This is a genomic window from Pinisolibacter sp., assembly GCF_036782435.1.
GTDB lineage: Bacteria > Pseudomonadota > Alphaproteobacteria > Rhizobiales > Ancalomicrobiaceae > CALBKH01.
The window spans coordinates 1-55800 of sequence record NZ_DAIPZB010000024.1 but is presented as its reverse complement, the minus strand read 5'-3'; the positions used below and the strand labels follow the sequence as shown (position 1 = coordinate 55800).

Below are 55800 nucleotides of genomic sequence, written 5' to 3'. Positions count from 1 at the left end.
GATCGGCGAATGCGCAGCGCAAAGTTCGGTTCCGCGACGACCGGTCGATCACGACGGTGGCTGCGCCTGGGGGCGGGCCTCGCGGTGGCGGCGATGCTCGCCGGTTGCGGCGAGGCGGTGCGGGCGCCGGACGTCGAGGCCGAGATGCCGACGCGCTGGCGCGAGGCGCCGCGGGCCTCGGCCGCCGAGATGACCGGTGACTGGGTCGCCGGCTTCGGTTCGGCCGAGCTTTCCCGTCTCGTCGCCTCCGCCGATCTCGACAATCTCGACGTCGCGGCGGCGCGGGCGCGGATCGATCAGGCGGAAGCCCAGTTGACCGTGACCGCCGCCGGTCTGGCACCGACGGTCTCGGGTTCGGCCGAGAGCTCCCATTCGGTGACGCCGGGCACGATGTCGAGTGCGTCGCCGCCGTTCAAGTCGCGGGTCGGCAATTCCCATCAGCTCGGTCTCGGGGCGTCGTGGCAGGTCGACCTGTGGGGGCGGACACGGGCGAGCGTGCGGGCGAGCGAGGCGAGCCTCGCGGCGACCCGCATCGATCTCGATGCGGTGCGGCTCTCGACGGCGACGGCGCTGGTCGACACCTATCTCCAGGCGGCGGCGGCGGAAGATCGCCTGAAACTGGCGCGCGAAGACGTCGCCATCGCCGAGCGGACGCTCGCGGCGATCCGGCGCCGGTTCGACGTCGGCACGGTGACGGCGCTCGATCTCGCCCAGCAGGAGGGCGTGCTCGCCACCCAGCGGGCGGCGATCCCCGACCTCGAGATCACCCTGCGCCAGACCCGCAATGCCGTGGTGGTGTTGACCGGGCGGGCGCCGGAGGCGGCGACGATCCGCGGCGGCGGGCTCGATCGGCTGCGGCTGCCGCGGGTGGCGCCGGGATTGCCGTCGCGCCTCCTGGTGCGCCGGCCGGACGTGGCGGCGGCGGAGTTGCGGCTCGAGGCGGCGGCGGCCAACGTCGAGGCGGCGCGGGCGGCGTTTCTGCCGGAGGTGGGGCTGACCGGGTCGGCCGGGCTCTCCAGCGCGTTCCTGAAGAATCTCCTGCGCCCCGAGGCCTTCGCCGGGTCGATCGCGGCGAGCGTCACCGAGACGATCTTCGACGGCGGCGCGCGCGAGGGGCGGCTGGCGCTGACCCGGGCGCAGCACGCCGAACTCGCCGCCGGCTATCGCAAGGCGGTGCACGAGGCGCTGGCCGACGTCGAGAACGCGCTCGTCGCGGTCGAGCAGAATCGGCGGCGCGAGGCGTTGCAGACGGCGGTGGTGACGGCGGCGCGCAAGGCGCAGCGTCTCACCGAGCAGCGGCTGTCGGAGGGGACGATCCCGATCACCACGGTGCTCGATGCGCAGCGCACGCTGTTCCAGGCGGAGGACACGCTGGTGGCGGTGCGGCTCGCCCGCTTCCGCGCTTCGGTCGGCCTGGTGGCGGCACTCGGTGGCGGGTGGACGAAGGCGTCCGAAGCCGAAGTTCGGGCGGTGGCGGCCGGGCCGATGGTGCTCGGCGGAACGGAATGACGATGAGCAAGACCCGGATCTTCTTCTTCCTTCTCGCCGCCGCGGCGATCGCCGGCGCCGTCGCCTGGCAGAGGGGCCTGCTGCCCTTCGTGCCGGGTGGTACGACATCGGACACCGCGGCCGGTCCGGGCGCCGGCGCCGGACCGGGCGGCGGCCGTGGTCCCGGCGGCTCGCGACGTTCCGGGTCGATGGGGCTGGCGGACGGGCCGACGCCGGTGGTGGTCGCGGCGGTGGCGCGCCAGGACGTGCCGGTGGTGTTCGACGGCATCGGCACGGTGCAGGCCTTCGCGGCGGTGACGGTCCGCGCCCAGGTGGAGGGCCGGATCGTCGAGATCGCCTTCCGCGAGGGCGAAGACGTCGAGGCGGGGACGATCCTCGCCCGCATCGACCCGGCGAGCTATCAGGCGGTCTACGATCAGGCGGTGGCGCGGCGCGAGCAGGACGAGGCGGAGCTGCGCAACGCCCGCATCGACCTCGATCGCTACATCCGCCTCGCCCAATCGGAATCCGGGTCGCGCCAGCAGGCCGATACCCAGCGCGCCGTCGTCGCCAAACTCGAGGCGCAGCTGAAGATCGACCAGGGCATCATCGACGCGGCGAAGTTCAACCTCGACAACACGACGATCCGGGCGCCGATCTCCGGCCGCACCGGCATCCGCGCCGTCGACGTCGGCACGCTGGTGCGCTCGTCCGACACCGCCGGCATCGTGTCGATCGCCCAACTCCACCCGATCGCGGTGACCTTCACCCTGCCGCAGCAGCAGCTTTCGACGTTGCTCGCGGCCCAGGCGCGCGGTCCCGTCCCGGTCGAGGTGATCGGCGGCGATCCGCGCGAGGTGCTCGATCGCGGACGTATCGAGGTCATCGACAATCAGGTCGACAGCACCACCGGTACGGTGAAGATCAAGGCGACGCTGCCCAATGCGGCGACGCGGCTGTGGCCGGGTCAGTTCGTCGACGTGCGCGTCCTGGTCGATACGCTGAAAGGCGCCATGGTGGTGCCGACGGCGGCGGTGCAGCGCGGCAGCGAAGGGGCCTTCGTCTATGTCCTCGGCGAGGAGGACAAGGTGAAGCGGCGGCCGGTCGGTGTCGGTCGCCAGGACGAGCATCGAGCGGTGATCACCGGCGGCGTCGACGTCGGCGAGAAGGTGGTCACCACCGGCTTCACCCGTCTCACCGACGGCGCCAAGGTCAAGCCGACGGCGGAGGGCGGCGAGGCCGCCAAGGACGCGGCTCCGGCGACCGAACCGGCGAAGCCGGCGGCGGGTGAACGTCGCGGCCAGGGGGGCGGCGGTCAGGGTGGTGGCGGTCAGGGTGGTGGCGGTCAGGGAGGCGGCGAAGGCCGGCGGCGGCCGCAGGGCGGCCAAAGTGGTGGCCAGGGGGGCGGCGCGGCGGCCGGCGGTGCCGGAGGGTCGCGACCGGGCGCCGCGCCATGAGCGTCTCCAGGCCCTTCATCGACCGACCGATCGCCACGTCGCTCATCGCGGCGGCGATCCTGATCGTCGGCGTGTTGGGCTTCCTGCGACTGCCGGTCTCGTCGTTGCCGCAGGTCGACTTCCCGACCCTGCAGATCACGACGCGGATGCCGGGCGCCAATCCCGAGACCATCGCCGACATCGTCACGGCGCCGCTCGAGCGGCAGTTCGGCAAGATCCCGTCGCTGACGTCGATGACCTCGGAGAGTTCCTACGGCCTCTCCCGCGTCACTTTGCAGTTCGCCCTCGACCGCGACATCGACGCGGCGGCGCAGGACGTCCAGGCGGCGATCAACGCGGCCGGATCGACGCTGCCGACGAGCCTGCCCTATCCGCCGGTCTATTCGAAGGTCAATCCGGCCGACACGCCGGTCCTGACCCTGGCGCTCTCCTCGGACACGGCGCCGCTGCGGCTCCTCTCCGATCTCGCCGATACGCTGATCACGCCGCGTCTCTCCGAGGTCTCCGGCGTCGGCCGGGCGTCGCTCGCCGGCGGTGTGCGCCCGGCGATCCGGGTCAGGGCGGATCTGACGCGGCTCGCCTCCTACGGCCTCGGGCTCGAGGATCTGAGGACGGCGATCGTCGCCGGCAACGTCGCCGGATCGAAGGGGGCGCTCGACGGGCCGACGCAGTCCTACACCATCGGCGCCAACGATCAGATCTCCGCGGTCGAGGGGTTCACCCGGCTGGTGGTGGCCAAGAAGAACGGCGTGCCGGTGCTGCTCGGCGACGTCGCCGACGCGGTCGAGGGGCTGGAGGACGCCTTCGTCGGCGGTTGGTACAAGGGCCATCCGGCGGTCGTCCTCGATGTCCAGAAACAACCCGGCGCCAACATCGTCGACACCGTCGGCCGACTGATGGCCGAGGTGCCGCGGCTGCAACGGTCGATGCCGGCGGGGGTGAAGCTCGAGGTCGTCCACGACCGCACCGACATCATCCGCGCCTCGATCGCCGAGGTGCAGTTCACGCTGGTGCTCTCGGCGGCGCTGGTGGTGATGGTGGTGCTGATCTTCCTGCGCTCGGTGCGCGCCACGATCATCGCCGGCGTCACGCTTCCGCTGTCGATCGTCGCCACCTTCGCGGCGATGTGGGCGGTCGGCTTCAGTCTCGACAATCTGTCGCTGATGGCGCTGACCATCGGCACCGGCTTCGTCGTCGACGACGCGATCGTGATGATCGAGAACATCGTACGCCGGCAGGAGGGTGGGCTCGGACCGCTCGAAGCGGCGCGCGAGGGTGCGGCGGAGATCGGTTTCACCGTCATCTCGCTGACCCTGTCGCTGATCGCGGTGTTCATTCCGCTGTTGTTCATGACCGGGCTCGTCGGCCGGATGTTCCGCGAGTTCGCGCTGACGCTTTCGATCGCGGTCATCGTCTCGGCGGTGGTGTCGCTGACGCTGACGCCGATGATGTGCGGACGGCTGCTGAAGGGACACGAGAGCCACGATCCGAAGAGCTTCGTCGGGCGGCTCTTCGCCGTCTTCGAGTGGCCGATCACGGCGATGGCGCGCGGCTACGAGCGCTCGCTCGGCTGGGCGCTCGACCGCCAGGGGCTGGTGCTGGTGATCACGGTGGCGACGCTCGGGCTCACCGGCTGGCTCTACGTGGTGGCGCCGAAGGGCTTCCTGCCCAATCAGGACACCGGCCTCGTCTCGGTGGTGCTGGAAGGGGCGCCGCAGTCCTCCTTCGCCGAGATGGTGCGGCTGCAGGATCGGGTGGCGGCGGCCTTCGCCAGCGACCCGGACGTCGGCGGCGTCGTCTCGGTGCTCGGCGTCGGTTCGCTCAACGCCACCGGCAACACGGCGCGGATGACGGTCGATCTGAAACCGCGCGAGACGCGGAGCGCGCGGGCCGAGGAGATCGCCGATCGATTGCGCCGGCTCGGTGCTGCGGTGCCGGGGGCGACGGTCTACGTCCAGCCGGTGCAGGATGTGCGCATCGGCACCCGCACCTCGCGGTCGCAGTACCAGTATACGCTGACCGGGACCGACGGTCCGATGATTTCCGAGAGCGGTCAGGCGTTGGCGCGGGCGCTCGCCGCTCGACCCGAGTTCCGCCACGTGGCGCTGGAGAACCAGGAAGGCGGGCTTCGCGCCCACATCGAGATCGATCGCGACCGCGCCGGCCTCTACGGCGTCACGGTGCAGGCGATCGACGACATGTTGGCGAACGCCTTCGCCCAGCGGCAGATCTCGACCATCTACGCCCAGTCGAACCAGTACCGGGTGATCCTCGAGGCCGATCCGGCGCAGGCGCGCGACGTCTCGGCGATGGGGCGGTTGCACGTCACCGGAAGCGGCGGCGTGCCGGTGCCGCTCTCCTCGTTCGCCCGCATCACGCGTCAGACGGCGCCGCTGTCGGTGACGCGGTCGGACCAGTTCCCGGCGGCGACGCTGTCCTTCGACACGGCGGACGGCGTGTCGCTCGAACAGGCGCTGGCGGCGATCGAGGAGGTGCGCGACGAGATCGGCATCTCCGACGCGGTGATCGGCGAGCCGGACGCCGACGCGGCGGAGTTCGCCCGCTCGCTCGCCTCGCAGCCGTGGCTGATCCTGGCGGCGATCGTCACCATCTACGTGGTGCTGGGTGTGCTCTACGAGAGCTTCGCCCATCCTTTCACCATCCTGACGACGCTGCCGTCGGCCGGCGTCGGGGCGTTGATCGCGCTCTCGCTCACCGGTCACCAGTTGTCGATCGTCGCGCTGATCGGCATCGTGCTGCTGATGGGCATCGTCAAGAAGAACGCCATCATGATGATCGACTTCGCCATCGTCGCCGAACGGGTGCGTGGCCTCGGTCCGCACGAGGCGATCGTCGAGGCGTGCCTCAGGCGTTTCCGGCCGATCATGATGACGACGCTCGCCGCCCTTCTCGGCGCGGTGCCGCTGGCGCTCGCCCACGGGCCGGGCTCGGAGCTGCGCATTCCGCTCGGCGTCACCATCGTCGGCGGGCTGCTGCTCTCCCAGCTCCTCACGCTCTACACAACGCCGGTCGTCTATCTCGCCATCGAGCGGGCGGCGGCGCGGCTGCGCGGCGGCGGCAAGCGGGCGATCGACGACGGGGTCGATGCGACGGAGGAGGCGGTCGAATGATCGACATCTCCGGCCCGTTCATCCGCCGTCCGGTGGGGACCATCCTGCTCGCCGTCGGGCTGTTCCTGGCCGGGATGGTCGCCTATTTCCAACTGCCGGTGGCGAGCCTGCCGTCGGTCGACTTCCCCACCATCCGCGTCTCGGCCAACCGGCCGGGGGCGGATCCCGAGACCATGGCGGCGAGCGTCGCGGCGCCGCTCGAGCGCCATCTCGGGACGATCGCCGGGGTGAGCGAGATCACCTCGTATTCGCTGCTCGGGGCGACCAGCATCACCGTGCAGTTCGACCCGTCGCGCAAGATCGACGGGGCGGCGCGCGACGTGCAGGCGGCGATCAACGCGGCGGCGAGCGATCTGCCGAGCGACCTGACGACCGCACCCGCCTTGCGCAAGTTCAACCCGGCGGGGATGCCGGTGCTGATCCTGGCGCTGACCTCCGACACGCTGTCGGTCGCCGAGATCTACGACATCGCCGACACGGTGATCGTCCAGCGTCTCTCTCAGGTGGAGGGCGTCGCCGACGTCACGGTGACCGGCGGTGAACAGCCGGCGATCCGGGTCAGGGCCGATCCGGCACGGTTGGCGGCGGCCAACATCGGTCTCGACGATCTCAGGAAAGCGATCGCCAATGCCAACGTGCGCGGGGCGCTCGGCCAGATCCAGGGCGGCGAGATCGTCGAGACGCTCTCCACCGACGATCGGCTGACGCGGCCGGAGGACTACGAACAGATCGTCGTCAAAGCGGTCGGCGGGGCGATCGTGCGGGTGAAGGACGTCGCCACCGTCGTCTCCGGTGTGCGCAACACTCGCGCCGCCGGTTGGTACAACGACAAGCCGGCGGTGATCCTCAACCTCACCAAACAGGCCGACGCCAACGTCATCGACACGGTCGACCGGGTGAAGGCGCTGATCCCCGAGTTGCAACGCTGGATCCCGGCGGAGTTGAAGTTCTCGGTGGTCAACGACCGCACGGTGACCATCCGCGCCGGCGTCGCCGACACGCGCAACACGCTGTTCGTCGCCATCGCCCTGGTGATGATGGTGGTGATCGCCTTCCTCGGACGCCTGACACCGACCATCGCCGCCGGCATCACCGTGCCGCTGTCGCTCGCCGGCACCTTCGCGGCGATGTGGGTGGCCGGCTTCTCGATCGACAATCTGTCCTTGATGGCGCTGACCATCGCCGTCGGTTTCGTCGTCGACGACGCCATCGTGATGATCGAGAACATCCATCGCCGCCGCGTCGCCGGGGCGACGCCGCTCGCCGCGGCGCTGGCGGGGGCGCGGCAGATCGCCTTCACCGTGGTGGCGATCGGTCTGTCGCTGATCGCCGCCTTCATCCCGCTGATGTTCACCTCCGGGATGATCGGCAAGTTCTTCGCCGAATTCTCCTTCACCATGACCTTCGCCATCCTGGTGTCGACGGTGGTGTCGTTGAGCGTCACGCCGATGATCTGCGGCCGGTTCATCCGCGGCGGCCCGCCGACCCGGGCGGAAGCGGCGACGGATCGGGCGGTGACGAAGGTCGCGAAGCTCTACGGGCGGTCGCTCGGCTTCACCCTCGCCCATCCGTGGTCGATGGCGGTGCTGGCGAGCGCCACGGTGGCGGCGACAGTGTGGCTCTACATGGTGGTGCCGAAAGGCTTCGTGCCGCAGGACGACACCAGCCTGGTCTTCGGCTACGCGGAAGCGGCGCCCGACGTCTCGTTCCCGGCGATGGTCGACCTGCAGAAGCGGGCGATCGCCATCGTGCTGGCCGATCCGATGGTCAAGGGCGTCGCCTCGTCGGTCGGCAGCGGCATGGGGGCGGTCAACAACGGCCGCATGTTCCTGGCGCTGAAGACGGTGAAGGAGGGCGGCGAGCCGTCGCGCACGGTGATCGCGCGGCTGAGGAAGTCGCTGACCGCGGTGCCCGGCATCCGTATCTACATGAGCCCGATGCAGGACCTCCACGTCGGCGGCCGCATCGGCAAGTCGCCCTATCAGTTCACGCTGTGGGACCCGGATTTCGGCGAGCTGGTGGCCTGGACGCCGAAGATCGTCGAGGCGCTGAAGAAGCTGCCCGAGATCGTCGACGTGTCGAGCGACCGCATGACCGCCGGCCTCCAGGCCGAGGTGGTGATCGACCGGATGGCGGCGTCGCGGCTCGGGGTGGGCATCCGCGACATCGACGCGGCGCTCGCCGACGCCTATGCGCAGCGGTTGATCTCGGTGATCCACAGCCCGCGCAACCAGTACCGCGTGGTGCTCGAGGTCGAGGGGCGGCACGCCCGCGACCCTTCCGACATCGAGGGTCTGTGGGTCAATGCGTCCGGGGGGCGGCAGGTGCCGCTCGCCGCCGTCGCCCGCATCGAGCGCAAGACCGCGCCGCTGGCGGTCAATCACCAGGGGCAGTTCCCGGCGGTGACGGTGACCTTCGACGTGGCGCCGGGCGTCACCCTCGAGGAGGCGATCGGCAAGGTGCGCGCCACGGTCGACGAGTTGCATCCGCCTGATACACTCCACACCGAATTCGCCGGCGATGCCAAGGAATTCTCCAAGTCGGCGGGCAACACCTGGATCCTGGTGGCGACGGCGCTGTTCGCCGTCTACGTCATCCTCGGCGTGCTCTACGAGAGCCTGATCCACCCGCTGACCATCATCTCGACCCTGCCGCCGGCGGGGCTCGGGGCGCTGATCGCCCTCCAGGCCTTCGGCATGCAGCTCGATCTGGTCGGCATCATCGGCATCATCCTCTTGATCGGCATCGTCAAGAAGAACGGCATCCTGCTCGTCGACTTCGCCCTGATGGCGAGGCGCGACACGGGGATGTCGACGGTCGAGGCGGTGCGCACCGCGGCGGTCGAACGCTTTCGGCCGATCCTGATGACGACGCTCGCCGCCCTCCTCGGAGCGCTGCCGCTGGTACTCGCCTGCGGGGCAGGGGCGGAGATGCGCCGGCCGCTCGGCGTCACCATCGTCGGCGGCCTGGTCGTGTCGCAGGTGCTGACCCTCTACACCACGCCGGCGATCTACCTGCTGATGGACCGGCTGGCGGCATGGGTCCGGCGTCGGCGCGGGGTGGCGGAGGCGCCCGGCGCGGCGGCGATGGCGGCGGAGTGAGAGGTCGGTGCGTTCCGGCCTAGCGTCGATCGCGCGGGTCTTCGTCATCGACCGGTTCGATCGCGGCGATCCGCGCCAGCCAGAACAGGATCAGGGCGCCGGCGACGCTCAGGACCGCCAGAGTGGTGGCGAGGTCGCGGCCGACCCAGAGGCCGTCGAACCACCGGGTGAGGCGCGCCGCCTCGACGGCGAACTTGCCGCCGATGACCTCCAGTTGACGCTCCTCGACCTTCAGCCGGTCGAAGGGGATCGCCCGCACCGGTGTCTCGGCGACGGTCAGACGGATCCAGGCCGCCCAGGCGAGCCCGACTATCGCGACGGCGATCCCGGCGAGGCGGAAACGCGTGGCGAGCGAGAGGCGGGCGGCGGCGGCGGACCATCGCGACAGGGTGTTCGGCATCGGTCCGACCTCTCGGCGGGGTGGGGGCGGTCGGTCGCGGATTACGACGCTCCTCGGGCGACTTCAAGACGATCGTTCCGTCGGGTTGCCGGGGATGGTGTCTCGGCCCTATCTAGGGCCACGACCTCTTTCTCCGAGTGCCCCGATGACCGCTCCCGTCCTGCCGTTGCCCCTTCCCGAACTCCTCGACCGCCTGCGCGCCATCGTCGGGCCGACCGACGTGCTGACCGATCCGTTCGACGTCGAGCCGCATCTCGTCGAGCTGCGCGGCCTCTATCACGGCGCCACCCCGGCGGTGGTCAGGCCGAAGACGACGGCGGAAGTCGCGGCGGTGCTGCGGCTGGCCAACGAACACGGCCTCAAGATCGTGCCGCAGGGCGGCAACACCGGTCTCGTCGGCGGCCAGACGCCGTCGGAGGCGGGTGACGAGATCGTCCTTTCGCTGAAGCGACTCGATCGGGTGCGCGAGGTCGATCCGATCACCGACACGATGACGGTGGAGGCCGGCGTGACGCTTCTGGCGGTCCAGGAGGCGGCGGAAGCGGTCGATCGGCTGTTCCCGTTGTCGCTGGCGGCGGAAGGCTCCTGTACGATCGGTGGAAACCTTGCGACCAATGCGGGCGGAACCCAGGTGATCGCCTATGGCAACGCCCGCGATCTGGTGCTCGGGCTCGAGGTGGTGCTGGCCGACGGGCGAGTGTTGAACGGCCTCGGCAAGCTGCGCAAGGACAATACCGGCTATGACCTGAAGCACCTGTTCATGGGTTCGGAGGGCACGCTCGGCATCATCACCGCGGCGGTCTTGAAGCTTTGGCCGCGGCCGAAGGCGCAGTCGACCGCCTTCGTGGCTCTCGCCTCGCCGCGAGCCGCGGTGGCGCTGCTCGGCCGGGCCAAGGCGACCTTCGGTTCGGCGCTCACCGGGTTCGAGCTGATGCCGCGCTTCGGCATCGATCTGGTGGTCAAGCACCTTCCAGGTGCGCGCGACCCGATCGCCGATCGGCATCCCTGGTACGTGCTGATCGAGGTCTCCTCGGCAGCCGAGGGCGGGGTCGACGAGGCCTTCGAGGCGATGCTCGGCGAGGCGATGGAGGTCGGCGAAGTCGACGACGCGGTGATCGCCGGTTCGCTCGATCAGCGCGCCGGGCTGTGGCGGATGCGCGAGGGCATGTCGGAGGTGCAGGGCATCGAGGGCGGGTCGATCAAACACGACGTCTCGGTGCCGATCGCCGCGGTGCCGACGGTGATCGAGGAGGGTATCCGCGTGGCCGAGGCCTTCATCCCCGGGATCCGGCCGGTGCCGTTCGGCCATCTCGGCGACGGCAACATCCACTTCAACTTCTCCCAGCCGGTGGGGGCCGACAAGGCGGACTACCTCGCCAAATGGGACGAGCTCAACGACCGGGTGCACGCGGTGGTGCTGGCGCACGGCGGGTCGGTGTCGGCGGAGCACGGCATCGGCAAGTTGAAGAGACATGCGCTCGCCGAGGTGAAGGACCCGGTGGCGCTGGCCACCATGCGGGCGATCAAGGCGAGCCTCGATCCCAAGGGCATCCTCAATCCCGGCAAGGTGTTGTGATCGATCGTCGCGCCCCGTGGCAGGGTGCCGCGGGGGTGGGAAGACGTCGCAAGCCATGCATTTTTGCAATGCTGTCACGCGGTATACAGCATATTGCAGTGCCGAAAAGGAAGCATTAGATTTCACCTCGTGACGCGGCCTTCCCGGCCGCCTCACTGCCCTCCTTGGGCGTTTCCTCCCTAGACTTGGGCCGCCGCAAGGCGGCCTTTTTTCTTTTCAAGATGTTGTTCCGCGCCGGGCGCGCCGAAACGCCACTTGATCGCCGGCGTGGCGCGTGCTTAGCCCGAGAAAGAGCCGCCGACGGCGCCCATGACGGGTCCGTCGCCGCCATGCGTTCGACGAGGTTCTCATGCGCTCCATCACCTTCCGCAGGCCGGACGACTGGCACGTTCATTTCCGCGACGGGGCGGCGATGCGGGCGGTGGTGCCCTACACAGCACGGGCCTTCGGGCGGGCGATCGTCATGCCCAATCTCACCCCGCCGGTGACGACCTCGGCGATGGCCGCGGCCTATCGCAACCGGATCGTGGCGGCGGTGCCGGAGGGCGTCGCCTTCACGCCGCTGATGACCGCCTATCTCACCGACGGCAGCGATGCCGCCGACATCGTCGCCGGCTTCCGCGACGGCGTCCTCACCGCGGTGAAGCTCTATCCGGCGCACGCCACCACCAATTCGCAGTTCGGGGTGACGTCGATGCGCGCCGTGGCGCCGGTGTTGGCGGCGATGGAGAAGGCGGGCATGCCGCTTCTCGTCCACGGCGAGGTGACGCGCGCCGACGTCGATGTCTTCGACCGGGAGGCGCGGTTCGTCGAGGAGGTGCTGGAGCCGATGCTCGCCGACTTCCCGGCGCTGAAGATCGTGCTCGAGCACGTGACGACGGCCGAGGGCGTGGCGATCGTCCGCGCCAACGCCGGTCGCATGGCCGGCACCATCACGCCGCAGCATCTGCTCTACGATCGCAACGAGATCTTCCGCGGCGGTATCCGGCCGCACATGTACTGCCTGCCGATCCTCAAGCGCTCGACCCACAAGGTGGCGCTTCGGGCGGCGGCGACGAGCGGCGAGGCGTCGTTCTTCCTCGGCACCGACACGGCGCCGCACATGCGCCACCTCAAAGAGAACGCCTGCGGTTGCGCCGGCGTGTTCTCGGCGCCGACCGCCATCGAGGCCTATCTGAAGGTCTTCACGGAGGAGAACGCGCTCGATCGCTTCGAGGCCTTCGCCTCTCTGAACGGCCCGGCCTTCCACGGGCTGGCGCCCAACGAAGAGCGGGTCACCTGGGTGGAGCAGCCGCATCCGGTGCCGGTGGCGGTGCCGGTCGAGGGCGAGGGCGAGATCGTTTCGCTGTTCGCCGGCGAGACCGTCGGCTGGTCGCCGGCTGCGGCGGCCTGAGCCCGGATCCGTCCGATCCGGTCTCACGTGATACCGAGCCGTGGATGTTTCGACCTGTTCGAAACATCCACGGCGAAGGCGAGCCCGAACGGGCATCGGCCGGTCTGGCCGTAACGCGCATGAAAGTCGGACGGGTCCGAATTTCATGAGCCCAATATGAGGTTTCGATCATGCGTCCGTCCACGCTCCTGGTGGTGTTCGCGGCCCTTCTCGGGGCCTTCGGCGTCGCCGCTGCGGCGGTCGCCGCCCATGTCGCCGGCGGTGATACGCTGCAACGGGCGGCGGAGATCCTGATGGTGCACGGCGCCGCCCTCCTCGGGCTGGCGGCTCTGGTGGCGCGGTCGGGCGAGCGGTGGACGCTGGCGGCGGCCGCGGGCTTCCTCGGCGCCGGTGCGGCGCTCTTCGGCGCCGACGTGACGCTGCTCACGCTGCAGGGCCATCGCCTCTTCCCCTATGCGGCGCCGATCGGCGGCTCGACCATGATCTCGGCCTGGCTGGTCGTCGGGCTCCTGGCGCTCGCCGGCCATCTGGAACCGCGGGCGCAGGATTGAGCGGGTCAGCCCATCGGCCGATTGCGGTGCAACACCGGCTTCGCTAGGGTCCCGGCCGTCGATTTTCCACGAGAGGCGAACCTACGGTTCGGACCTCGTGGTCCGACCGCCGAACGCGTCCCGTCCCGACGGGGACGAGGTCGGCGGGAAGGTGCCGGCCTCGCCAAGCGATCGGCCGGAACCCGTGCCTCGATCACCGGAGTGTGCCCCATGACCATCCGTCCGCGCCGCAGCGTCCTCTACATGCCGGGTTCCAACGCCCGGGCGCTGGAGAAGGCCAAGACGCTTTCGACCGATGCGGTGATCCTCGATCTCGAGGATTCCGTCGCCCCCGACGCCAAGGAGACGGCGCGCGATCAGGTGATCGCCGTGGCGAAGGCCGGCGGCTTCGGGCCGCGCGAGGTGGTGATCCGCGTCAATTCGCTCGCGGGTCCGTGGGGCACGGCCGATCTCGAGGCGGCGGCGGGCGTGGCTCCCGACGCGGTGTTGATCCCCAAGGTGTCGAGCCCGGAAGACGTCTACGCGGCGAACGCGGTGCTCGACCGGCTCGGCGCGCCTGAGAGCGTCAAGATCTGGGCGATGTTCGAGACGCCGCTCGCCGTCCTCGAGGCCGGCGCCATCGCGGCGGCCGCGGCGACGAAGGAAGGCCGGCGGCTGTCGGTCTTCATCCTCGGCACCAATGATCTGGCCAAGGAGACGCGCGCCCGCTTCGTCGCCGGCCGCGCGCCGATGTTGGCGTGGCTGACCACGGCGGTCGCCGCCGGCCGCGCCTACGGCCTCGACGTGATCGACGGCGTCTACAACAACCTGTCGGACGCCGACGGCTTCATCGCCGAATGCGAGCAGGGCCGCGACCTCGGTATGGACGGCAAGACGCTGATCCACCCCAACCAGCTCGAGGGCGCCAACCGCATCTTCTCGCCGAGCGAGGCGGAGGTGGCGCAGGCCGAGAAGATCCTCGCCGCCTTCGCCCTGCCGGAGAACGCCTCGAAGGGCGTGATCAGCCTCGACGGCCGCATGGTCGAGCGGTTGCACGCCGAGATGGCCGAGCGTACCGTCGCCATCGCCCGTGCCATCGCCGCGGCCTCGGCCCTGTGATGCGGACGGCCGAAGATGCTCGAGCATCCGGCCGTCGCGGACACGCGAGTTTCTCGTGAACGCGGGGGCGAAGGGTCACTCGCGTGACGAATCCCATCGGCCGGTCCCGGCCGATGGTATGGGGGGTTCATGAAGCTCTATCGCTATCTCACCGGTCCCGATGACGCCGCCTTCTGCAAGCGCGTCTCCGCCGCCCTCAACAAGGGCTGGCTGCTCCACGGCGATCCGACGCTGACCTACGACGCCGAGCAGAAGCGGGTGATCTGCGGTCAGGCGGTCACCAAGGAGGTGATGGGCGTCGCCTGGAACGAGGACGTGGTGCTCTCCGACTGGTGAGACGCGATCGATCGCCGAATTCGCGAGAGGCGCAGGTCGAAAGGCCTGCGCCTTCGTCGTTTCGGAAGAACCCGTGTCAGGGCCGCGTCGCCGGTGCGGGGTCCGCGGCGAGGACCGCGACGTGTCGCCAGCCCTGTGGGAGCGGGGTCCACGAGACGACGCAGGGCTCGTCGAGGACCTGCCAGGACAGGATGTTGACGTCCATCACGCAGCGCGCGAGACGGGGCCCGGCGGGGGTCGAGAGGCAGGTCGTTCCGCCGAGCTCGACGCGGAGTCCGCCCGGGGCGCGGCAGGTACAGGCATCCGCCGCGGCGACACTCGAAGCGCCGTGGACGGCGGCTGCGATCAGACCGACGGCGACGATGGCGATGTCCAGGATCCGAGCCATGGACCGATGATGCACCGGTTCGGGCGCAACGGCGATCACATGAGCGTGCACGGGTGCCGGAGAGGCGCGTGAGGGTGCTCCGCACTCACGCGCGTCGATGTGGGCGGGAGCGCTCCGGGCTCACCAGGGGTCGAGGTTGGCGTGCGCGCTCCGCGCTCACCAAGGGTCGAGGTTGGCGTGCGCGCTCCGCGCTCACGCAGGGTCGCGGAACTTCGGGTCGATCGGGACCTGGAGCGCGGTCACCAGACGATTGGTCTCCGCCGCCATGCCGACCACGGCGACCAGCTCCATGTGCTGCTCCGCCGTCATGCCCTTGGCGCGGGCGGAGGCGGTGTGGGTGGCGACGCAGTATTCGCAGCCGTGGGCGATCGACACGGCGACGTAGAGCATCTCCTTGACCAGCGGATCGAGGCTGCCCGGGCCCATCACCTGCTTGATGCTTTCCCAGGTGCGCTTCAGCGAGACGGGGTCGTTCGCCAGCGCCCGCCAGAAGTCGTTGACGTAGTCGGTCTTGCGGGTGGCGCGGATGTCGTCGAAGACGGCGGCGGCCTCGGGCGAGAGTTCGGCGTCGGAGAGCAGGCGGACGGTCGGCATCGCGGAACCTCGCACGGTCGCGGGCGGGGGAGGGCGAACCGGGGGGGCTCACCCTCGAGGGATCAGCGCGACAGGGAGACCGGCTGGCTCCCGGCGGTGGTGCCGGAGAAGCGCTCGCCGCCCTGGCTGATCAGCGTCGCCACCACCGAGCCGTCGGAGCTCTTGAGGGTGACCTGACGGCCCTGGACGTCCCAGGCCGAGATCTTGGCGAGATCGGGCGAATGGCAACCCTTGGAGATGGCGCGATAGCCGCCGGCCCAGCTGGTCAGGTTCATGAACAGCTGGCAGTTGTCGCTGCCCGAAGCGATGCGCCAGCCGCCGAGAAGCTCGGTGCGGCCGATCGGCTGGCCCTTGTCGGGGCTGACGGCGGCCACCTTGTTGGCAGCCGGTGGCGGTGCGACGGCCGAGGTCGGCGCCGGCGGCGCGTTGGGATCGACCGGCGGCGGCGCGGCCGGATCGGCGGTCACGCCGGGCGGTGGCTGCAGAGGCTGCAAGGCTCCTTGCGTCACCGGCGCCGTCGGGGCACCCGGCAGCGGCTCGTAACGCGGGACGGTCGGGCCGTCGTTGAGACCGAGCCGGCCACAGCCGGCGAGCGTGCCGGCGACCAGCACCGCGAGCGCCACGCGATTTCCGCGAATCATCGCTTCGAACTCCCGAGAAGATCTGCCTTCGGCGTTTCTACCGCGAACCGCGGGCGATCGCGACCCCCGCGGGGCCGTAGACCCTCATCCAACACCGCAAGACGGCGAAATCGGGGAGCGTCGTGCCGCGGCGGGTGGTCGGTTCCCCGCCCCCGGGCGGGGTGTCATACGAATTTTCCCCGACTGCCGCATTCTGGTCTTATTGCATCGCACAATAACATTTCACGAAATGCTGCGATGCAACTCATCGTAGCCGAAACAGGAGAAAGACCATGATCGCTCGTTACGAAGGCGGCGCGATCCGCAAGCTGTGGGCGCGTGACGTCCCGGCTTTTCGCGACCATCTGCTCCGTCTCGACGCCGCCACGCGGCGCAATCGCTTCGGCATGGTGACCGGCGACGATTTCGTCACCAACTATGCCGAGACCAGCTTCGCCCTCGACACGGTGATCCACGGCGTGTTCGTCGACGGCCGTCTCGTCGGTGTCGGCGAGTTGCGGCGGATCGACGGGCCGCGCCGCGACGCCGAGGCGGCGTTCTCGGTGGAAAAGGACTGGCAGGGCTGCGGCTTCGGGTCGCGGCTGATGGAGGCGGTGATCCTCGCCGCCCGCAATCGCGGCATTCGCCGCCTCTACATGAACTGCCTCGCCTCCAACGCCCAGATGCAGCGGCTGGCGCTGCGCCACGGCGCCGAACTGGAATACGAATCGGGCGACGTCGTCGGGCTGGTGCTGCCGGAGACGGCGTCGGCGGTTTCGCAGCTGCGCGAGACGGTCGGCGACGGTTTCGCCTGGACCACGGCGATCATGGACCTGCAGCGGCGGTCGTTCGTCGGCGGCCTGTTCGGCCGGGCGTGAGGCGACGGATCAAACGCAGGGAAAAACGCGAAGAGCCCCGGCGGAGCGATCCGCCGGGGCTCTTCGTTTTCCTCGGAAGGCGACGATCAGAGACGGCGCTCGATCATCATCTTCTTGATCTCGGCGATCGCCTTGGCCGGGTTCAGACCCTTGGGGCAGGTGTTGGCGCAGTTCATGATGGTGTGGCAGCGATAGAGGCGGAACGGGTCCTCGAGGTTGTCGAGGCGCTCGCCGGTCGCTTCGTCGCGGCTGTCGATCAGCCAACGATAGGCCTGCAAGAGGACCGCCGGGCCGAGGTAGCGGTCGCCGTTCCACCAGTAGCTCGGGCACGAGGTCGAGCACGAGGCGCAGAGGATGCACTCGTAGAGACCATCGAGCTTGGAGCGATCCTCGTGGGACTGCTTCCACTCGGTCTGCGGCGTCGGCGTCACCGTCTTCAGCCACGGCTCGATCGAGCGATGCTGGGCGTAGAAGTTGGTGAGATCCGGGATCAGGTCCTTCACCACCGGCATGTGCGGCAGCGGATAGACCTTCACCGCGCCCTTCACCTCGTCCATGCCCTTGGTGCAGGCGAGGGTGTTGAGCCCGTCGATGTTCATGGCGCAGGAGCCGCAGATGCCTTCACGGCAGGAACGGCGGAAGGTCAGCGTCGGGTCGATCTTGTTCTTGATGTAGATCAGACCGTCGAGGACCATCGGACCACAATCGTCGAGATCGACGAAATAGGTGTCCATGCGCGGGTTGGAGCCGTCGTCCGGGTTCCAGCGATAGACGCGGAATTCCTTGAGCTTCGACGCTCCGGCGGGCTTCGGCCAGGTCTTGCCGGTACCGACCACGGAGTTCTTGGGGAGGGTAAACTCGACCATCTCGGTCTCACCTCTTCGCAATCTGTCGACCGGATCGTCGGCCCGCGGGCCGACGACGGGGATCGGCGCGTGATCAGTACACGCGAGCCTTGGGCTCGATGTAGGCGATGTCGTCGGTCATGGTGAAGGTGTGCACCGGCCGGTCGTCGAGCGTGACCTTCTTGGTCGCGCCATCGGCCCAGGCCAGCGTGTGCTTCATCCAGTTGACGTCGTCGCGGTTGGGGAAGTCCTCGCGGGCGTGGGCACCGCGGCTCTCCTTGCGGGCTTCCGCGGAGTTCATGGTGACGACCGCCTGCTCGATGAGGTTCTCGAACTCGAGCGTCTCGACGAGATCGGAGTTCCACACCAGCGACCGGTCGGTGACCTTGACGTCCGGCAGGCCTTCCCAGACCTTCTGGATCAGGCCGACGCCCTCCTCCAGCACCTCGCCGGTGCGGAACACCGCGCAGTTGTTCTGCATGGTGCGCTGCATGGCGTTGCGCAGTTCCGCCGTGGCGGTCGAGCCGGAGGCGTGGCGGTACTTGTCGAGGCGGGTGACCGCGAGCTCGCCGGCGTCGGCCGGAAGCTCCGGCTGACGGCCGTTGGCCACCACCGTCTCCTTGCAGCGCAGGCCGGCGGCGCGGCCGAACACCACGAGGTCGGTGAGCGAGTTGGAGCCGAGACGGTTGGCGCCGTGGACCGACACGCAGGCCGCTTCGCCGATCGCCATGAGGCCGGGGACGACGCTGTCCGGGTCGCCGTTCTTCTTGGTCAGGACCTCGCCGTGGAAGTTCGTCGGGATGCCGCCCATGTTGTAGTGGACGGTCGGCAGCACCGGGATCGGCTCCTTGGTGAGGTCGACGCCGGCGAAGATCTTCGCCGACTCGGTGATGCCGGGCAGACGCTCGGCCAGGATCGCCGGATCCAGGTGGTCGAGGTGCAGGTAGATGTGGTCGCCGCCCTTGCCGACGCCGCGGCCCTCACGGATCTCCATGGTCATGGAGCGCGAGACGACGTCACGCGAGGCGAGGTCCTTGGCGGAGGGCGCGTAGCGCTCCATGAAGCGCTCGCCGGCGGAGTTGGTGAGATAGCCACCCTCGCCGCGGGCGCCCTCGGTGATGAGGACGCCGGCGCCGTAGATGCCGGTCGGGTGGAACTGCACGAACTCCATGTCCTGCATCGGCAGGCCGGCGCGCAGCACCATGCCGCCGCCGTCACCGGTGCAGGTATGGGCCGAGGTGCAGGAGAAGTAGGCGCGGCCGTAGCCACCGGTGGCCAGAATGGTCTTCTGGGCGCGGAAGCGATGGAGCGTGCCGTCTTCCAGGCACAGCGCCACGACGCCGCGGCAGGCGCCGCTCGCATCCATGATCAGGTCGATGGCGAAATACTCGATGAAGAACTCCGCCGAGTGACGCAGCGACTGGCCGTAGAGCGTGTGCAGGATGGCGTGACCGGTGCGGTCGGCCGCGGCGCAGGTGCGCTGGGCGATGCCCTTGCCGTAGTTGGTGGTCATGCCGCCGAACGGACGCTGGTAGATCTTGCCCTCTTCCGTGCGGGAGAAGGGCACGCCCCAGTGCTCGAGCTCGTAGACGGCGTCCGGCGCGTTGCGCACCAGATACTCGATGGCGTCCTGGTCGCCCAGCCAGTCCGACCCCTTGACGGTGTCGTACATGTGGAAGCGCCAGCTGTCCTCGCCCATGTTGGCGAGCGCCGCCGAGATGCCGCCCTGGGCCGCCACGGTGTGCGAGCGGGTCGGGAAGACCTTGGTGACGCAGGCGGTCTTCAGGCCGGCCTCGGAGGCGCCGACGACGGCGCGCAGGCCGGCGCCGCCGGCGCCGACGACCACCACGTCGAAGGTGTGGTCGATGAATTCATAGGCCTTGCCGGACGCGCCGGTGACCCCTTTGGCGTTGTTTTCGGCCATGTCGATCACATCCCGAACGAGAGCTTGGCGACCGCCCAGATCGAAGCGAGGACGATCAGAGCCGAGAAGAACCAGTTGAGCACGATGGCCAGAACCGACCACGGCTGACCGTGGACATAGTCCTCGATGATCACCTGCATGCCGATGCGCATGTGCACGACGCCGGCGATGATCGCGGCGGCCACCAGCACGGCGCAGATCGGATTGGCCAGCGCCTCGCGCACGGTGGCGTGGGACGCCGCGCCGTTGCGCACGAGGAAGATGATCAGCACGACCGACAGCGGAACCAGGACGGCGGCGGTGAGCCGCTGGACCCAGTAGTCGTCGGTGCCGAATTTGGCGGAGCCGCGGCCACGGACGGAAGAGAGGGGGGTGCGCATGGTCGTCACCTCACTTGATGGCGTAGGCGACGATCCACAGCAGGACCGTCAGCGGCACGGAGAGGACGATGTTCAGCTTCGACAGCATCAAGCGCGGCTTCTCGTCGAAGCACCGGCCGAAGTCCCAGATCAGGAAGCGGATGCCGCCGATCAGGTGATGGACCAGAGCCCAGGTGTAGCCGAACAGGACCAGGCGGCCGATCCACGAACCGAGGATCCACTGCGCCGTGGCGAAGGCCTTCGGACCGACGGCGGCGGAGATCAGCCAGTAGGCCAGGAGGATGGTGCCGAAATAGAGCGCGGCGCCGGTGATGCGGTGAACGATGGACATGACCATCGTCCAGGAGGGCGCATAGATCTGGAGATGCGGCGAAAGGGGGCGCTCGACCCCGCCCGCGGCCTTGGCTTTGCTCGTCGACATCGTCTGTCTTCGATCCCTCGGGGGTTGAACCGGCCCGGCGGCGCGCGCATATCTGGCGGTCTCGCCGGCGAATGGTCGCATACGTCGAAGCCTTCTAACCCGTTTTGCGGCGGTGCGTCAAAACGTCCAAAGGGATGATCCACCATGCAGTCACGCATGGCTCGTCGATCATGCCCTATGGCAGCAAGATCTTCGAATCAGGGTAGAATTTTCACCGCGGAATGATCGCCCAGTAGTCGAGATCGAGGATGACCGCGGGGTCGTAATCGCCGTTCTCGAGCTTGAGGGGCAGGTCGGTGCAGGGCTTGTCCTTGGTCGCCACGGTGCGGATGCGAAGCGCGCCGACGTCGTCGCGGCCGGGCAGTTCGGCGGTGTCGAGCACTTCCGACCAGGCGAAGACGGTCAGCCCGGCGAAGAGCGGCGCGACGTGACGGCCGCCGTTGATGGCGGCGACGTGGAAGGCGTTGCCGAGGCCGTTGAAGGACAGGGCGCGGGCGAGCGAGATGACGTGGCCGCCGTAGATCAGGCGCCGGCCGAAGCGGCCCTGGCCCTCGGTCCACTGGTTGAAGTGGACCTTGGCGGTGTTCTGGTAGAGGCGGGTGGCGAGCATGTGCTCGGCCTCTTCCACCGTCATGCCGTCGACGTGGTCGATGCGTTCACCGGCGCGGTAGTCGGCGAAGCGATGGACCGAGCCGGCGAGTTCGCCGTCGTAGGCCGCGGCGTCGATCACCGGGACGGCGGAGCCGATCTGCTCGGGGGTGAGGGCCGCCGGTAGTTCCGGCACCTTCTGGTCGGGAACGACGGCCTTCTCGTCGGCCTTGCGCACCATGACCCAGCGCACGTAGTCGAGCACTTCCTGGCCGTGCTGATTGTAGCCGGTGGAGCGGACGTAGACGACGCCGGTCTTGCCGTTGGAGTTCTCCTTGAGGCCGATCACCTCGGAGACGGTGGAGAGCGTGTCGCCGGGATAGACCGGGGCGAGGAAGCGGCAACCGGCGTAACCGAGATTGGCGACGGCGTTGAGCGACACGTCCGGCACGGTCTTGCCGAAGACGACGTGGAAGACGAGGAGATCGTCGACCGGGGCGCGCGGATAGCCGATGGCGCGGGCGAAGGCGTCGGAGGACTGGACGGCGAAGCGGGGGCCGTAGAGCGCGGTGTAGAGGGCGACGTCGCCCTCGGTGACGGTGCGCGGGGTGGCGTGGCGGATCACCTGACCGATACGGAAATCCTCGAAGAAATTGCCGGAATTGGTCTTGGTCATCGCCGTTCTCTCCGGATGGCACGCACAGCTGGCCCACGTGATGCCGGAAGCTCACGGGCGCGTAAAGCCCCCCGGCCTCCGACCTTCGCTGCATCGCACCACATTAGCACAAGGGATCCGGCAGATCGCTTCGCGATGCCGGATCCGTCTCGCTGAAATCACCCTTGTGGGAATGGGGTGATTTCAGCGAACGGAATAGGGGGTCCGATTTCGGACCCCGTATCACGACGCCGTCGCGTGGCGGGGTGTCGCATTCCTCACGCCGTGATGGCGATCGGCAGGCCGCGGGCGTCGCGGGGCGGGGCCGCGGGGAAGGACACCGCCTCGCCGCGCAGCACGCGGGTCGCGACCAGGGCGAGCACGCAGGCGTCGATCAGATCGTCGGGGCCGGCGCCGCGCGGTGGGCGGGGGCGGTGAGGGGGCGCGGGATGCCGAAGCGGGCGAGGAGGTCGCGGCGCTCATCGAGCCCGGGCGGGTTCGGCCGGTTCTTCACCTTCTTCGGCAGCGTCATGGGATGGCCGTCGTTCAGCACCGTGAAGGCGACCTCGGGGTGGCTCTCGACGACGACGGCTCCGAGATCGGGGATGAGCAGGCGATCGAGTTCGCGAATCTTGGGGAAGAGGTGGAAGCCCTGCTTCGACACCTTCTTCGGCGGATCGGAGGTCCGAAGCGCGGCGGCGCAGGCCGCGGCGTAAGCCGCGGGTTCGTCGAGCCCCTCGCCGGCGTAGACCGCCTCGCGTGAGGGAATCGAGAAGACCGAGGACTGGCGCTCGCCGAGCATCGGCCGGACGAGCCGTTCGGGACCGCGTCCGCCGGGGCCGATGCGGTCGGGCAGGCCGATCGGCATGTCGACGGCGACGACGGCGACGTCCTCGGCGAGGAGATCGGCGAAGCGGGGGAAGAGGCGGATCTCGGGCGGGATCGCGCCTGCCGGATCGACGAGGCAGGCGAGCCAGCCGGCGGGGCAGCCGTCGACACCGGCGAGGAGGACGGGCGGGCGCATGGCGGCGTCAATCGAAGGCGGCGGGGCGGGCCACCGGGCGTGGGCCGGGGCGGGCCTCGCCGATGCGGCGCACCGAAATCTGGGCCATCGGGTGGAGGAGCACGTCCTGTTCGGCGGCGAGGGCGAGTTCGTCGGCCTGGGCGCGGGCGGAGCGGGCGACGACTTCGAACACCGAAGTCACGGCTCTGGTCACCGCAGCGTCGAGCGGTGCGCCGAGGGCGAGGCGGCCGGCGATCAGGGCGGTGAGGAGGTCGCCGGTGCCGTGGGCGGCGTTGTCGATCTTCGGGTGTTCGATCTGGGTGGCGGCGTCGGCGGTCACCAGCAGCGTGGCGATCGATCGGGTCATCAGCGCCGGGGCGGAGGTGACGACGACGGTCGGGGCCGGCAGGGCGCGGGCCGCGACGATGGTCTCGGCGGTGGAGCCGACCGGCAGCCCCGAGAGCCAGCCGGTTTCGAAGAGGTTGGGGGTGGCGAGGTCGGCGAGCGGCAGCAGGCGATCGCGCAGGTGTTCGGCGACGGGCTTGGCGACGTAGAGCGCATGGCCGTCGCCGATCACCGGGTCGACGACCAGGGCGAGGCCCGGCGTCGCGAGGCGCAGGCGTTCGACCAGACGGGCGGCGGCTTCGACCTGGGCCGCGTCGGCAAAATAGCCGGTGACGACGGTGCCGATCTCGGCCGCCGCCGGGCTCTCGGCGATCTCGGCGAGCGCCGCGGCGAAGTCGTCGACGTCCGGGACGAGACGTGTGGAGCGGCCATGGCCGGGGTGCCAGGGCATCCACACGGTGGGGACGAGCCAGGTCGTCAGGCCGAGGCGCTCCAGCGCGAAGACGGCGGCGCGCGCCCCGATGGCGCCGCGGGCGACCTGGGAGGAGACGACGAGGACGGCGGAGGATGGGGGGCGTTCCTGCAAGAGTCGGGTTCCGTCGCCGCTGCCGGCCGAGCCGGCGTGTCGTCGCGAGGTTCGTCGAGCCGGGCGGACTCTGCAAGGGGACTCATGTGAAAGGATGCTCGGAGCACGCCGCGGCTGGGCTGCGGCGGTTCGGTTGCCTGCTCCTTTTTCGAGATGACTGCGCGGTTCGAAGTCGCTCGGCATCCACCTTCGTGCGCGATCCTTCGAGACGGGTCCTCGGCCCTCCTCAGGATGAGGTGCTCGAGATTTCCTCGATAATCCAAGAGCCTCATGCTGAGGAGGCGTCCGATGGGCGCCGTCTCGAAGCATCTCGCACAGGGCTGATTCGGTGGGAACAGCGCCAAGCTCCCCACGCGAGGATGGAAGATGCGCTGGTCGCCGATCCGCGCAAACCATCGGGCGCCTACGTCGAAACGATCGGTCGCGCCCTCAGATCACGTTCAACTCCACCACCTTGCGGCCGGCGGCGAGGCGGTCGTAACCGAAGACCGAGAGGTCGAGCGAGCGGAATTGCCCGTGGGCGATCAGTTCGGCCACCGCGCGGCCCGAGGCCGGGCCCTGCTGGATGCCGTGGCCGGAGAAGCCGTTGCAGAAGATGAAGTTCTCGACCTCCGGGTGGCGGCCGACGACGGCGTTGTGGTCGAAGGTGTTGAAGTCGTAGTGGCCGGCCCAGGCGCGGATCAGCTTCAGGCTCTCGAAGGCGGGGATGCGGGTGGCGAGCGCCGGCCAGATCACCTCCTCGTAGAGCGAATAATCGACGTCGAAGTCGTCGTCGGCGGCGCGGGCGTCGTCCTCCTCGGCCGGCGAGACGCCGCAGATGTGGTACTGGCCCTCCGGCCGCACGTAGACGCCGGAGGCCACGACGGTGCCGTCGATCAGCATCGGCAGGCCGGGGACGGCTTCGCGGCAGTGGACGACGTAGACGAAGCGTTTGCGCGGCTCGACCGGCAGGGTGATGCCGGCGAGGGCGGCGACGTCGCCGGCGGCCGGGCCGGCGGCGTTGACGAAGGTGGAGCAGGTGATCCGGCGCCCATCGGAGAGGGTGACGCCGGTGATGCGGTCGCCTTCGCGGGCGATGCCGGTCACCGCGGCGTGGACGTAGGTCGCGCCCTGGCGGCGGGCCGCCTTGCGGATCAGGTCGAGCCACATGTAGGCGTCGAACCAACCTTCACCGGTGCGGCCGTAGGCGGCCAGCGCGATGCCGTCGAGCGACATCCACGGGTGGCGGCGGGCGAGTTCGTCCGGGTCGAGGAGTTCGATGTCGGCGCCCTCGGCCGTCTGGATGACGTGGTTGGCGCGCAGCACCGGCACGCCGGCTTCGCTCGCCAGCGTCAGGTAGCCCTTCTCGTGGAAGCCGATGTCGGCGTCGGCGCCGAATTCCGCCTTCAGGTTTCGGATCATGTCGATGCCGAAGCGCGAGAGGCGGATGTTCTCCGGCGTCGAGAACTGCTGGCGGATCGAGGCGGCCGACAGCGTCGTCGCCGAACGGGCGTAGGTCGGATCCTTCTCGACCACCAGGATGCGGGCGTTCGGCCCCAGCTCGCGGGTGAGGAAATAGGCGGTCGACGATCCCATGATCGCGCCACCGGCGATCACCACGTCCCAGTGCTCGGTCACGTCCGACCTCCTCGCTCGATCCGCCTCGTTCCGATCGATTAGCGCGAGTTCGATCGTTCAGGCATGCGGCGGCTGCGCATCTCCCTTCCGCGGCGCGAGCCGGGTGGGCGGTTCGCGGAACCCGGCCGAGCCGCCGGCGACCAGCCAGTAGCCGAAACCGGCGACGAATCCGGCGGCGGCGAGGACTTTGAAGACGGCGCCGGGCACGGTGCGCAGCACCGTGTCGACCGTGGTGCGGCCGCAGTCGATGTCCACCGTGGCGATACAGGTCGTCACCTCGACCGGGGCGAGTGCGACGACGCCGAGAAGCGCGATGGCGGCGAAGACGAAGAGGTGGGCGAGGAGCGAGCGCAGGCCGACGATCTCGGCATAGATCGCGAAGATGAACCAGCCGAGCCAGACGGCCTTCGCCGCGGCGGTGAAGACCAGCGCCAACGAGACGACGCCGTGCGGATCGACGTCGGCGAGCGGCAGGTCGGTGGCGACCAACATACGGCCCATCGAGGCGCCGATCACCGTGGCGATGGAGCCGGCGATGGCGACGAGCCAGCCGAAGGAGGCGACGACGAGGCGCCAGAGGAGGCGGGAGAGCGGCGGCATGCGTCGTCTCCGTCGAGGTCAGAACCGCGGTTCGTCGCGGCGGAAGGTGTCGAGGCGGAGCGGCGCCGGCGGCGCGGCGCGCACCGCGACGGTCCAGTAGACCCAGCCGGCGACCGCGCCGGCGAGGGCGTCGAGGCCGTAGAGCGCGACGCCGGGCGACCGGCCGGAGGCGTCGAAGAGGCCGATCAGCAGTTGGGCGAGCGGGCCGATCACCGCGCCGGCGACGACATAGATCCACAGGGAACGCGCCCGGCTGCCTTCGGCGAAGACCAGGAAGGCGGTGACGAAGGGGGCGGCGGCGAGGAAAGCGACGAAGCCGGAGAGGAGCGGCACCACCACCAGGGCGCCGACACCGTTGGTCTCGATCATGGCGGCGAAGCCGCGCACCGCCGTCTCCTGGGCGACGAGCCCGAAGGTGCGGGCGATGGCGCCGGCGACGGCGGCCAGGGCGTAGGCCGCGACGATGCGTCCGAGACGGCCACCGGCGACGGTGGCGCGGTCGCGATCGAGAACGCTCTCACGGGAGGACATGGCGGCACCGCCTTCGACGTCGGGGAGCCGTCGCGGGACGACGGCGAATCACTTCGCCGATCTTGACGCAAGGGCCGGGCGACTGTCGAGAGTCCGCGGAATCCTGCGCCGATTCACCGATCTCACTCGTCGTCGTCGCGTCCGCCGATCATCGCTTCTAGGGCGAGGCGCTCGCGCACCCGCAGCTTCTCCGAGGCCGACTTCAACTGGCCACAGGCGGCGAGGATGTCGCGACCGCGCGGCGTGCGGATCGGGCTCGCGTAACCGGCGCGATTGACGATCTCGGCGAAGCTCTCGATCGTCTCCCAGTCGGAGCAGGCGTATTTCGAGCCCGGCCAGGGATTGAACGGGATGAGGTTGATCTTGGCCGGGATGCCGCGCAGCAGGCGCACCAGTTCGCGGGCGTCGGCGGCCGAGTCGTTCACCCCCTTCAGCATGACGTATTCGAAGGTGATGCGGCGGGCGTTGGAGAGGCCCGGATAGGCGCGGCAGGCGTCGAGCAGTTCGGCGATCGGATACTTCTTGTTGATCGGCACCAGTTCGTCGCGCAGCTCGTCGCGGATGGCGTGGAGCGAAATCGCCAGCATGACGCCGGTCTCGGCGCCGATCTTCGGGATCGCCGGTACGACGCCGGAGGTCGACAGGGTGATGCGGCGCTTCGACAGCGACAGGCCTTCACCGTCGGCGAAGATCAACATGGCGTCGCGCACCGCGTCGTAGTTCATCAGTGGCTCGCCCATGCCCATCATGACGATGTTGGTGACGAGACGACCTTCCGCCGGGAGGATTCCCTCGGCCTTCTCCGACGCCGGGAAATCGCCGAGGCGTTCGCGGGCGACGACGACCTGGGCGACGATCTCTTCCGCCGTCAGGTTGCGCACCATCACCTGGGTGCCGGTGTGGCAGAAGGAACAGGTGAGCGAGCAACCGACCTGGGAGGAGACGCAGAGCGTGCCGCGGCCCTCTTCGGGAATGTAGACGGTCTCGACCTCGACCGCTCGGCCCGCGCCGCGGGCGGGGAAGCGGAACAGCCACTTGCGGGTGCCGTCGACCGAGATCTGCTCGGTCACCAGTTCCGGTCGGCCGACCACGAAATGTTCGGCGAGTTCGGCGCGCAGGCCCTTGGCGATGTTGGTCATCGCCGAGAAGTCGGAGACGCCGCGCCAGTAGATCCAGTGCCAGAGCTGAGCGACCCGCATGCGGATCTGCTTCTCCTCGATGCCGATCTCGCGCAGCGCGTCGGCGAGCTTGTCGCGCGTCAGGCCGAGGAGCGAGGGCTTGTCGTCGCGGGTGGCGACGGCAACCTGCGCGGTCTTGACGATCGAGGCGAGCGGGTCGGCCGGAGCGGCATCGGCGCGGGCGGGCGAAGTCATGGGCAGCGTCCTTCGGGAACGGCGGCGATCCGCGTCCATCGATGCGGGGGATCGGCCAACACGAAACGGCGGACGGGTCGCCCCGTCCGCCTCGCGAGATCTCGACGTTCATATAATGCGGACCGCGCCGTGTTGGAAGACGGCAGGCTCGGCGGACCCGACGCGATCAGAGGGATCCGATCGCAGCGCCGATCACTTGCATTCCTTGGCGGCGCCGTCGATGGCGGCGGAGACGCCGGAGAGCGAGAAGACGTAGGAGGTCGGGTTGCCGCGCGCCGAGGCGCCGGCGGCCGACATCTTCTTGCCCTTCTTCAGCGCCTCGAGGAAGGCGGCGTATTCGGAGGACTTCTCGAACCAGGCGCCGTCGCCGCGGGTGAAGAAGTCGTACTTCTTGCCGTCGATGTCGACGGTGACCTTGGAGTTTTCCTTCAACGGGTATCCGAACTGGAGGCTCGGCTCGTTGCGCACCTTCTCCGCCGGACGGGTGGAGACGAAGAAGAAGACGTCGCCGTGCTTGAGGCTGGCCGGCTCCATCTTGGTCGGCTTGGTCATGGCGAAGCAGACCTTGCCCTTGTCCGACTTGGCGGTGACGACCTTCCAGTCCTTCGACTCCATGACCAGCATCGGCGAACCGGCCGGCGCCTGAGCCGCGGCCGGGGCGGCGGGTGCCGGCTTGGTCGACTTCTTCTCGGCGAGGGCGGGACCGGAGACGACGGCCAACGCGGCGGCGACCGTCCAGGAGAGAGGAGAGATCCTCATTTGCTTTCATCGCCTCATGGGGCCGACGCGTCGACGATCGTCGCGGCGCGGGCGGCCGGGGAACCTCGTATCAGAAACCACGCGGATGGTTACCAAGTGGTTGCCGCGACCGTGGCGCCATCCTCTCCGCCTGCCGTGGCGGTTCGATCGACACGGTCGCGCGGGCGGCGGGCCGCCAGCGTCGGGACGTTGGCGAGCGAAGGCGGCGAAAGTCGGGTGACGACGCCCCGTCGCGGCGATTTCCTCGGCGATGCGCCGACGTTCCCGTCGCTCGGCTGAAAGTCGGCTGGACGGGGGCGGCGGAGCGTGGTTCAGGTCGCGGTGGAGACCAACGGAGAGGTGCGAGATGAAGGCGGTTCTCAGTCGCGTGGTGGGCGGGCCGGAGAGCCTGACGGTCGAGGACGTCGCCGAACCGGTCGCCGGCCCCGGCGAGGTGGTGGTGGCGATGCGCGCCTGCGCCCTCAATTTCTTCGACACGCTGATCATCGCCGACCGCTACCAGTTCAAGCCCGAACGGCCGTTCTCGCCGGGCGGCGAGATCGCCGGCGTGGTGGAGAGCCTCGGTGCCGGCGTTTCCGGCGTCGCCGTCGGCGATCGGGTGATCGCCTATCTCAAATGGGGCGGGGCGCGCGAGAAGGTCGCGGTGGCGGCGTCCGAACTGATCGCGATGCCGGAGGGGCTCGACTTCGTCACCGCGGCGACGCTGACGGTGACCTACGGCACGGCGATCCACGGGCTCGCCGATCGCGGCGAGGTGAAGCCGGGCGAGACGGTGGCGGTGCTCGGCGCCTCGGGTGGCGCGGGGCAGGCGGCGGTGGAGATCGCCAAGATGCTCGGGGCGCGGGTGATCGCCTGTGCGAACGGCGCCGAAAAGCTCGCCTTCTGCCGCGAGATCGGCGCCGACGAGGTGATCGACTACGAGCGCGAGGATCTCAAGGCGCGGCTCAAGGAGCTGACCGGCGGGCGTGGTGTCGATGTCGTCTACGACACGGTCGGCGATCGCTTCGCCGATCCGGCGGTCAGGGCCACCGCATGGCGCGGGCGCTATCTGGTGGTCGGCTTCGCCGCCGGCGAGATCCCGAAGATCCCGCTCAATCTGCTGCTGCTCAAGGGCTGCGACCTGCGCGGCGTGTTCTGGGGCGACCATCTGGTGCGCGAGCCCGAGGCGTTCCGCGACGAGATGCGGCGGATCATGGCGGCGGCGGTCGAGGGGCGGCTGAAGCCGCACGTCCAGGCGACCTATCCGCTGGCCGAGACACCGGCCGCGATCGGCGAGATCGCGGCGCGACGGGTCAAGGGCAAGATCGTGGTGGTGGCGGGGTGAGCCTCAGTGCTCGGCCATCGCCTTGCGTGCCGCCTTGCGATGATCGTCGGTGATGTGGGCGCGGACCATGCCGATGGCGGTCATCAGGATCGCGGCGTCGTCGCCGAAGCCGATCAACGGCAGGAGATCGGGGACGAAGTCGATCGGGGCGACGAAATAGGCGAGCGCGGCGAGGAGCGTCATGCGCACCTTGGTCGGCGTCGCCGGATCGAGAGCGCAGTACCAGGCCGCCACCACCTCCTCCATGAAGGGGATGGAGCGGGCGGCGCGCTTCACCGTCGCCCACAGGCGCTCGCGGATCCGCGCCTCGCGGGTCTCCTCCGGGCCGAGGATCTCCGGATCGAGATGGATGCGGCGATCGTTCGAAGCGGTCATGCGAACCTCCTCCGGCGCGGCGAAAACCGGCACACGACGCGACAGATCGTGGGTCGGGCGGCGAATTTCAAGATCGCGGCGTGACCGTCGGCGTCACGGAAATCCGGCCCCATCAGGGAAAATCCGCATGTGGCCCTTTCGAAGCCGGGGCTGCGGGGTTAGGCTCCGGCCATGAGACTGGGTGAGATCGGGGTCAGGCGCGCCCTGAGCGCCGATGCTTCGCGGATCGCGGCCGTGCACGACGCGGCGTGGGCCGGGGCTTACCGCGGCATCATCCCGGGGCGCGATCTCGAGCGGATGATCACCCGACGGGGCCCGGCATGGTGGAAGCGGGCGCTCGACCGGCACACGGCGGTGCTGGTGCTCGAGGTCGGCGGCGAGATCCGCGGCTATGCCACCGTCGGTCCCAATCGCATGCGGATGCTGCCCTACGCCGGCGAGATCTACGAGATCTACCTCATGCCGGAGGCGCAGGGGCTCGGCTTCGGGCGACTGCTGTTCGAGGCGGCGCGCCAGGAGTTGCGTCGCTACGGGCTCGCCGCCTTCACGGTGCGGGTGCTCGCCGAGAACGAGGGCGCGAGGCGGTTCTACGAGCGGCTCGGCGGCGCCGTCGCGGCCGAGACCGGCGAGCGGATCGGCGAGGCGACGCTGCCGATCGCCGTCTACGGCTTCGCGGCATCGTGAGGCGGACCCCGCCACCGGCGGCAGCTCGTCGTCCGAAGGACTGCATTTCACAGGATGCCGCGATCGGTTAGAAGGACCGGGATCCGCGCCGTTCGCTGCGGCGCGTCCCCGTTCCGACCCGGGTGCTCGAGGGGCTCCCCGGCGAAGACCGCGACCTCACTCGGGCCGAAAGGTTCGGAGAAGGGGCGCGACGAACAGCTTCAGGAGTGATCCCATGCGCATCGACGCCATCTCCATCGGCAAGAACCCGCCGGAAGACATCAACGTCATCATCGAGGTGCCGATCGGCGGCGAGCCGATCAAGTACGAGCTCGACAAGGCCTCGGGCACGCTGGTGGTCGACCGCTTCCTCTACACCTCGATGCGCTATCCCGGTAACTACGGTTTCGTGCCGCACACGCTGTCCGACGACGGCGACCCGATCGACGTGGTGGTGATCAACACCCGCGCCATCGTGCCGGGCGCCATCATCAACTGCCGTCCGATCGGCGTCCTGCACATGCAGGACGAGGCCGGCCACGACGAGAAGATCGTCGCGGTGCCGAGCCACAAGCTGACCAAGCGCTACGACAGCGTGACGAACTATTCCGACCTGCCGCAGATCACCATCGACCAGATCCAGCACTTCTTCGAGCACTACAAGGATCTGGAGCCCGGCAAGTGGGTGAAGGTGGTGAACTGGGGTGACGCCGCCGACGCCAAGCAGTTCATCGTCGATGCGATCGCGCGGTACGAGGCCGACAAGGCGAAGGGCTGATACCATCGGTCATTGCAAATGACCGATGGTATTCTTGACGCGAATTTCTCATGCCTCTGACGCAAATGAGAAATTCGCGTGTGTTCATAGGCCGGGTGCGTCAGCACCTTCGGCCTTTGGTATGATCGGCCCTGCGCCGACGCCGGGCGACCGGCGCTCGGGCGAATCCATCGAGAGGGAGCGCGGCTCGACGAGCCGCGCTCTTTTTTGTGCCGATGAGCTCGTGCGTGCCGTGCGGAATGGTAAAATTTCTGCCGGGGCGCGGACCGTCGCGATCTTCGCTGCATCGCCGAATCCGCGCCGAAAGTCGCGTGATCGTGATCGAATTCACCGACGATCGGGTCGTTTCGCCCGAAAATCGCCGATTCGAAGACCCGATTCCATCGCTGCGACGCGCATTGCCTTCCGATCGGGGTGGGATCATCGTGCGTGAAAATCCGGATTCTGCAGAACGATCCGCTCGATCGGGAGGACACCATGCGAGAAGGCGAGGCGCGACCGACGCTCGGAGAGGGACCGGCCGGTGAACCTGCCGCCGGGCACGCGGGTCCGGCCGGCAAGGGCGGCGGCGAGATGTTCGCGGACTTCGCCGGTCGGCTCTTCTCCCGGGTGCCGGGCGAGGACATCGCCGGTTACACCGCCGCCGATCTCGCCGGGCTCGCCGAGACGGCTTTCGTGGCCTTCGCCGAGCGGCCGGCCGGTCGACACCGGATCCGTGTCTTCGATCGCGACTTCGGTGACGGCGAGACGGCACGCTCGCTCACGGTCGTCGAAGTCGACAACGACGACATGCCGTTCCTGTTCGTCTCGGTGCTCGGTCAGTTGACCGACCTGGGGCTGGAGATCCGGTTGACGACCCATCCGATCCTGGTCGTCGAGCGCGATGCGACGGGGCTGGCGACGGCGATCGTCGCCGCCGACACGCCGACGACGCGGCGGGAGAGTTTCATCCACATCCACGTCGGACGCATCGCCGATCCGCGCCTGCGGGAGGAGCTCGTCGCGGGCCTCGACGCGACTCTCGCCGACGTGCGCGCCGCGGTCGACGACTGGCGGCCGATGCTCAATCGGATCGAACGGCTGATCGTCGCCTACGATCGCGGTCCGACGCCGCTCGCCATCGCGGTGCGCGACGAGACCGTGGCCTTCCTCACCTGGCTCGGCCAGAACAACTTCACCTTCCTCGGGATGCGCGAATACCGTTTCGAGGAGACCGAGGGCGGCGCCTTCGTCGAGCCGCTCGCCGACACCGGGCTCGGGATCCTGCGCGATCCGGAAGTCAGGGTGCTGAAACGCGGGGCGGAGAGCCTCAACGCCGCCACCGCGATCGGCGCCTTCGCACGTTCCGCCGACGCGTTGATGATCTCCAAGTCGAACGTCCGCTCGCGCGTCCATCGCCGTGTCCACCTCGACTACATCGGCGTGAAACTGTGGGGGCCGGACGGACGGATGAGCGGCGAGATCCGCATCCTCGGTCTCTTCACCGCCACCGCCTACACCCGCTCGGCGCGCAACATCCCGGTGGTGCGACGCAAGCTCGACGCGGTGGTCGAGCGCGCCGGTTTCCGCCCCGACGGTCATTCGGCCAAGGCGCTCGCCGCGGTGCTCGAGACCTTCCCGCGCGACGAGCTGTTCCAGATCGACGCCGATACGCTGCACGACTTCGCTCTCGCCATACTGGCGCTCGGCGAACATCCGCGCATCCGCGTGCTGGCGCGACGCGATCCCTTCGATCGCTTCGTCTCGGTCATCGTCTACGTGCCGCGCGATCGCTACACCACGGATCTGCGCGCCCGTATCGGCGACATGTTGGAAGCGCGCTTCGACGGCAAGGTGGTGTCGTTCATGCCGACCTTCCCGGAAGGCGTGCTCACCCGCATCCATTACATCGTCGGGCGCTATCGCGGGGTGACGCCGGAGATCCCGCAGCCGGAGCTCGAGGCCGAGGTGGCGCGTCTGGTGCGCACCTGGGCGGACGATTTCGCCGAAGCGGCGGCCGAGCGCCTGGGTGAGGTCGCGGCGAGCCGGCTGGTCGCCGGTTGGGGCGCGGCGTTCGATCCGGGCTATCGGGCGGAGGTGTCGCCGAGGGCGGCGGTCGGGGACGTCGTCGCGATGGCGAGCCTCGGGCCGGCGAAGGCACTCGCCGTCGACTTCTACCGACGACCGGAGATGGCGGCGGAACAACTGCGCCTCAAGCTCTTCCACGGCGGGTCGCCGATCGCGCTGTCGCAGCGTGTGCCGTTGCTCGAGAACCTCGGCCTGTCGGTCATCGACGAGAGCACCTGGCGGGTGAGGCCGGAGGACGGCCAGCAGATCTTCGTGCACGACATGGCCCTGCTGCACGGCGAGGGCCTGCCGATCGATCTCACCGCCGATCTCGACGCCCGGCTCGAGGAGATGCTGGTCGCCGCCTGGGGCGGTGGAGCGGAGAACGACGGCTACAACGCCCTGGTGCTCGCCGCCGGTCTCGGTCGGCGCGACGTGGCGGTGCTCCGGGCGATCGGCCACTACCTGCGCCAGATCCGTCTGGCCTACCCGCAGGACGTCGTGTGGGGGGCGCTGCGTCGGTATCCGGCGATCGCCGCCGATCTCGTCGCGCTGTTCCATGCGCGCTTCGATCCGGCGGCATCCGGCGATCGCGACGCGGCGGAGGACGAGATCGCCGCACGTATCGGCACCGCTCTCGGCGAGGTCGCCTCGCTCGACGACGACACGGTGTTGCGCCGTTTCGCCGAGGTGATCCGGGCGATGGTGCGGACCGATTTCTTCCGTCCGGAGGCGGACGGGCGGCCGCGCGACACGCTCGCCTTCAAACTCGCGCCGGAGAAGCTGGGGCGTCTGCCCGAGCCGCGGCCGCATCGCGAGATCTGGGTGTGCGGGCCGACGGTGGAGGGCGTGCATCTGCGCTTCGGGCCGGTGGCGCGCGGGGGACTCAGGTGGTCCGACCGAGCGCTCGATTTCCGCACCGAGGTGTTGGGTCTGGTCAAGGCGCAGCAGGTGAAGAACGCGGTGATCGTGCCGGTCGGTGCCAAGGGCGGCTTCTTCCCGAAACGGCTGACGCCGGGGATGAACCGCGACGCCTTCCTCGCCGAGGGCACGGCGGCCTACCGCACCTTCGTCGGCCGTCTCCTCGACCTCACCGACGATCTCCGCGACGGGGCGATCGTGGCGCCGCCGCGGGTGGTGCGCCACGACGGCGACGACCCCTATCTCGTGGTCGCCGCCGACAAGGGCACGGCGACCTTCTCCGACACGGCGAACGCCATCGCCCTCGACCACGGCTTCTGGCTCGGCGACGCCTTCGCCTCGGGCGGTTCGGCCGGCTACGACCACAAGAAGATGGGCATCACGGCGCGCGGCGCCTTCGAAGCGGTGAAGCGGCATTTCCGCGAGATGGACCGCGACATCCTCACCGAGCCCTTCACCGTCGTCGGCGTCGGCGACATGTCGGGCGACGTCTTCGGCAACGGCATGTTGCTGTCGCGGGCGATCCGCCTCGTCGCCGCCTTCGATCATCGCGACATCTTCCTCGATCCCGATCCCGATCCGGCGACGAGTTTCGAGGAGCGCGCTCGGCTCTTCGCCCTGCCGCGGTCGAGTTGGGCCGATTACGACAAGGCGAAGATCTCGGCCGGCGGCGGCGTCTTCTCTCGGGCGTCGAAGACCGTCCCGCTCTCGCCGGAGGTCCGCGCGTCACTCGGGCTCGACGTCGATCATGCGACCCCGGCGGAGGTGATGCGGGCGATCCTGAAGGCGCGGGCCGACCTCCTGTGGTTCGGCGGCATCGGCACCTACGTGCGGGCGGCGGGCGAGACCGACGCCGAGGTCGGCGACAAGGCCAACGATGCGATCCGCATCACCGGTGCCGAGATCGGCGCCAAGGTGGTGGGCGAGGGCGCCAATCTCGGCCTGACGCAGCGGGCGCGCATCGAATACGGCGGTGCCGGCGGTCGCTGCAATTCCGATGCGATCGACAACTCGGCCGGGGTCAACTGCTCCGACGTCGAGGTCAACATCAAGATCGCCCTGGCGACGGCAGTGGCGGACGGGCGGCTCTCGGGGCCGGATCGCGACACGCTGCTCGCAGCGATGACCGACGAAGTGGCGGCGCTGGTACTCGCCAACAACCATTCGCAGACCCTGTCGATCTCGCTCGCCGAACGACTCGGGGTGACCGACCTGCCGTTCCAGCGGCGGATGGTGGCCGGGCTCGAGCGCGCCGGCCGGCTCGACCGCAAGGTCGAGACCCTGCCGAACGACGCCGGTTTCGCGTCGCGCGAGGCGGCGGGGCGGCCGCTGACGCGAGCGGAGATCGGCGTGCTGCTCGCCTATGCGAAGCTGTCGGCCAAGGTCGATCTTCTGGCCTCGGACGCGCCGGACGATCCGTCCTTCGCCGCCGAACTCGCCGCCTATTTCCCCGAGCGCCTGCGCGCCGACTACGCCGACTGCATCGATGGACACCGGCTGAAGCGGGAGATCGTCGCCACCCGCCTCGCCAACATGGTGGTCGACCGCGGCGGACCGACCTTCTTCACCCGCGTCGCCGACCGGACGGGGGCGGGGGTGCCGGCGATCGTCCGCGCCTTCGCCGCGGCGCGCGGGGTCTTCGGCCTCGCCGAACTGGAGCAGGGGCTCGACGGTCTCGACGGGCGCATCTCCGGCGCCTTGCAGCTCCAGCTCTATGGCCGGGTGCGGGATCTGGCGACGACCGGCACCGTCTGGTTCCTGCGCCACGTGTCGTTCCGCGACGGCGTCGGGGCGGTGATCGAACGCTTCGGCGCGGCGATCGCCTCGCTCGAGCCGGAGTTGGAGGCGCTGTTGCCGGTGGCGATCCTCGCCACGGTCGAAGCGGAGCGCGAGCGGTTGGTGACGGCCGGCGTGCCGGCCGATCTCGCCGACCGCCTCGCCCATCTCGACGTGGTGATCGAGATCCCCGACATCACTCTCACGGTCGAACGCACGGCGAAACCCGCGGCGGAGGTGGCGATCGCCCATTTCGCGGTCGCCGACCGGCTGTCGATCGATCGGCTGGAGGCGATGGTGCGCGGACTGCCGGTCGCCGACTACTACGACGGCCTCGCCCTCGACCGGGCGGCGCGGACGCTCGACGACGCCCATCGCGGCATCGTCGCCGAGGCGCTGGCCTGCGGTGGGGTGGAGGCCTGGGAGGCGCGCTACGGCGCGGAGATCGGCCGGGCGCTGGCGGTGGTCGACGAGACGCTGGGCGAGGCCGCGACGCCGAGCGTGTCGCGCTTCACCGTCGCCGCCTCCCTCCTCGCCGATCTGGCGGAGAAGGGGTGAGGAGCGGTCGGCGGCTCCGCCGCCGACGAAACGCTCCGGTGGAGCGTTTCGAGCGACGAACGCGCCGCGCGTTTCGCGCCGGGCCGGGCAGGGGTGCGGCTCACTCGGCGCGAGCGACGAACGCGCCGCGCGTTTCGCGCCGGGTCGGGCGGGTGGCGTCCCGCTCCACGCGAGCCGAGGAACGCCCCGAGCGGGGCGAGGGCCGGGTGTCGCACGGTTGGCGCCGCGTTCCACCGCCGCCCGCGACGGATCCGCATCCCTCGCTCGACCGCGCCACCCCATTTCGCCACGATCCGGTATATGAGTGAGGCGCCGTGCGTCGCGGCGGGAGAGGGAATCGCATGGCGAACACACACGGTACGCCCCCCACGCCGCGCACGTCTCGTGCCGGGCTCGTCGGCTGGGTGATGTTCGATTGGGCGATGCAGCCGTTCTTCACCCTGGTGACGACCTTCGTCTTCGCGCCGTGGTTCGCCGCCCATCTCGCTCGCGATCCCGCCTCGGGTCAGGCGCAGTGGGGCTATGCCACCGCGACGGCGGGTCTGGTCATCGCGGTGCTGTCGCCGGTGCTCGGCTCGATCGCCGACGCGCTCGGCCGTCACAAGCCGTGGGTCGGGGCCTTCGGGGCGTTGATGATGGTGGGATCGTCGGCGCTGTGGCTGGCCACGCCCGGGCATCCGGCTTCGGTGGCGCTGGCGCTCGCCGGTTTCATCATCGGCACGATCGGGGCCGAATTCGCCACCGTCTTCAACAACGCGATGATGCCGCGACTGGTGCCGCCGTCGGAGCTCGGCCGGTTGTCGGGTACCGGCTGGGCGGTCGGCTATGCCGGCGGCCTCGTCAGTCTGGTGGTGGTGCTCGGCTTTCTCGCCGCCGAGACGGCGACGGGCCGGACGCTGTTCGGCCTGACGCCGCTGTTCGGGCTCGATCCGGCGGCGGGCGAGGGGGCGCGGGTGACCGGCCCCTTGTCGGCGCTGTGGTTCGTCGTCTTCGCCCTGCCGATGTTCCTCTTCACCCCCGACAGCAACCACGGCGGCAAGGCGGCGGAGACGATCGGCACGGGGATCGCGCGGCTCGCCGATACGGCGCGCGACCTGAAGGCGGTGCCGAGCCTCGGGCGCTTCCTCCTCGCCAACATGATCTACACCGACGGCCTCGTCGCCCTCTTCGCCTTCGGCGGCATCTACGCGGCGGGTGTCTTCGGCTGGTCGACGATCGAGCTCGGCCTCTTCGGCATCTTCCTCACCATCACCGGGACGATCGGCGCCTATACCGGCGGCCGGCTCGACGACCGCTTCGGCTCCAAGGTGGTAGTGCTCGGGGCGCTGATCGTGCTGTTCCTCACCCTGGTGCTCGTCGTCTCGATCGATCGCACCCACGTGTTCTTCGTGGTGCCGGTGGCGGCGGGGCAGGGTGGGCTCTACGCCGGTACGGCGGCCAAGGTCTATCTTCTTGCCGGCGGCATCCTCGGCCTCGCGGCCGGGCCGCTGCAGGCCGCCTCGCGCACCCAGCTCGCCCGCATGGCGCCGGCCGACGCGATCGCCCGGTTCTACGGCTTCTTCGCGCTTTCGGGGAAGGTGACGAGCTTCATGGGGCCGCTCGCGGTGGCCATGGTCACCGATTGGACCGAGAGCCAACGCGCCGGCGCGGCGGTGTTGGCGGTGTTCCTGGTGACGGGCTTCGTCCTGATGGCCGGGGTGAAGACGCCGCGGCGGTGAAGGCGTGGGATGGTGGACCGTAGGGGCGATGAGCCGAAGGCGAATTGTACCGGCGTCGTCCGAGGGGAACGTCGGCGCCGCCGACGAGCGCCGCTGGTGCAATTCGCTCACGCTCATTGCACGATTCGGATCACAAAAACGACGACGGGGGCCGCGTCGCCACGGCCCCCGCTGCGATCTCGTCCGATGATCCGCCTCAGTGGCGGAAGTGGCGCATGCCGGTGGTGACCATGGCGATGCCGGCCTTGTTCGCGGCGTCGATGACCTCCTGGTCGCGCATCGAGCCGCCCGGCTGGACGACGGCGGTGGCGCCCGCCTCGACCACGACCTCGAGGCCGTCGGCGAAGGGGAAGAAGGCATCGGACGCGGCGACCGAACCCTTGGTCAGCGGCTCGCTCTCACCCGCCGCGGCGGCCGCGTCGGCGGCCTTGCGATAGGCGATGCGGGCGGAATCGACGCGGCTCATCTGGCCGGCGCCGATGCCGACGGTGGCGAGATCCTTCACGTAGACGATGGCGTTCGACTTGACGTGCTTGCAGACGCGGAAGGCGAAGGCGAGGTCGGCCGCTTCCCGCTCGGAGGGGGCGCGGGCGGTGACGGTCTTCAGTTCGACGGCGTCGACGGTGCCCGAGTCGCGGCTCTGCACCAGCATGCCGCCGGCGACGGTCTTGGCGGTGAGGCCGGCGGCGGCGGGCTTCGGCAGGCCGCCGGCGAGAAGCAGGCGCAGGTTCTTCTTGGTGGCGACGATCGCTTTCGCCTCGTCGGTGGCGTCGGGGGCGATGATCACCTCGGTGAAGATCTTCACGATCTCGGTGGCGGCCTCGGCGTCGAGCGTCCGGTTGAAGGCGATGATGCCGCCGAAGGCGGAGACGGGATCGCAGCGCAGCGCCTTGGTGTAGGCCTCGGCGAGGCTTCCGCCTTCCGCCACGCCGCAGGGGTTGGCGTGCTTGATGATGGCGCAGGCGGCGGTGCGGGCCGGGTCGAACTCGGCGACGAGTTCGTAGGCCGCGTCGGTGTCGTTGATGTTGTTGTAGGAGAGCTGCTTGCCCTGCACCTGCACGGCGGTCGCCACTCCCGGGCGAACCTCGGCGGTCTTGTAGAAGGCGGCCGACTGGTGCGGGTTCTCGCCGTAGCGCATCGGCTCGACGAGGGTGCCGCCGAAGGCGCGGTACTTGGGGTTCACCTCGCCGATCTCGGCGGCCATCCAGTTGGAGATGGCGGCGTCGTAGGTGGCGGTGCGGCCGAAGGCCTCGAGGGCGAGAGCCTTGCGCAGCTCCAGCGTGGTCGACCCGTCGTTGGCGTCGAGCGCGGCGAGGACATCCGAGTAACGGGCCGGGTCGACGACGACGGCGACATAGGCGTGGTTCTTGGAGGCGGCGCGGATCATCGCCGGGCCGCCGATGTCGATGTTCTCGATGCCGGTCGCCCAATCTGCTCCGCGAGCGACCGTCGCCTCGAACGGGTAGAGGTTCACCACCAGCAGATCGATGCCCTCGATGTCGTGGGCCTTCATCGCCTCGACGTGTTCGGGGTCGTTGCGGACGGCGAGGAGGCCGCCGTGGACCTTCGGGTGCAGCGTCTTGACGCGGCCGTCCATGATCTCGGGGAAGCCGGTCACTTCCGAGACGTCCTTCACCGCGATGCCGGCTTCGGCGATCGACTTGCAGGTGCCGCCGGTCGACAGCAGCTCGACGCCGCGGGCGGCCAGCGCCCGGGCGAAGTCGATCAGCCCGGTCTTGTCGGAGACCGACAGGAGGGCGCGCTTCAGGGGAACGCGATCGGGCGGGGTGATGTTCTTGACGGTGATCGACATGGGTTCGGCTTCGCCTTCTTGCGAAATGGATCGAGAAATCGCGGAACGGATGGCGGCCGTTCGGCTCTTCGGTCTCGGGATCCGGGAGATTTCGGCGAGGGCGTTAGCACGAATCCGCCGCGGGGCAAACCCGACGGTGGACGGAGAGGGGGCGCGGGCGGTGCGGCGTCGCGTCACCGCCCCTTGGCGTGGGACCGCGCGGTGCGGGAGAAGCGCCAGCGGATCTCGCGCGGGCCGTCCTCGCCGCTCGCCAGGACGATCTGCGAGGTGCGGCGCAGGCCGTGGAGATCGGCGAGATGGACCGATTCCTCGACCTCCGGGGTGAGATCGTCGCAGGTGAACTCCCAGCCCTCGCCTGCATGTCCGATGAGCACGACGCCGTGGTCGCCGAGGCGGCCGACCTTGACCGAGGGGTGCAGGTGGAAACGGATGACGAAGGGAACGTCGTCGGTGCCGCCTTCGAAGGGGACGACGCGGTCGCGGCCGTCGAGGATGTCGCCGTTCGCCGAGAGCCTCAGCGTGCGTTCGTGGACGACGCCGTAGTCGGCGGCGTAGCCGTCGTGCGAGGCGGTGACGGCGACGGCGCCGTCGGCTTCCGCGCGATCGACCGGCACGTCGCTCGGACCGCCGATCAGGATCGGTCCGAGGAGATCGACGAAGGCGCCCTCGTCGCGGATGCGCGCCGAGGAATGGTCGTCGACCACCAGGGTCGAGTGGGCGGCGGTCGAGCGGGCGACGCGGCGCCAGTCCTTGACCGGTCGGAAGGGCGCGCCGCAGTTGACGACGAAGCGGGCGGCGGCGGACGAGAGTTCGAAGGCGAGGGTGCCGGCGTGGGCGGTGCGGGCGAACTCCGGCGGCGGCGGCGCGCCGGTGTCCATCACCACGACGGTCTTCTCCGCTTCGAGGCGCTGATAGCCGGAATGCGGGGCGTTGCCGTGGGGCCGGCCCTGGGCGTCGTCGTAGGCCAGCACGGTGGCGACGAGGTCGGTCGGCGTCGTCGTCGCGCCGTTGAAGAGGGCGAAGGCGCCGTCGCCGTGGCGGAAGAAGCGCAGCATCGGCATCATCCGATCGATCGCCCCCATCATCGCCGGCGAGACGGGATGGCCGCGCGCGGCCAGCGCCTGGCGGACGGGGAGGAGGTCGATCAGCACCTCGAGGATGGTCACCGGATTGCGGCCGACATGGCCGCCATCCGGCAGAATCTGGCGCTTCAGCTCGTCGTCGAGGCGGCGCGACGCGGTCTTGATGTGGCGGCGGAAACCGTCGACGGCGATGGCGGTGGCGAGCACGGCGATCGCCACCTTCAGCCGCGGCAGGCCGGTCGGTTCCTCGCCCCAGCGGACGCGCAGCCAACGGAATTGACGGGTCAGGCCGGCGAGGAAGCGGTGATAGGTGGTCCGGTCGGCTTCCGCCAGGATCATCGGCGACTGGGCGAGCCAAGCCATGGTGCGGCGCGCCACCACTTCCGGCTCCCAGGCGATGGGCGGATGATCGGCGATGCGCAGCCAGTCGTCGACGAGGATGCGGGCGTTGGAGCGGGCGGAGGCGGTGTCGGCGGCGCGCAGGTGGCGCAACCAGCCGAAGCCGTGCAGCACGCGCGCCCAATCCTCGCTCGGCGGCGCCATCTCGAAGGGCGAACGGCCGTTGCACTCGACGATCTGGCCGGAGAACACGAAGACGCCGGCATAGATGTCGGTCGCCACCGTCGGGTCGGCGGTGCGCAGGTCCTGCGGCGCGATGAGCAGGCGATCGGCGGCCGGTTCGACGAAGGCGCGGATGGAACGGGTGGCACGGACGAAGGGCGCACCGGCGCGGTCCGCGAGCGCGCGGCCGATCAGTTTCCACTCGAGGAGCCTATCGGCCATGCCCCGTGTCGTCATGCGCTCCCATCGTCTCCCCGCACCGCGACGGCGGTACGAGGGCGACCCTCGCCCATCCTCCAAGGCACCCCAACAGGGTTAACGCCCGGTTAAATTCCCGCTCGCATTTCAGAGTGTGAGCGATGTTCGGCGGCCACCGTTGCGCGAGCGTCGTCAGGTGCGACGACGCAGGCGGGCGGCGAAGAAGCCGTCGAGCCCGGCGAGGCGGGGCTCGGGATCGGGAAGCATGTCGGGCAGGGTGCGCAGGTCACCGTCCGCGGTGATCGCCGGCGCGAGCCCGCCGATCTCCTCCGCCGCGACGGGGGCACGCTCGTAGTCCGGGTGTTCGGCGAGGAAGCGGGCGATCTGCTCCTCGCCTTCGGCCGTCTGCAGCGAGCAGGTGCAGTAGACGAGGAGGCCGCCGGGCTTCACCCAGCCGGCCGCCCGGTCGAGCAGGCGATGTTGCAGCTCGGCGAGTTCCTCGACCTGGGCGCTCTTCTTCAGCCGGCCGACGTCCGGATTACGACGCAGGGTGCCGGTGGCGGAGCAGGGGGCGTCGAGGAGGACGGCATCGAAGGGTGCCTTCGGCGTCCACGTCTCGAGATCGGCGGCGATCGTCGCGACATCACTCAGGCGCAGGCGCGCGAGGTTCTGCTTCAGCCGATCGAGGCGGTGGGGCGAAAGATCGACGGCGGTGACCTTCGCCCCGGCCGCGGCGAGCTGCGCGGTCTTGCCGCCCGGGGCGGCGCAGAGGTCGGCGACCTCTTTTCCCGCGACGTCGCCGAGGAGGCGGGCGGGCAGCGCCGCGGCGGCGTCCTGCACCCACCATTCGCCGGCCTCGAACCCCTCCATCTCGGGCACCGCGCCGTGCGGCAGCAGGCGGACCGATCCGGTCGGCAGCACCCGGCCGCCGAGCCGTTCGGCCCAGCCGGCAGCGTCCGACTTGACGGTGAGGTCGAGCGCCGGTTCGACCATGTGAGCGGAAGCGAAGGCGCGGGTCTCGTCCTCTCCCCAGGTCTCGACCCAGTCGCGCCACAGCCACAGCGGCGTGACGAGACGGGTGGCGTCCTGGGTCTCGAGGATCTCGTCGCGGGAGCGGGCGACGGCACGCAGCACGCCGTTGACCATCGCCTTCCAGGGGCGTGTCTCGCGATCGCGATCGGCGAGCTCGGTCGCCAGCGACACGGCGGCGTGGTCGGGCACCTCCATGAACAGGAGTTGCGCCGCACCGACGCGCAGGATCTGGCGGACCCGCGTCGCCTTGCCCGGCAGCGGGCGCTTCATCTGGCGCTTCAGCGCGTCGTCGACGAGGCCGAGACGGCGGAGCGTCGTCGAGACGATGGCGCGCACCAGGGCGCGGTCGGCGGGCGAAAGCGCACGCCAGGCCGGCATCGAGGCGCGATGGTCGAGCACCTGATCGAGCGGTCGGCCGTCGTCGAGGACGTTGCCGAGGATATCGACGGCGAAGCGGCGGGTGGCGAGACCCGGCTCGTCGCGGCGTTCCTCGCGCACGGCCTTCTCGCCGGACGGAGCGTCCGGACGGGGGCCGCGTGGGCGAGCGGGGTCGGAGCGGCCGGGGCGCGGGGGGCGACCCCCTCTGCCGGATTCGTTCATGGGTATCCTCGACGTGCGATGCGAACCGGCGATGGTTCGACGGGCAAGCGCTTATCATGCTAGTGGAACGAATTCGACATTCGAATTCCGCTGCCGCACGGGTCGCGTTCGAATGTCGAATTCGAAAGTTCCACTAGAAACATAAGCTTGCTAGTGGTCCTCATGACTCCGACATTCGCACGACGAGGCTTCCACAGGGGATGCGAATGTCGGAGTCGGACCACTAGAAGCCGGCGCGGGAGACGAACTCGCCCGATCACCCGCGATCCGACCGGGACGACCCATGACCGCCGACGAAACACCCGCCGAGACACCCGCCGAACCGGACGCCGCCGAGGCGGCTGCGGCCGAGCCGCCGCGTCGCCGTTTCGAGGACCTGCCGCCGGCGGCTCAGCGCGCGCTGCTCGAGGCCGAGGAGCGGCGCAAGGCGGCGGATGCGGCGGCGAAGCCCGTCCCGAAGGAGATCGCCGGCCGCGACGGCCCAGAACCGGTGCGCTACGGCGACTGGGAGAAGAAGGGCATCGCCTCGGATTTCTGAGAGCGTCGTTCTCGACCCGTAGGGAGGAAAGAGCGAAGCGAATTCCACCGCCACGCCAGGAGATCACGGCGGCCCCGACCACGACGGCCCGGAGGCGGTTCAGTGAGGGGCGCGCACGTCCCAACCCGACGGCCGCCGGTGCAATTCGCTCGCGCTCTTTGCACCCCACCGTGCCCCAAGGCGGGCCTCGATCAGCCGAACAGCCGCTTGTTCAACGCCGTGAAGAAGTCCGGCGGGGTGAGGCCGCGGCGGCGGTGGGCGGCGATGAGGGTGTTGGCGAGCAGCGTCGCCACCGTCATCAGGCCGACGCCGCCGGGAACCGGCGTGATGGCGCCGGCGACCTTCACGGCCGAATCGAAGTCGACGTCGCCGACGAGGCGGGTCTTGCCCTCGCCCTTCTCCGGCGCCGGGATGCGGTTGATGCCGACGTCGATCACCGTCGCGCCGGGCTTCACCCAGTCGCCCGGGATCATCAGCGGCCGGCCGACGGCGGCCACCAACACGTCGGCGCGGCGGCAGACCTCGGCGAGATCGCGGGTGCGGGAATGGGCGATGGTGACGGTGCAGTTCGCCATCACGAGGAGCTGGGCCATCGGCCGGCCGACCAGCTCGGAGCGGCCGACGACGACGGCTTCCAGGCCGGAGAGCGGGCGGCCGACCCAGTCGAGCATCATCATCGAGCCGTAGGGCGTGCACGGCACCAGGCCGGGGCGACCGGCAGCGAGGCGGCCGGCGTTGACCTCGGTGAGGCCGTCGACGTCCTTGGCCGGATCGATCGCCGAGATCACCCGCCCGGTGTCGATGTGCTTGGGCAGCGGCAGCTGGACGAGGATGCCGTCGACGGCGTCGTCGGCGTTGAGCTTGGCGATCAGCGTCAGCAGCTCGGCCTCCGGCGTCGCAGCGTCGAGGCGATACTCGAAGGAGCGCATGCCGACTTCGACGGTCTGCTTGGTCTTGGAGGCGACGTAGACGCGGCTCGCCGGATCTTCGCCGACCAACACCACCGCGAGGCCGGGGGCGGTACCGTGGGCGGCGGTGAAGCGGGCGACGTCGGCCGTCACCTCCTGGCGCAGGGCTTCGGATCTGGCTTTGCCGTCGATGATGCGTGCCGTCATGGGATCACCTCCTCGTCCGAGAAACCCGCCGACGGCTGCGTAGCATCACTTCGCCGCCGCCGCCAGTGTCGCGAGGCGCTTCGCCAGGGCGGATCCGTCACCCTCGATCTTCAGCGTCTTCACCCGCGCGGTGTGGCCCGAAACGAGTTCGACCTTGGACTTCGCGACGTCGAGGACATCGGCGAGGAGGCGGGTGAGGGCGGCGTTGGCGGCGCCCTCGGAGGGGGCGGCACGGACGTGGACGATCAGCACCTCGGCTCCGTCGGCGAGGCGCTCCAGGCGACCGACGGCGTCGCGAGACGCCTTGGGCGTCAGGCGGACCCGCAGGCGCAGACCGTCGGCTTCGACGCGAACGGCTTCGGAAGGGCCGGCCGGCACGCTCACCAGCGGGCGAGCATGTGTAGGTACTGGCGGATGATGAAGATCGCCAGGAAAACGACGATCGGCGACAGATCCAGACCGCCGAGATTGGGCATGAAGCGGCGAATGGGCGCGAGTACCGGTTCGGTCAGGCGATAGAGCACGTCGCCGATGGTCGACACCGCCTGATTGCGGGTGTTGACCACGCCGAAGGCATGGAGCCAGGAGAAGACGATCATGGCGATCAGCACCCAACCGTAGAGGTCGAGGACGAGATCGACGGCCATGAGGATCGGAGAGGCCAGGGACATGGGTTCTTCCGCTCGAGGGATGGTCTGCCTCCCATGTAGACACGGCCCGACGAAATGCCAAGAGCGGGGCCGTATTCGCCGTCGGGGATGGTTTCCGGGCGCCGCCGAAACGTCCTCGGAGGTCCGCGGCGGAGCGGAAAAGCGGGATGGAAATCCGCAGGTCGAGACGGCCCGGCGTCGTCGGATCGGATGCTGTCGCCTCCCGCCGGTGCCGGCGCGGGTGCTGCAGAGAATTGGCGCGGCGGTGGTCGCGAGCGGGCTCGCGAGCGCGCTTGACAGAGGGGGGAGGCCTCCCCTAAATGGCGCCCATCCGACGCGGGGCTCCCATCCCCGCCTCGTTCGGTCGGGGCTGTAGCTCAGATGGGAGAGCGCTGCAATCGCACTGCAGAGGTCAGGGGTTCGATTCCCCTCAGCTCCACCAATTCCCTGAGAGAAAACCGCGGATTTCCGCGGTTTTTTATTGTCCGCCTTTTGACGACCCATCATCCCACCCATCATCGCGACGTGGTTCACGGTGGATCGCGGCGGACGAAGGCGGATGATAGGTGCTGCGAAGACGTCGTGCTGATTGGGCGACAGGTCGATCGCGTGTGATGTCACTAAAGCCGCCGCAAACGGTTGCCGCGTTTTTCTGCCTCCGAATATTGTCGCCCTCACGCGCGCGTAGTTGTCGCGGAATTCCTCGCACGCTCGGCGAGGGGCCTCCGCCCTTCGCTTTGGAGTTCCTCTAGCCCCTGCCCACCGTGCCAAGCCGGCTTGTGTGATTTTCGATTCCTCGCGCGCGCGAAATTGTCCTGAAATCCTCTTTGCCGGTCATATTCACTTCCTGTGCCGGGGCGTCGGTCGGGTAGGTGCCCAGTCACACAATCCGGATCACCTGCCAACCTAAAGATTGAGGGCCGACTCGACGCGAACCATGAGGTGTGATTGGATCAGGCGCCCATAAGGGAGACGGCCATGAAATGGATTTTTGCGACAGCGGTGGCGTTCGCGCTCGGTGGCTGTTCAATGACATTGCCGGTTACCGGTCAGTCAGATGCAGGTGATGAAATATTCACCGGCTCTGCAACGGGGGAATTAGATGGAGCGGGCACACTCACCATTCGAAGCGATAGAGGGAAAGTCTGCTCAGGAACGTTTGTCTACGTCACGCGTCGCAATGGCGAAGGAACATTCAACTGCACGAATGGGCAGAGTGGATCTTTCTCTTTTGTCTCGACGGGCACCAGAGGTACCGGTCGCGGCTCGATAGGTGGCAAGCCTTTCACTTTTACCTTCGGATAAGCGGTACGGGTGATGACGCACAAGCCCCATAGGAACCGACGAAAAATCGGCCTTGGTGTAGGGCTGATGTTGCTGATTGGTAGTGCAAATTCAGCAAAGGCCGGCTTTTTAGACGAGTCAGAGTGCAAGAATGGAGCTTTTATATCCAATTCTGGACTAAGCGGTGCGATTTCGGATGTCGATAGGCGTGTTGTTGCGTGTTTCAACTATCAGAATACGATTCTAAAGAGCGTTTATGAAGAGTTTTCATCAGATATTGCAATATTGAAATCTCGAATCAATTTGATAGAAATTGAAAATAAGCGGCTAAAGGCGGAAATTGAAGCGCTAAAGTCGAAGTGACACACGCGGCAGACGTCGTGAACTGATGCCGGCGAGTGCGGGGATCTAATGGCTTCTTATCGCAGAACAGTTCCCCATTTCGCAATGAGCGCCGCCTCGGCTCGTCCGTGGTCCTTCTTCCGGGCGAAGAGGTGAGCTTGTCGCGGCCATAGCTCGATCGCTCTGCGCCGGGCGTCCTCCTTCGCCGCAGAGAGGTGGTGGAACCGCTTCCAGGTTCCGGGCGGTACGTATGTCGTCGGGATCGCCAACGCCCCCAGGACACCCGCCAGGACGCCCACAGCGCGGCCGAAGGCGAAGGTCGAGGCGACACCCTGTTTCGGCATCGCTCCCACTTGTTCGGCCACCGCTGATGCCGGGGCGAACTCTTCGATCAGGCGAGCGAGAAGGTTCGCGTCGATCCGAGCGGCCTTGCCTTCACCCATCATCGGCAGGTCGAAGACGGCGACGAGATCGCCCGAAGGCGTGACCACCGCCCCGGCACCGGATAGGCCGGGGTCAAACCCGACGATGGGACGCACGGGACAAGAGGGCGGGACATCCGAGACACACCCCTTTAGGGGTGTCTCGCGTGTCCCGTCTGTCCCGCCCCCAGCGGAGACCGAGACATTCGGGACATTTGTCCCGGTTGTCCGGTTTGTCCCGGCGAAATGTTCAGGGGTCACGGTGTCGACCTCCACAGGTAGCCGACCGTTCCGACGTCGGCGGAGAGAACGAGCTTGCTGCTGCTCGCAGCGCTGAGGGCTCGGGTGAAAGCCTTCCGTCTCGAGGCGAGTTCGTCGGCAGCGTGCGAGCGGATGAATTCGTCGCGAACCATCTCGACCCGGACGGCGCGAACCGAACCGCTGTAGCCGGGGGGCTGCATGTCCTCGCCGAAGTCGACCAAGGCGTTTTCGAAGGCGGTGACGAACAGGCGCTGAGAAGCGGGAACCGGCATCTTCCGGGCCGACTTGCCGCCGTCGCCATAGGTCGGTTCGGTCACGTTGGTGACGATGCAAGTCGTGATCGGCTCGCCTTCGTCGTCCTGCCCGATCTCGACGACGTCGAGGCCGAAGGTCCACGTCGCGTTGTCGGCCCCGTCTTTCGACTTCGCGAGCCGAACCGTACGCACGCCGTTCTCGACTGAGATCGACCATTCGATGTCCGCCGCGCCGTGTAGGGCGGAACTTCCCCGCATCCCCGCTTCGGCGTTCTTGCCCGCGTGATGCACCGCGAGCACCAGGCACCGCAGTTCCCGTGAGATCCGGTCGGCGTTCGCGATGAACACCCCCATTTCCTTCGCCGAGTTCTCGTCGATGCCGGTGGTGGCGCGGGCGACGGTGTCGAGCACGACGACGCCGGGGCTCCAGCCGGCCGGGAAGGTGTGAGATCTGATCGCCGAGACGAGGGCGTCGGTGTCACCGCTCGCCGTGCCGAGGTTAGGGGTCGCAGCGATCATAGAGAACGGTGCGCCCCAGGCGTCGAGGCGATCCCGAGCAGCGACGGCGCGACGCCGGAAGCCTTCGGCCCCCTCGGCTGCGACAAAGACGACGCCCGTCTGTTCGACTCTCTGCCCCGCCCACCGCTTACCGAGGGCGATGTGAAGCGCGGCGTCGAGGGCGACAAAGGATTTCCCCGAGCCCGGCGGACCGTAGATCACGCCGAGACCGGATCGGGGGAGGAGGCCCCGCACCAGGTCCGTCGAGCCGCGGGCGAAGTCGATCTCGTCGAGTGGGATCGGCCGAAATTTTTCGGCAGGAGACTGGGGCGATCGGAGGGGTTCACCGCGCATCGGCAAGCCTCCCCTGGATCGAGGCGAGGGCCGCGTCGCGGGCGATCCGGTCGTGGACTCGGTCTTCCGCCTCGATCATCGCGAGCATGGCGTCCCGCCCCGCTGCTACGGCTCGAAAGGCCGAAGCCTGCGTCCGACCGCATGCGCAGAGCGTATTGACCATCCCGATCGAGAGATCATCCCACGCCATCTCGACGGCATCGATGAGGCTGTCTTCCGCTCGGCGGATGTGGGGAGAGTGGCGAACGATCATGAACGCACCTCCCCGAAGACTAGGAGGGCGAGCGCTGCCGCCGTGTCTGGCATGAGCGCCAACGCATGACCGAGCTTGGCGGCTTGGAACCGCGCGAGGGCGGTGGTATCCTTGAAATCGTTCAGGCTGCCCGCGTGAACTGTTTCCAGAGCCCCGCCGCGATGCCAGCCGCGCGCGGGGTTCTTCGTCGAGAGGGTCATTCGAAAACCTCCTCGGTTTGAAGATTGTCGATGGGGATGTCGGCCGGCTCGTAGCGCTCGGGAAGCGCGAGGAGAGCCGACCACGCGATGGGGTCGCAGTCGCCCGCCTTGGCGTGCGTGACTCCCATGAGGGCTTCGCGGGTGCGGAAGTAGCTGTCACCGGTCCAACGCGGCGCAGCACCGGTCCAGCCCTTACGGCGTTGCAGAATCCATTGGATGTCGTCGCGACACCGGCTGACGCGCCAGCGAGTGTTGAGCTTGGCGACGACCGCCCCATAGGCATCGTCGGTTTCGTTCGCTGAGGATCGAGCAAGGTGGGAGATCATGCCGCACCTCGCTCGTTGCGGAGGTCGACGACGCGAGCGCCGCAGGACCGCCAGACTGCGAGGGTGTGGTCGATGGTTCCTTCATCGCCCGAGCGCCAGACGATCGCGGCGCCGTGGCGGTGGGAGAGTGTAAGGGCGTCGATCGGAAGGCCGGTCGCAGTGCGAAGGCGCTCTACGTGGATCGTGTGAGCGCCGCCACCGAGGGAAAGTCGGATAGCGTCGCCCATCAAACCGCCTCCGAGATGAGGCGTTCGAGTTCAGCGTGGGGGATAAGTGTTCGTCCGGCGATCTTGATCGCCTTCAGCTTCCCCTCGCCGATCAGCTTATAAAGTGTGCTTCGACCGAGCCCTACTTGACCGCAGGCGTCATTGATACGATGCGCCAAAGGGCAGATCTGGTCTTTGGGAAGTTTCGGAGCCATGGGCTTACCTCGTTGTTCGAGTCAGCCCATTCTTGTCTGTGTCCGTATCGCCAGCTTGTGGAAAAAATTATCGGGACTTCGCAGACTTTTCCCCACTTGCAATGTCTCTGCCTTCCTTCGCCCGTGCCTTGTTGTCCGCCTTCACGATTTGCGAAACGGCATAGGCAAATGTTTCGAGAGACGGGCTGTGTTGACGGAGATGACTTGGGACAAAATTTTCCGATAAAATGTAGCAGATTTTATCTAGATTGCCGATACGAACAGTATTCCGTCCGCTCGATCCATTCGGTAATTTGTATTTTTGTAGGATTGATCTTATGGAAAGAACCCAATTTTCCCAAGCCTCTCCCGGCTTGGCGCCATACTCGCTCGGATTGGCCTCAAGATTATTGATAGTTCTTTTAATTTCAAATTCTATTAAATGAAATTGCTCTGTAGAAAATTGAACCCCTTTCAAGGACAATCGATTGCTAAGTATTTCCGCAGCAATACGATAGGCTCCTTTGTATTCATCCACAAGCAGCTGCGTTAGCCTACTTGCCTCATTGTTTATTTCACGTTCTTTTGCAAATACTTTATATTCGTCACAGGTCAGTACGCAACCAGTGTCATCTCTTAATGTTCTACCTTCTTTGATTTTGTCGTTTAATTCAATTTCTACACGCTTATCTGCATCGTTATTCCATTTTTTGTCATTGACGACTTTTTTGTAGAAGGACGGTCTCTTGCTTCTAAATATTGACCGAGATACTTTTTCTGTATTGTTAAACGCCTTGATTGAATCAAGCATGCTTCTGAGTACTTTGCGAATATATTCGCCTTCCCCAACTGATTCACTCTCCCCGTCGCGTTTAGTTGGCATTCGTGGGATGACTTCGACATGCCGCCTTCCAACATACTTGCATGTCGCAGATGCGAGGTCTTTCCTTACATCGTCCCGAAGTATGTGACCGTAGGTTTCTTCAACATTATTCCACTTGGCATCGCGGATATCGATTTTATGCCCGATAGGAGCTTCTAGGCGAAATCGCGTTCTAGTCATGGATCACTCCGCAGCGACCAACGCAACCACCGCTCGCCGCCCGAGGGCGCGGGCGTAGCGCTCCACGGTCTCCCACGTTGGCTTGACCTTGCCGCCTTCCATGCGCGCCACCGCCGCCTGTGAGGTTCCCATGCGGCGCGCCACCTCCACCTGAGTGAGGCCGGCTTCCCGACGCGCCTCGGAAAGCGCGAAGGCGAGTTCCATGTCGGGGCCGATGCGCTCGTATTCGGCGACGAAGGCGGGGTCCGTCTTCCATTCGTCGGAGAGCTTGGAGAAGGGAACGGTGTCGGTCATGGCTGCAATTCCTTCGCTCGTTCCAAGGCCCGATCGATGTACCGGCGCGGCGTCTTCTGCGTCCTCTTCTCGAACGCCAGCAGGATCACCACCCGCCGGCCGGTCGCGGTCACGTAGAGCGCCCGCCCTTCGATCCGCCGCCCCGAGGGTCGCACCTCCCAGAGCTTGCCTTCGAGGTGTTTCACGAAGGGCTCGCCCAACCGTTCGAGGCCGACGTGCTCGACCCGCTCGACGATCCTCGCCAGCGACGCACGAAGTTCGACCGGCCATTCGGCGAGTTCGGCTCGCGCTTCAATCGTCACCTCAATCGTCCAACGATCCATATATCACACTCGGCATATTGGTTGAAGGCTTTTCGGACGACGCCGGACGTGGATGGACGTTCGCGAGCGGTTTCGGAGGGAAAGGCGGCGGTCACGAAACCACCGCCGATCAGGTCACGCCGCCGACAGCTTCAGCAAGCCATAGCGACGGTCCCTTCGTCGTTGTGGTGAGGCCGGGAACGGTGACGCAACCACCGCCCCGGCCGCTATCGCCCGGTCACGCGACCGGGGATTTCGGTTTGAGCTTGAGGGTGACGACGTTCGCCGCCTTGGGCTCGACAAAGCCTTCCCAAGCTTCCATGAGCTTACGCCGCTTTTCCAGCGCATCGCCGCGCCGGTAAGCCTGCTCGACCGCGTTGCCGACGATATGAGCGAGCGCCGACTCGGCGACTTCACGCGGGAAGGGCGTGCACTCGCCGCACCAGTCGCGGAAGCTCGATCGGAAGCCGTGGGGGACGAAGCCCGTCTCGCCCATGCGCTCCAGCAGTTGTTTGAACGCCATATTGGAGAGAGGGCGCCCGGCACGACCACCGGGGAAGACGTAGGAGGCGGGATCGGCGGTGGTCCGCAGCTTGACCGCCTCGTCGAGGATCGCCAGCGCACGAGCCGTCAGCGGCACACGGTGCGGCTTCCGCGCCTTCATTCTCTCGGCGGGGATGGTCCAGAGCTTGGCGGTGGTGTCGATCTCACCCCACGTCGCACCGAACACCTCACCGGCACGCCCGGCCGTGAGGATCAGGAATTCGAGGGCGCGCGCCGCGACGGCTTCCCGCTCACGCAACCGACCGACGAAGCCAGGGACGTCTTCGAAGTGCAGCGCCGGCATGTGGCCGCGCGCCATGAGCTTCTGACGGCGAGGGAGGAGGTTCGCGAGGTGCCCACGCCAACGGGCGGGGTTCTCGCCCGAGCGGAGCCCCTTCGCCTTGGCTGCGTCCAGCACCTTTTCGATGCGACCGCGAAGCCGTGAGGCGGTTTCCTGCTTCGCCTGCCAGACAGGCTTGAGCACCGCGAGGACGTCGGCGGTGTCGATCTCAGAGACCAGCTTCGACCGGATCGGGCCGCAATAGGCGTCGCCGAGCGTCTGTTCCCACTGGTAGACATGCTTGTCGTTCGAGAAGCCGGCCTTGAGCGTTTCGACCAGTTCATCGGCGAAGGTGCCGAAGGTCGGGATGGTGGGACGTTCGGCCTTGCGCGCGTCGACGGGGTCGATGCCGTCGCGGAGTGATCGTTTCGCCGCATCCACCGCGTCGCGGGCGTCCTTCAGGCTCACGTCGGCCGTCGAGCCGAGCCCCATGTCGCGCCGCTTGCCGGCGACCTGATAGCGGAAGATCCAGGCCCGGGCCGATCCCTTGATCTGGAGATAGAGCCCTTCGCCACAGGCGTGGAGACCATCGGCCTTGATCGCCTTCACCTGCCGATCGTTGAGCTTCGCGACCACCTTCGGCATGTCCGCCACCCATCATCCGACCCATCATCAATTCGCGCATTATAGCGGATGGTTGCGAACGACGATAGACATTCAACCGGCAAAATCGGCAGAAAACAGCCAGTTAATTGGACGCCAAAACTCAATGGTGAACGTTAGTTTGGTGGTCCTTGGCTCCACCAATTCTCTCCCGAAAAGCCGCGGATTTCCGCGGATTTTGTTTTCTGGGGCTGATTTCTCCCGCTACTCGAGTTCGGTCGTGGGTGGATGACCGTGGGCGTATGTGAAGCGCTTCGAGCCCTCGCGGCTCGGCGAACATCGGCAGACGCTTCGAAGTCTTCATCGGCCCTGCTCCTTCCCGCCTCGGGAAATGCGGCCGAAAACTCCAACTCCGAATGCTCCGGTTTTCAAGGATCGGAGCAGGACCGAACCTTCTGCAAAATTCGGGGATTGCAATAAAATTGAGCGCCCCCCGAATCTTTCGGCGGGCGCTCATTCCGGCGGAACTTCGAATATCGGGATTTTTTTCAATCTGGGCGGATCGCGGCAACGACCGGACCAACCGGGTCTTCAGAAGCGGTATGCGATACCACTATAGATGACGGTCGGATCGAGACGAACCTTGGCCGTCACCGGCGTCGGACCGAGGTTGCCCGACGCGTCCACGGACAGGAACAGTTGTTTCACGTCCACGAAGGCCGCCCAGTTGCGATCGATGGCGAAGTCGAAGCCTGCCTGGAGAACGAAAGCGGGTGCGCCTTTGACCGAGAGATTGGAGACGGAGCCGTCTTTGGAATCGAAAATGAAGCCGTAGCCGCCGCCGAGACCGGCGTAGGGCTGGAAGGCGCCGAAGTCGCGGAAGTGGTAGGTCGCGGTCAACGTCGCCGGACCATAGGTCACCTTGCCGGCCGTACCCAGAGCGGACGCCGTACCGCGACCGCCGAGGCTTGCGGTCGGCGGAATCCCCAAGCCGACTTCGACCGCGATGTCGTGTGTCACGAAGTAGCCGATGCCGAATAGCGCAGCAAAATTGTTGGACGCTCGGGCAGATGCGCCCGGCACCTGGCCAGCCGGCGTGTAGAGTTTCGCGCTCGAATTGAAGAAGACACCGCCGGGACCGATTTTGAAGAACCATTTCGGCTCTTCCGGCTTGGCCGGTGCGCCGAGATCGGCAGCGCTCACGCCGGTACCCGCGATCGTCACCAGGGCGGTCGCGCACGCCAACGCGTGGAGCATGGATTTCACACAGGTCTTCATATCGTCCCCCCTTTGGATCGAATTCTCTCTGAAGACGCCATCCACTTTTCCCGAAGGACCCGATGTGGCTTCAGAGTAGCATCTGGCTTTTCCGATATTATGGAGGACTGTCGGATGCTATGAAAGGCGATCGCGAAATATATGATATCACCGGATGAAATAGTTCTTCCTTTCGCATGAGTTCAGAGGCCGCCGAACTTCGATGGCTCGACAGCGAGACGCGCGCGTTGGGTCGACGTCTGAACGTGAGGATGGATATCAGGGCGATCTGTTCTCTTTCTTTCTACCGCTTGGACATGTTTTTCCAGAAAATGATCGTGATATGGACCACGGCTCGTTCGTGTCCTCGGTGCTTTCTGCCGGAAGCAGGTTCTACAGCGGCCGGCGAGACTACTTCACCGGTCACTTGCCGATCTTCGCCAGTTCGGCGGCCATTTCCGGGAGTGCGGTGAAGATG

Annotated in this window: 54 protein-coding genes and 1 tRNA gene; 20 read left to right on the top strand and 35 right to left on the bottom strand. The window is 68.1% G+C overall.

The window, feature by feature from the left end:
- Positions 1-9 precede the first annotated feature (9 nt).
- Genes V7Q42_RS11990 through V7Q42_RS11975 form a run of 4 tightly spaced genes read left to right on the top strand, consistent with a single transcriptional unit; the run spans position 10 to position 9177 of the window.
- Positions 10-1509 (top strand): efflux transporter outer membrane subunit, encoded by a 1500-nt coding sequence (locus V7Q42_RS11990; RefSeq protein WP_333824309.1) that lies wholly within the window; start codon positions 10-12, stop codon positions 1507-1509.
- Positions 1510-1511: 2 nt separating this feature from the next.
- A complete protein-coding gene (locus tag V7Q42_RS11985; protein ID WP_333824308.1) occupies positions 1512-2945 on the top strand; it encodes an efflux RND transporter periplasmic adaptor subunit in 1434 nt (477 codons plus the stop codon).
- Complete coding sequence (locus V7Q42_RS11980) at positions 2942-6076, top strand: efflux RND transporter permease subunit (protein WP_333824307.1); 3135 nt, start codon at positions 2942-2944, stop codon at positions 6074-6076. Before V7Q42_RS11985 ends, V7Q42_RS11980 begins: the two co-directional genes overlap by 4 nt.
- A complete protein-coding gene (locus tag V7Q42_RS11975; RefSeq protein ID WP_333824306.1) occupies positions 6073-9177 on the top strand; it encodes an efflux RND transporter permease subunit in 3105 nt (1034 codons plus the stop codon). The genes V7Q42_RS11980 and V7Q42_RS11975 overlap by 4 nt, the downstream gene beginning before the upstream one ends.
- A gap of 19 nt (positions 9178-9196) precedes the next feature.
- On the opposite strand, the gene V7Q42_RS11970 is transcribed toward V7Q42_RS11975, so the two are convergent.
- Positions 9197-9577 carry a hypothetical protein gene (locus V7Q42_RS11970; protein ID WP_333824305.1) on the bottom strand — a complete coding sequence of 127 codons (381 nt, stop codon included), beginning with the start codon at positions 9575-9577 and terminating at the stop codon, positions 9197-9199.
- Between the two features lie 145 nt (positions 9578-9722).
- Between V7Q42_RS11970 and V7Q42_RS11965 the strand changes: the two genes are divergently transcribed.
- From V7Q42_RS11965 to V7Q42_RS11945, 5 genes are all read left to right on the top strand, one after another.
- On the top strand, positions 9723-11153 hold the full coding sequence (locus tag V7Q42_RS11965) for an FAD-binding oxidoreductase (protein ID WP_333824304.1): 1431 nt from the start codon (positions 9723-9725) through the stop codon (positions 11151-11153).
- 349 nt (positions 11154-11502) lie between these two features.
- Positions 11503-12546, top strand: a complete 1044-nt coding sequence (gene pyrC / locus V7Q42_RS11960) for a dihydroorotase (protein ID WP_333824303.1) — start codon at positions 11503-11505, stop codon at positions 12544-12546.
- A gap of 170 nt (positions 12547-12716) precedes the next feature.
- A complete protein-coding gene (locus tag V7Q42_RS11955; RefSeq protein WP_333824302.1) occupies positions 12717-13097 on the top strand; it encodes a DUF423 domain-containing protein in 381 nt (126 codons plus the stop codon).
- Between the two features lie 210 nt (positions 13098-13307).
- Positions 13308-14195: an HpcH/HpaI aldolase/citrate lyase family protein gene (locus tag V7Q42_RS11950; RefSeq protein WP_333824301.1), complete on the top strand. Its 888-nt coding sequence runs from the start codon at positions 13308-13310 to the stop codon at positions 14193-14195.
- A 129-nt stretch (positions 14196-14324) separates the two neighbouring features.
- The gene (locus V7Q42_RS11945; protein WP_333824300.1) at positions 14325-14531 is read left to right on the top strand and encodes a DUF1737 domain-containing protein; all 207 of its coding nucleotides are present in this window, start codon (positions 14325-14327) and stop codon (positions 14529-14531) included.
- Positions 14532-14607: 76 nt separating this feature from the next.
- Here V7Q42_RS11945 and V7Q42_RS11940 read toward each other — a convergent pair whose 3' ends face one another.
- From V7Q42_RS11940 to V7Q42_RS11930, 3 genes are all read right to left on the bottom strand, one after another.
- A complete protein-coding gene (locus V7Q42_RS11940) occupies positions 14608-14919 on the bottom strand; it encodes a hypothetical protein (RefSeq protein ID WP_333824299.1) in 312 nt (103 codons plus the stop codon).
- Between the two features lie 192 nt (positions 14920-15111).
- Positions 15112-15513 (bottom strand): carboxymuconolactone decarboxylase family protein, encoded by a 402-nt coding sequence (locus V7Q42_RS11935; protein WP_333824298.1) that lies wholly within the window; start codon positions 15511-15513, stop codon positions 15112-15114.
- A gap of 62 nt (positions 15514-15575) precedes the next feature.
- Positions 15576-16154 carry an AprI/Inh family metalloprotease inhibitor gene (locus V7Q42_RS11930; RefSeq protein ID WP_333824297.1) on the bottom strand — a complete coding sequence of 193 codons (579 nt, stop codon included), beginning with the start codon at positions 16152-16154 and terminating at the stop codon, positions 15576-15578.
- Positions 16155-16426: 272 nt separating this feature from the next.
- Between V7Q42_RS11930 and V7Q42_RS11925 the strand changes: the two genes are divergently transcribed.
- Positions 16427-17011, top strand: a complete 585-nt coding sequence (locus V7Q42_RS11925) for a GNAT family N-acetyltransferase (RefSeq protein ID WP_333824296.1) — start codon at positions 16427-16429, stop codon at positions 17009-17011.
- Between the two features lie 86 nt (positions 17012-17097).
- Here the strand turns inward: V7Q42_RS11925 and V7Q42_RS11920 are convergent, their stop codons facing one another.
- The 13 genes from V7Q42_RS11920 to V7Q42_RS11865 form a co-directional block, all read right to left on the bottom strand.
- Positions 17098-17877, bottom strand: a complete 780-nt coding sequence (locus tag V7Q42_RS11920) for a succinate dehydrogenase iron-sulfur subunit (protein WP_333824295.1) — start codon at positions 17875-17877, stop codon at positions 17098-17100.
- A gap of 73 nt (positions 17878-17950) precedes the next feature.
- Complete coding sequence (gene sdhA / locus V7Q42_RS11915) at positions 17951-19780, bottom strand: succinate dehydrogenase flavoprotein subunit (RefSeq protein ID WP_333824294.1); 1830 nt, start codon at positions 19778-19780, stop codon at positions 17951-17953.
- Positions 19781-19785: 5 nt separating this feature from the next.
- Positions 19786-20160, bottom strand: a complete 375-nt coding sequence (gene sdhD, locus V7Q42_RS11910) for a succinate dehydrogenase, hydrophobic membrane anchor protein (RefSeq protein ID WP_333824293.1) — start codon at positions 20158-20160, stop codon at positions 19786-19788.
- A 10-nt stretch (positions 20161-20170) separates the two neighbouring features.
- Positions 20171-20581: a succinate dehydrogenase, cytochrome b556 subunit gene (gene sdhC / locus V7Q42_RS11905; RefSeq protein WP_333824292.1), complete on the bottom strand. Its 411-nt coding sequence runs from the start codon at positions 20579-20581 to the stop codon at positions 20171-20173.
- Between the two features lie 211 nt (positions 20582-20792).
- Entirely contained in the window at positions 20793-21845 is a 1053-nt protein-coding gene (locus V7Q42_RS11900) for a MaoC family dehydratase (protein WP_333824291.1), read from the bottom strand.
- Between the two features lie 257 nt (positions 21846-22102).
- Positions 22103-22207: a hypothetical protein gene (locus V7Q42_RS21450; protein ID WP_442958191.1), complete on the bottom strand. Its 105-nt coding sequence runs from the start codon at positions 22205-22207 to the stop codon at positions 22103-22105.
- Positions 22208-22218: 11 nt separating this feature from the next.
- Positions 22219-22848 carry a DUF429 domain-containing protein gene (locus V7Q42_RS11895; protein ID WP_442958190.1) on the bottom strand — a complete coding sequence of 210 codons (630 nt, stop codon included), beginning with the start codon at positions 22846-22848 and terminating at the stop codon, positions 22219-22221.
- Between the two features lie 7 nt (positions 22849-22855).
- Positions 22856-23758, bottom strand: a complete 903-nt coding sequence (pdxY, locus tag V7Q42_RS11890) for a pyridoxal kinase (RefSeq protein WP_333824290.1) — start codon at positions 23756-23758, stop codon at positions 22856-22858.
- Positions 23759-24187: 429 nt separating this feature from the next.
- On the bottom strand, positions 24188-25375 hold the full coding sequence (locus tag V7Q42_RS11885) for an NAD(P)/FAD-dependent oxidoreductase (protein WP_333824289.1): 1188 nt from the start codon (positions 25373-25375) through the stop codon (positions 24188-24190).
- Between the two features lie 57 nt (positions 25376-25432).
- Entirely contained in the window at positions 25433-25975 is a 543-nt protein-coding gene (locus V7Q42_RS11880; protein ID WP_333824288.1) for a hypothetical protein, read from the bottom strand.
- An 18-nt stretch (positions 25976-25993) separates the two neighbouring features.
- Positions 25994-26506 (bottom strand): hypothetical protein, encoded by a 513-nt coding sequence (locus V7Q42_RS11875; protein WP_333824287.1) that lies wholly within the window; start codon positions 26504-26506, stop codon positions 25994-25996.
- 122 nt (positions 26507-26628) lie between these two features.
- Entirely contained in the window at positions 26629-27879 is a 1251-nt protein-coding gene (gene rlmN / locus V7Q42_RS11870; RefSeq protein ID WP_333824286.1) for a 23S rRNA (adenine(2503)-C(2))-methyltransferase RlmN, read from the bottom strand.
- 192 nt (positions 27880-28071) lie between these two features.
- Complete coding sequence (locus V7Q42_RS11865) at positions 28072-28638, bottom strand: invasion associated locus B family protein (RefSeq protein WP_333824285.1); 567 nt, start codon at positions 28636-28638, stop codon at positions 28072-28074.
- A 346-nt stretch (positions 28639-28984) separates the two neighbouring features.
- Here V7Q42_RS11865 and V7Q42_RS11860 point away from each other — a divergent pair, with 346 nt between their 5' ends.
- A complete protein-coding gene (locus V7Q42_RS11860; RefSeq protein WP_333824284.1) occupies positions 28985-29962 on the top strand; it encodes an NADPH:quinone oxidoreductase family protein in 978 nt (325 codons plus the stop codon).
- Between the two features lie 3 nt (positions 29963-29965).
- On the opposite strand, the gene V7Q42_RS11855 is transcribed toward V7Q42_RS11860, so the two are convergent.
- Entirely contained in the window at positions 29966-30337 is a 372-nt protein-coding gene (locus V7Q42_RS11855) for a YkvA family protein (RefSeq protein ID WP_333824283.1), read from the bottom strand.
- Between the two features lie 297 nt (positions 30338-30634).
- Here V7Q42_RS11855 and V7Q42_RS11850 point away from each other — a divergent pair, with 297 nt between their 5' ends.
- From V7Q42_RS11850 to V7Q42_RS11835, 4 genes are all read left to right on the top strand, one after another.
- Positions 30635-31021 (top strand): GNAT family N-acetyltransferase, encoded by a 387-nt coding sequence (locus V7Q42_RS11850; RefSeq protein WP_333824282.1) that lies wholly within the window; start codon positions 30635-30637, stop codon positions 31019-31021.
- A 214-nt stretch (positions 31022-31235) separates the two neighbouring features.
- Positions 31236-31778: an inorganic diphosphatase gene (gene ppa, locus V7Q42_RS11845; RefSeq protein WP_333824281.1), complete on the top strand. Its 543-nt coding sequence runs from the start codon at positions 31236-31238 to the stop codon at positions 31776-31778.
- Positions 31779-32255: 477 nt separating this feature from the next.
- Positions 32256-37079, top strand: coding sequence for an NAD-glutamate dehydrogenase (locus tag V7Q42_RS11840; protein WP_333824280.1), 4824 nt, complete (start codon positions 32256-32258; stop codon positions 37077-37079).
- A gap of 341 nt (positions 37080-37420) precedes the next feature.
- Positions 37421-38797, top strand: coding sequence for an MFS transporter (locus V7Q42_RS11835; protein WP_333824279.1), 1377 nt, complete (start codon positions 37421-37423; stop codon positions 38795-38797).
- Positions 38798-38993: 196 nt separating this feature from the next.
- On the opposite strand, the gene purH is transcribed toward V7Q42_RS11835, so the two are convergent.
- The 3 genes from purH to V7Q42_RS11820 all read right to left on the bottom strand — a co-directional run bounded on the left by purH (position 38994) and on the right by V7Q42_RS11820 (position 43981).
- Positions 38994-40610: a bifunctional phosphoribosylaminoimidazolecarboxamide formyltransferase/IMP cyclohydrolase gene (gene purH / locus V7Q42_RS11830; protein WP_333824278.1), complete on the bottom strand. Its 1617-nt coding sequence runs from the start codon at positions 40608-40610 to the stop codon at positions 38994-38996.
- Positions 40611-40783: 173 nt separating this feature from the next.
- Positions 40784-42475, bottom strand: coding sequence for a heparinase II/III family protein (locus V7Q42_RS11825; protein ID WP_333824277.1), 1692 nt, complete (start codon positions 42473-42475; stop codon positions 40784-40786).
- Positions 42476-42643: 168 nt separating this feature from the next.
- The gene (locus V7Q42_RS11820) at positions 42644-43981 is read right to left on the bottom strand and encodes an RsmB/NOP family class I SAM-dependent RNA methyltransferase (RefSeq protein ID WP_333824276.1); all 1338 of its coding nucleotides are present in this window, start codon (positions 43979-43981) and stop codon (positions 42644-42646) included.
- A gap of 385 nt (positions 43982-44366) precedes the next feature.
- On the opposite strand from V7Q42_RS11820, the gene V7Q42_RS11815 reads away from it, so the two are divergent.
- Entirely contained in the window at positions 44367-44621 is a 255-nt protein-coding gene (locus tag V7Q42_RS11815; protein ID WP_333824275.1) for a DUF1674 domain-containing protein, read from the top strand.
- A gap of 191 nt (positions 44622-44812) precedes the next feature.
- On the opposite strand, the gene folD is transcribed toward V7Q42_RS11815, so the two are convergent.
- The 3 genes from folD to V7Q42_RS11800 are packed head-to-tail and all read right to left on the bottom strand — an operon-like array spanning position 44813 to position 46407.
- Entirely contained in the window at positions 44813-45736 is a 924-nt protein-coding gene (folD, locus tag V7Q42_RS11810) for a bifunctional methylenetetrahydrofolate dehydrogenase/methenyltetrahydrofolate cyclohydrolase FolD (protein ID WP_333824274.1), read from the bottom strand.
- 45 nt (positions 45737-45781) lie between these two features.
- Positions 45782-46114: a DUF167 family protein gene (locus V7Q42_RS11805; protein WP_442958192.1), complete on the bottom strand. Its 333-nt coding sequence runs from the start codon at positions 46112-46114 to the stop codon at positions 45782-45784.
- 2 nt (positions 46115-46116) lie between these two features.
- Positions 46117-46407, bottom strand: a complete 291-nt coding sequence (locus V7Q42_RS11800; RefSeq protein ID WP_333824272.1) for a YggT family protein — start codon at positions 46405-46407, stop codon at positions 46117-46119.
- Between the two features lie 345 nt (positions 46408-46752).
- Between V7Q42_RS11800 and V7Q42_RS11795 the strand changes: the two genes are divergently transcribed.
- A tRNA-Ala gene (locus V7Q42_RS11795) sits at positions 46753-46828 on the top strand.
- An 875-nt stretch (positions 46829-47703) separates the two neighbouring features.
- The gene (locus tag V7Q42_RS11790; protein WP_333824271.1) at positions 47704-48033 is read left to right on the top strand and encodes a hypothetical protein; all 330 of its coding nucleotides are present in this window, start codon (positions 47704-47706) and stop codon (positions 48031-48033) included.
- A 56-nt stretch (positions 48034-48089) separates the two neighbouring features.
- Here V7Q42_RS11790 and V7Q42_RS11785 read toward each other — a convergent pair whose 3' ends face one another.
- The 10 genes from V7Q42_RS11785 to V7Q42_RS11740 form a co-directional block, all read right to left on the bottom strand.
- Complete coding sequence (locus V7Q42_RS11785; RefSeq protein WP_333824270.1) at positions 48090-48551, bottom strand: hypothetical protein; 462 nt, start codon at positions 48549-48551, stop codon at positions 48090-48092.
- A gap of 140 nt (positions 48552-48691) precedes the next feature.
- The gene (locus tag V7Q42_RS11780) at positions 48692-49801 is read right to left on the bottom strand and encodes an AAA family ATPase (RefSeq protein ID WP_333824327.1); all 1110 of its coding nucleotides are present in this window, start codon (positions 49799-49801) and stop codon (positions 48692-48694) included.
- On the bottom strand, positions 49791-50054 hold the full coding sequence (locus V7Q42_RS11775; RefSeq protein ID WP_333824269.1) for a hypothetical protein: 264 nt from the start codon (positions 50052-50054) through the stop codon (positions 49791-49793). Before V7Q42_RS11775 ends, V7Q42_RS11780 begins: the two co-directional genes overlap by 11 nt.
- Positions 50051-50254 (bottom strand): hypothetical protein, encoded by a 204-nt coding sequence (locus V7Q42_RS11770; RefSeq protein ID WP_333824268.1) that lies wholly within the window; start codon positions 50252-50254, stop codon positions 50051-50053. Before V7Q42_RS11770 ends, V7Q42_RS11775 begins: the two co-directional genes overlap by 4 nt.
- On the bottom strand, positions 50251-50580 hold the full coding sequence (locus V7Q42_RS11765) for a hypothetical protein (RefSeq protein ID WP_333824267.1): 330 nt from the start codon (positions 50578-50580) through the stop codon (positions 50251-50253). The genes V7Q42_RS11770 and V7Q42_RS11765 overlap by 4 nt, the downstream gene beginning before the upstream one ends.
- A gap of 226 nt (positions 50581-50806) precedes the next feature.
- Positions 50807-51001 (bottom strand): helix-turn-helix domain-containing protein, encoded by a 195-nt coding sequence (locus V7Q42_RS11760; protein WP_333824266.1) that lies wholly within the window; start codon positions 50999-51001, stop codon positions 50807-50809.
- Positions 51002-51068: 67 nt separating this feature from the next.
- On the bottom strand, positions 51069-52043 hold the full coding sequence (locus V7Q42_RS11755; protein ID WP_333824265.1) for a hypothetical protein: 975 nt from the start codon (positions 52041-52043) through the stop codon (positions 51069-51071).
- A gap of 3 nt (positions 52044-52046) precedes the next feature.
- The gene (locus V7Q42_RS11750; RefSeq protein WP_333824264.1) at positions 52047-52337 is read right to left on the bottom strand and encodes a helix-turn-helix domain-containing protein; all 291 of its coding nucleotides are present in this window, start codon (positions 52335-52337) and stop codon (positions 52047-52049) included.
- Positions 52334-52660, bottom strand: a complete 327-nt coding sequence (locus tag V7Q42_RS11745) for a type II toxin-antitoxin system RelE/ParE family toxin (RefSeq protein ID WP_333824263.1) — start codon at positions 52658-52660, stop codon at positions 52334-52336. The genes V7Q42_RS11750 and V7Q42_RS11745 overlap by 4 nt, the downstream gene beginning before the upstream one ends.
- Before the next feature lie 217 nt (positions 52661-52877).
- Positions 52878-54107: a tyrosine-type recombinase/integrase gene (locus V7Q42_RS11740; RefSeq protein ID WP_333824262.1), complete on the bottom strand. Its 1230-nt coding sequence runs from the start codon at positions 54105-54107 to the stop codon at positions 52878-52880.
- Between V7Q42_RS11740 and V7Q42_RS11735 the strand changes: the two genes are divergently transcribed.
- Positions 54058-54357 (top strand): hypothetical protein, encoded by a 300-nt coding sequence (locus tag V7Q42_RS11735; protein WP_333824328.1) that lies wholly within the window; start codon positions 54058-54060, stop codon positions 54355-54357. The genes V7Q42_RS11740 and V7Q42_RS11735 overlap by 50 nt on opposite strands.
- Before the next feature lie 299 nt (positions 54358-54656).
- On the opposite strand, the gene V7Q42_RS11730 is transcribed toward V7Q42_RS11735, so the two are convergent.
- A complete protein-coding gene (locus V7Q42_RS11730; protein WP_333824261.1) occupies positions 54657-55343 on the bottom strand; it encodes an OmpW/AlkL family protein in 687 nt (228 codons plus the stop codon).
- Positions 55344-55545: 202 nt separating this feature from the next.
- Between V7Q42_RS11730 and V7Q42_RS11725 the strand changes: the two genes are divergently transcribed.
- The coding region (locus V7Q42_RS11725) for a hypothetical protein (RefSeq protein WP_333824260.1) at positions 55546-55800 on the top strand (255 nt) is incomplete at its 3' end.

Coding starts and splice junctions, on each gene's coding strand:
- V7Q42_RS11825 (WP_333824277.1), bottom strand. CDS start 42,475: ATGGCCGATAGGCTCCTCGAGTGGAAACTGATCGGCCGCGCGCTCGCG.
- rlmN (WP_333824286.1), bottom strand. CDS start 27,879: ATGACTTCGCCCGCCCGCGCCGATGCCGCTCCGGCCGACCCGCTCGCC.
- V7Q42_RS11855 (WP_333824283.1), bottom strand. CDS start 30,337: ATGACCGCTTCGAACGATCGCCGCATCCATCTCGATCCGGAGATCCTC.
- V7Q42_RS11900 (WP_333824291.1), bottom strand. CDS start 21,845: ATGACCAAGACCAATTCCGGCAATTTCTTCGAGGATTTCCGTATCGGT.
- V7Q42_RS11935 (WP_333824298.1), bottom strand. CDS start 15,513: ATGCCGACCGTCCGCCTGCTCTCCGACGCCGAACTCTCGCCCGAGGCC.
- V7Q42_RS11950 (WP_333824301.1), top strand. CDS start 13,308: ATGACCATCCGTCCGCGCCGCAGCGTCCTCTACATGCCGGGTTCCAAC.
- V7Q42_RS11800 (WP_333824272.1), bottom strand. CDS start 46,407: ATGTCCCTGGCCTCTCCGATCCTCATGGCCGTCGATCTCGTCCTCGAC.
- V7Q42_RS11850 (WP_333824282.1), top strand. CDS start 30,635: ATGATCACCCGACGGGGCCCGGCATGGTGGAAGCGGGCGCTCGACCGG.
- V7Q42_RS11920 (WP_333824295.1), bottom strand. CDS start 17,877: ATGGTCGAGTTTACCCTCCCCAAGAACTCCGTGGTCGGTACCGGCAAG.
- V7Q42_RS11780 (WP_333824327.1), bottom strand. CDS start 49,801: ATGCGCGGTGAACCCCTCCGATCGCCCCAGTCTCCTGCCGAAAAATTT.
- sdhC (WP_333824292.1), bottom strand. CDS start 20,581: ATGTCGACGAGCAAAGCCAAGGCCGCGGGCGGGGTCGAGCGCCCCCTT.
- V7Q42_RS11860 (WP_333824284.1), top strand. CDS start 28,985: ATGAAGGCGGTTCTCAGTCGCGTGGTGGGCGGGCCGGAGAGCCTGACG.
- V7Q42_RS11790 (WP_333824271.1), top strand. CDS start 47,704: ATGACGCACAAGCCCCATAGGAACCGACGAAAAATCGGCCTTGGTGTA.
- V7Q42_RS11840 (WP_333824280.1), top strand. CDS start 32,256: ATGCGAGAAGGCGAGGCGCGACCGACGCTCGGAGAGGGACCGGCCGGT.
- V7Q42_RS11835 (WP_333824279.1), top strand. CDS start 37,421: ATGGCGAACACACACGGTACGCCCCCCACGCCGCGCACGTCTCGTGCC.
- V7Q42_RS11740 (WP_333824262.1), bottom strand. CDS start 54,107: ATGCCGAAGGTGGTCGCGAAGCTCAACGATCGGCAGGTGAAGGCGATC.
- V7Q42_RS11980 (WP_333824307.1), top strand. CDS start 2,942: ATGAGCGTCTCCAGGCCCTTCATCGACCGACCGATCGCCACGTCGCTC.
- V7Q42_RS11990 (WP_333824309.1), top strand. CDS start 10: ATGCGCAGCGCAAAGTTCGGTTCCGCGACGACCGGTCGATCACGACGG.
- V7Q42_RS11930 (WP_333824297.1), bottom strand. CDS start 16,154: ATGATTCGCGGAAATCGCGTGGCGCTCGCGGTGCTGGTCGCCGGCACG.
- V7Q42_RS11880 (WP_333824288.1), bottom strand. CDS start 25,975: ATGCCGCCGCTCTCCCGCCTCCTCTGGCGCCTCGTCGTCGCCTCCTTC.
- V7Q42_RS11760 (WP_333824266.1), bottom strand. CDS start 51,001: ATGGCTCCGAAACTTCCCAAAGACCAGATCTGCCCTTTGGCGCATCGT.
- V7Q42_RS11895 (WP_442958190.1), bottom strand. CDS start 22,848: ATGCGCCCGCCCGTCCTCCTCGCCGGTGTCGACGGCTGCCCCGCCGGC.
- V7Q42_RS11955 (WP_333824302.1), top strand. CDS start 12,717: ATGCGTCCGTCCACGCTCCTGGTGGTGTTCGCGGCCCTTCTCGGGGCC.
- V7Q42_RS11985 (WP_333824308.1), top strand. CDS start 1,512: ATGAGCAAGACCCGGATCTTCTTCTTCCTTCTCGCCGCCGCGGCGATC.
- V7Q42_RS11745 (WP_333824263.1), bottom strand. CDS start 52,660: ATGGATCGTTGGACGATTGAGGTGACGATTGAAGCGCGAGCCGAACTC.
- sdhA (WP_333824294.1), bottom strand. CDS start 19,780: ATGGCCGAAAACAACGCCAAAGGGGTCACCGGCGCGTCCGGCAAGGCC.
- V7Q42_RS11925 (WP_333824296.1), top strand. CDS start 16,427: ATGATCGCTCGTTACGAAGGCGGCGCGATCCGCAAGCTGTGGGCGCGT.
- V7Q42_RS11730 (WP_333824261.1), bottom strand. CDS start 55,343: ATGAAGACCTGTGTGAAATCCATGCTCCACGCGTTGGCGTGCGCGACC.
- V7Q42_RS11940 (WP_333824299.1), bottom strand. CDS start 14,919: ATGGCTCGGATCCTGGACATCGCCATCGTCGCCGTCGGTCTGATCGCA.
- V7Q42_RS11775 (WP_333824269.1), bottom strand. CDS start 50,054: ATGATCGTTCGCCACTCTCCCCACATCCGCCGAGCGGAAGACAGCCTC.
- sdhD (WP_333824293.1), bottom strand. CDS start 20,160: ATGCGCACCCCCCTCTCTTCCGTCCGTGGCCGCGGCTCCGCCAAATTC.
- ppa (WP_333824281.1), top strand. CDS start 31,236: ATGCGCATCGACGCCATCTCCATCGGCAAGAACCCGCCGGAAGACATC.
- V7Q42_RS11765 (WP_333824267.1), bottom strand. CDS start 50,580: ATGATCTCCCACCTTGCTCGATCCTCAGCGAACGAAACCGACGATGCC.
- V7Q42_RS11970 (WP_333824305.1), bottom strand. CDS start 9,577: ATGCCGAACACCCTGTCGCGATGGTCCGCCGCCGCCGCCCGCCTCTCG.
- V7Q42_RS11875 (WP_333824287.1), bottom strand. CDS start 26,506: ATGTCCTCCCGTGAGAGCGTTCTCGATCGCGACCGCGCCACCGTCGCC.
- V7Q42_RS11815 (WP_333824275.1), top strand. CDS start 44,367: ATGACCGCCGACGAAACACCCGCCGAGACACCCGCCGAACCGGACGCC.
- V7Q42_RS11965 (WP_333824304.1), top strand. CDS start 9,723: ATGACCGCTCCCGTCCTGCCGTTGCCCCTTCCCGAACTCCTCGACCGC.
- V7Q42_RS11865 (WP_333824285.1), bottom strand. CDS start 28,638: ATGAGGATCTCTCCTCTCTCCTGGACGGTCGCCGCCGCGTTGGCCGTC.
- V7Q42_RS11945 (WP_333824300.1), top strand. CDS start 14,325: ATGAAGCTCTATCGCTATCTCACCGGTCCCGATGACGCCGCCTTCTGC.
- folD (WP_333824274.1), bottom strand. CDS start 45,736: ATGACGGCACGCATCATCGACGGCAAAGCCAGATCCGAAGCCCTGCGC.
- V7Q42_RS11770 (WP_333824268.1), bottom strand. CDS start 50,254: ATGACCCTCTCGACGAAGAACCCCGCGCGCGGCTGGCATCGCGGCGGG.
- V7Q42_RS11755 (WP_333824265.1), bottom strand. CDS start 52,043: ATGACTAGAACGCGATTTCGCCTAGAAGCTCCTATCGGGCATAAAATC.
- purH (WP_333824278.1), bottom strand. CDS start 40,610: ATGTCGATCACCGTCAAGAACATCACCCCGCCCGATCGCGTTCCCCTG.
- V7Q42_RS11975 (WP_333824306.1), top strand. CDS start 6,073: ATGATCGACATCTCCGGCCCGTTCATCCGCCGTCCGGTGGGGACCATC.
- V7Q42_RS11750 (WP_333824264.1), bottom strand. CDS start 52,337: ATGACCGACACCGTTCCCTTCTCCAAGCTCTCCGACGAATGGAAGACG.
- pyrC (WP_333824303.1), top strand. CDS start 11,503: ATGCGCTCCATCACCTTCCGCAGGCCGGACGACTGGCACGTTCATTTC.